The following is a 55714-nucleotide window of genomic DNA, read 5'->3' as shown; positions in this document are numbered from 1 at the left end:
CAATAGAGGCGCAACCAGTTTCAGACTGGTCACTTCTCCTCCTTAGGCCAGACAAAACTCGGCGGTGACATATCTCCTCCCTATGTCACCGCCCTTCGCCCTTCCTTGTGATCCGCGTCATGCCCGTCGCTGCAAAAGTTATTTTGTATGATCTTCCATGGGCTGATCGACGAGGCAGGCCACTGTCCCGTAAAAGCCGTGCATAAACCTCTGGCGGTACGGTCTTGCAAGAAGGATGCAGACCCGCAGGGCCGAAACCTGTCAGTCATGGCGACCATGAGACAAGTGTTCTGACGCGGCTCTGGAAGTGACGGGGCAGGGCGCATTAGTTCAGGAAGCAATGGCTGTCAGGGTTCGGGGCGCAGCCTCAGCAACCTGGCCCCGCTTGCGGGGCTTGCCAATGTCGAAATGAGCCCAATCAGCGATATTCATGCATCCCGCAGCGAGGCGAGGCTGTTTGCAGGCGCAGCAACCTGTTCGGCCCATAGCTGCCGGTCGGTCTGTCGCCCAGTGTTTACCGAAGCGGCCATTCATATGCGGTGCAGCGTCACTTCTGCCAGTATCGCGACAGCGACTCTTGTGCGCCGCGGATATGCTGTCGGGTCAGATCAGCGGCCATGTCAGCTTGCCCGGATTTGCAGGCATCGACGATCATCTGGTGCTTGCGATTGGCGCGCTGCATCCCGTCGTTGAGCAAGAGTTACGCACGCAGATAGGGGTAGATCCGGTCCATTGCCTTGTTGAGCACTTCCAGATGATAGGGCAGGCCAGAGCGTCGTATGGAAGCGTCGGTTCAGATCGCCCCATTGCATCGGGTCATCTACCCGACCAAACGCCTCGCAGCAGCGCGCCGCCTCTTCCAGAACCTGTGGCGACATTTGCGGGACGGCGCGGCGTATGACCTCTGGCTCCAGCAAGGCGCGGAACTCGAAGATCTCACTGGCCTCCTCCAGCGACAGACCCGCAACCACTGCCCCCTTGTAGCGTTGCGAGGTGATCAGCCCGTGCTGCTCGAGCTTCTATAATGCCTCACGCACCGGGATGCGGCTAACATTGAAGGCGCGTGCGATGTCTTCCTGACGCAAGGGCTCGCCCAGCGTCAGGTCCCCTTTGATGATTGCCTCACGAATGGCGTCGAAAATCAGCGTTGCCGCCGATGCCTGCCTGGAGATGTCATATGACTGGATGTTCATCGTCTTTCACTCCTGCTGTTCTCTTATTCAGTGCCGCGCGAGATCGGAAGTCCAATGCATTGCATATTGTATCCAAAGTTTGAGTCTGTATATTTGCCCTGAGGGAAAGCGCATCGAAGCGAGACCAGCATGAATACAGAGATGCTGAATGGCTGCCTACCCGCTCTGATGACCCCCTGCAAATCCGATCACAGCCCGGATCATGATGCACTTGTGCGCAAGGGGGCACTGGTCGCTTCTGGCATGTCAGGCGTGGTCTATTGCGGGTCAATGGGTGACTGGCAGCTGATCAGCGACGCCGACAGGATCGAGGGCGTGGCGCGGCGGGTCGGGGGCGGCGTGCCCGTCATCGTGAGGCAGGATATCATAATGCACGTTTTTCATTCTTTCAGGCATACGGTCGGTTGCCATTCCAAGGTGACCCTATGACGACTACCTTGGGCCTGGGGCATCAAGAAGTTGCCGGTAATGCGGCCGAACGCGGGTACACGCTGGGGGGTGCCGGGCGTGAGGCCGTTGCGCAGATCGTCAGCCAGTCGTCCTTATGGCACCGCGTCACGGCACCTGATATGGCCCCTGCGGCACGGCGGATGGCAGATGCCACGCGCGCGCTGTTTCCCGAAATCCACAGCGAGATCGCAGCATTGGCCGAGGGGTTGGAACTGCCCTTTGATCCCGTCTTTGCATGGAACGCGCGGGGAGATCTGCTGGCGGGTTTGGGCGATGGCTGCACAACTGTGCAATTACCCGGCGATGAACCTGTTATCGCGCATAACGAGGACGGATTGCCCGGGCTTTTGGGCCATTGCTTCATTTCGGACCTGCGCCCCGATAGCGCGCCCATCGCCACAAGCTTTTGCTATCCTGGCTCGATTCCGGGCCACACTTTCGCCGTAACGGCGGCGGGATTGGTGATTGCGGTCAACAATCTTCGCCTCTTGGGGATCGTGCCCGAAATCCCGCGGATGGTCTTGGCGCGCGCGATTTTGGGGGCAGCCGATCGTGACGCAATGGTCAAACTGTTGCGCGACGCCCCGCCCAGCGGAGGGTTCCATCTGTCCATTGCCCAAATGGGTGCACGCGATATCTGGTCGGTCAGCTTTGGCGGTGGCGAGGTGCATCTGGTCGAGAACATGCACCCGATGCTGCACAGTAACCATGCGCAATGCGCCGGGCCAGTCATGTCGCGCCAGAGCATCACCGACTCGTCGCGCGACCGTCTGTGTCGGGGGGGTGAGCTGCTGCAGCGCGGCGCAGGTCCTTTGTCGATCCTGAACGACACGGGTGGCGCGGGCCTGCCCATCTTTCGCGCCGCCCCCGATGACCCAGATGGCGAAAACACGGTTGCCCAGTTTCACGCGCGCCTCACCTCGACCGGGATTGACTGGCAGATCCACATTCCCGGACAGTCCGCACCCACGCATACCGGCTTCATGCCTGGAATCCGAAGGGGAGAAGATGCCTGACGCTTCTCCCAGATCACCGGCATTGTTGCACGGATATAGCTTCAGAACACTTCGAACAATCCGGCCGCACCTTGGCCGCCACCAACGCACATGGAAATGACGCCCCATTTCGCTCCCTGGCGACGTCCTTCCATGAGGACATGCCCGGCCATGCGCGCACCAGACATGCCATAAGGGTGGCCAATAGAGATGGCGCCGCCATTGACGTTCAGGCGCGCATCAGGGATCGACAATTTATCGCGGCAATAGAGAAGCTGGGCCGCAAATGCCTCGTTGATTTCCCAAAGATCAATGTCGTCTATGGACAGGCCCGCGCGCTTCAGGAGGCGCGGGATGGCAACGACCGGGCCAATGCCCATTTCCTCAGGCGCGACCCCGGCCACGGCAATGCCCCGCAACGCCCCAAGCGGCGCGAGCCCGCGACGCTGTGCCTCTGCCGCTTCCATGACGACCAAGGCTGCGGCGCCGTCGGACAACTGGCTGGCATTGCCTGCCGTAACGGTCATGCCTTCGCCTTTCACCGCGCTGAGGGCTGACAGGGCCTTTAGGGTTGTGCCGGGGCGGTTGCATTCGTCCCGTTCAAGCCGCACCGCCTCCTCACGGGTCTCTCCAGTAGCCTTGTCCGTCACCAGCCTGACCGCATCGACCGGAACGATTTCGTCCGCGAACAGCCCGGCTTCCTGCGCCTTGGCCGTGCGCATCTGGCTTTGCAGTGCGTAAGTATCCTGATCCGCACGGCTGACGCCATAGCGTTCGGCGACGAGTTCTGCTGTGTCGAGCATGCCAAGGTAATATTCGTCGCGCACCGAGGGATCATGGTAGCGATAGCTGTTCCAATGCGCGTTCTGCACCAGCGAAATGCTGTCCACACCACCTGCCAGCGTTACGTCTATACCTTCACAGCGCACCATATGCGATGCGATGGCAATCGCGTTCAGGCCCGATGCACACTGGCGGTCGACTGTCACGCCAGCCACACTGTCAGGCAAGCCCGCAGCCTGAACGATATGCCGGGCCACGTTGATACCAGCGGACCCTTGGGTCAAGGCCGAGCCGAAAACCGCCTCCTCGACCTCGCCGCCGCTTAATCCGGCACGCGCCAGCGCCGCCTTTATCGCATGAGACGCTAAACCGGGAACTTCCAGATTATTGAACGCCCCGCGATAGGCTTTGCCAATCGGTGTGCGGGCAGTTGAAACAATGACAGCATCGCGCATGACTTAAACCTCTTCGGTGTTGCACCAATCGGCTATGAAAAGTGCGGTTGCCTTGGTGATGCGCCGCATGCTTTCCAGATCGACACGTTCGTTGAAACCGTGAATCGCTTCGGCGCGTGGGCCATAGACCAATGCAGGCATGTCCGCATAAAGCCCGAAGAAGCGCGCATCGGTGGTGGCCGTGATGGCCTCGCGCTGCAAGACCACTCCGCTGACGCTATGATGCGCCTTGTCCAGTACCGCAATGGCCGAGGCCGCGTTCGCAGAGCTGTCGCGGGACAAGGCGTATCCTTCTGCGTGAAATCCGTGATAGACAATCTCTGGTAGCGAATTCCGCAGGAACGCGTTATCGCGCGCCGCATCCAAGATCACCTGTTCGATTTCAGCCTTGGCGGCGTCAATCGACTGGCCCGGAAAGATTGCCATGCGCACATCGAACACACACCAGGCAGGGACGGAACTTGTCCAGTCCCCCCCCACGATCTTGCCGATATTGAGGTTCAGCGCATGGTCCATATGCCGGTATTCGGCGGGCCGCTTTTCGGATGCGTTCCAGCGATGCTCCATTTCGTGCAAAGCGTGGATCAAGGGAAAGGCTGCCTCGATCGCGTTTGCGCCGGTCCTGGCATAGGCGACATGGGTCGGTAACCCCTTGAGGTGAACCTGAAACCAGATGACACCGAGTTGCGCGGTGACCAGGTGTTCGGAAAATGGCTCCGGGATTAGAGCGGCGTCGGCGGTATATCCGCGCGCCAGACAGGCAAGCGCGCCGTTGCCGGTGCATTCTTCCTCGACCACGGATTGGAAATAGACATCACCCCCCGGAGCAAGCCCGCAAGCGGCAAGCGCATCAAGCGCAAAGAGGTTCGACGCGAGACCCGCCTTCATATCCCCGCCACCGCGCCCGTAAAGCCAACCATCTGCGACCTGAGGTTCAAACGGCGGGTTGTCCCACATATCCAGCGGTCCCGCAGGAACGACGTCAATGTGACCATTCAGTATTAGCGACCGGCCTCGCTGCGTTCTGGATCGATGAATCCCGACGACATTCACCGCATCGTCATAAGGGCCGAGCACTGGCGAAAAACCCGGCAGATGCTGGATCTCGGCAATGTCGATCTGCCAACGGTCAATCTCGTATCTGCGCGTTGCTAGTTCATCAGCCATGAACCCCTGTGCCGATTGCTCGTTCCCACGGGTTGACGGGTGTGAAGTCAACTCGGACAGAAAAGCGACCTGCCGCTCAAATTTTTGATCGACCGCTTCACACAGGCGGTTTTTCAGGTCTTCACGCATGATAATCCTCAAAATCTGGGCAGGGCCGCATCGGGCACATGCAGCGGCGCGTCGGTTGCTGCGGCCACGTCCGCGACGCTGACCCCGTCCGCAATTTCAACAAGGACAAAACCAATCGCCGTGACATCGATCATTGCCATGTCGGTAAAAATTCGTGACACACAGGCGCGGGCCGTCAGCGGCAGAGAACAGTTCTGCTTCAGCTTTGCGTTTCCAGCACGGTCCGTATGGGTGGTGAGAACAACGACGCGCCGCGCTTTCTGCGCAAGTTCGATTCCGCCCCCAACGCCGGGGCTGAATTTTCCGGGTATTTTCCAATTGGCCAGATCGCCTGCAGCGCTTACTTCAAACGCGCCAAGCATAGTGAGGTCAAGCCGACCGGCCCGTACAATGGCAAAACTGGTGGCGCTGTCAAAAAAGGCTGAACCCGGAATTGTCGATATATAAGCACCACCGGCATCGATCAGGTTCCGGTCAGCTTTTTCTGGGGGCAAGGTCGGGCCGATCCCCGTCAGGCCGTTCTCTGTATGCAAGCAAACTGGAAAATCCACAGGCAGGTGGTTGATCACCTTTGTCGGCAGGCCAATTCCCAAATTGACCACCATGCCCGGTGTGATTTCCCGTGCGGCTCGAGCCACCATGCGATCCCTAACGTCGAACAACTGCATACTCCTCAGACAATTTGCCAAGCTCGACGACTTGGTCGACAAATACACCAGGCGTATGCACTTCATCCGCACAAAGCTGTCCAAGTGGCAGAACCCGTTCAGCTTCTACAATGACACGACGGGCGGCCGTTGCCATAAGGGGATTAAAGTTTCGGGCCGTCCCAACAAAAGCTAGATTGCCAAAGCAATCAGCGCGATCAGCATGGATCAAGGCCACATCGGCACGCAAGGCGGACTCTACTAAATATGACGTGCCTTGCAACTCCACCATCTGTTTACCATCCGCCAGTTCCGTTCCGATCCCTATATCGCTGAGGATCGCCCCGATCCCGGCGCCACCGGCCCGGATGCGTTCGGCAAGAATACCCTGCGCATTGAAGTCCACCGCAAGCTTGCCCGAATTCATCAAAGCAATCGCATTGCCGTTCAACCCAAGGTGGGTGGTAATCAAGCGCGTGACCTGACCGCTTTGCAAAAGATGATCAATGCCCATGCCGGGCTCGTTCGCGTCGTTCTTGATCAGGGTCAGGTTGCGGGCACCATGGTTCACCAAAGCATGGATAAGTGTCATCGGCGTGCCCGGCACTCCAAACCCACCAATCATGAGCGTATCACCATCCTTGATTGCACCGATCGCATCCTGAATGGCGCATCTCTTGTCGGAAAGGTTCATGCCGCGGTCTCTTTCGGTAATCCAACTTCATCCGCAAATGCATCCAGAGCATCACGCAAGATCGCCATCATCTCTTCGATCTGCGCTTGGGTGATAATCAGCGGAGGCGCGACTAGGAAATGGTCACCCGCCGCCCCACCCCGCGTACGGCGCGAATAGATGACCAAGCCTCGTGCATAAGCCAATTCGACAAGGCGTTCATGGGCATTCAACTTGGGGTCCAGCGGTTTCATTGTGGCGCGGTCAGCGACAAATTCGAACGCGGTAAGCAATCCCTTGCCCCGAACATCCCCGATGAAAGGGTATCGGTCCATCAATGCGCGTAATTCGGCCATCAATACCTCGCCCATACGTGCGGCATTCTCAATCAGGCCCAGATCTTCCATTTCTTCCAGCACGGCCAGTCCTGCGGAGCAGGCCAGAGGGTTTCCGGCGTAAGTAAATCCATGCAGGAACCCGCCCGCATCCAAAACCGGCTCTACCAGACGCGCGCCGGCGACGATGGCGCCCAAAGGTGCATATCCCGCGCCAAAGCCCTTGGACATGGCCACAATATCGGGGGTGATGCCCCAATGTTCCGCAGCAAGGAACTTGCCAGTGCGGCCCGCGCCGGTCATGACCTCGTCATAGATCAACAGCACATCGTATTCGTTGCAGATTTCGCGCACGCGGACATAGTAGCTGTCTGGCGCGACCAGCGCCCCGGTCGAAGCGCCACCGATGGGCTCCATCAGGAAGGCCAAAACGGTATCCGGCCCCAACTCCTCGATCTTGTCGCGCAAGAGCTCGGCATATTTCAGCCCGCGCTCTTCTTCGGTTAGGTTGTCCCGATCCAGATATGTCGCCGGCGCGGCAATCTTGGGCATCCCAGCCATCATCGGGGCAAAAGGTTCGCGCAACGGGGCATAACCGGTCAGATCCAGCGCGCCCAAAGTACAGCCATGATAGGACGGAAAGCGAGAAATGACCTTGTAGCGCGACCTCCGCCCCTGTGTCAGTGCATATTGCCGCGCAAGCTTTATCGCGCTTTCCACCGCCTCGGACCCCCCCGACACGAAAAACACCCGGTCAAGACCTTCGGGTGTCATCGCCACGGTCTTGGCGGCCAATTCTTCGGATGGATGGGTGCGAAAATGCAGGCGGTAGCCGAATGTGGCCTTGTCCATCTGGGCCTTCATCTTGGCCAGAACACGCGGATTGGAATGGCCGATATTCGACACCATCGCCCCGGAAGAGCCATCAATGTAGCGCTTGCCGCTTTCATCGAACAAGTAGATGCCCTCTCCGCGGTCAAGGAATGGGCGCGAATTTCTGGATTGGTAGAACAGATGAGAAGGCTTGTTTTCCACTTGGAACCTGCCAGATGTGTGTGCATGGCTTCTTTGGTCTGTGTCGCCATCGCACAAGCGATGCGTTGTTTCTGACCGCCGGAAAGCCATATGGGAATTGGGTGTCGCAGTTGATGCGGCAGCGGCGCATTGATCAGCGTATCTTTGAACCAGATCTCACCACTCGCAACATATCCGGTTGACTGATGGTGCGCAGCAGCGAATGCAGTGGCGACCAAGGCAAGGTTGCCAAGGGCAAGAATGACAGGCCCGCCTGCTAGGTTTTCAACGTTTCCCCTTTCGTTTCGGTTCAATTGTGGTGGATGTCTGATCTGCAGGATTGCAGGAAGCGAACTATGCTGCAAATATATAATGAGAATTCTCAACATAGGTTTCATGAATGTCTGATCCACGCCCTGATCGCACCTCACGCCTGCCCTTCGATCTCGATTGGAATTTGCTGCGAACCTATCTGGTCATCGTCGAGGAGCGTGGGATCACTGCCGCCGCAGAGCGTCTGAGCCTCAAGCAGCCAACTGTCTCCAACGCCCTGAGACGCCTGGAAGAGCGGCTGGAGCGCAAACTGATCGTGCGCAAGCCCGGTCGGTTCGAGGTCACACCAGAAGGGGATATGCTCTATCAGGGGGCGGTCGAGATTTTCGGAACCGTTTCGCGCCTGCCAGTGCTTTTGCGGCGCAAGGGCGAAGAGGTTGTGGGCCACGTCACCATGGCGTTGGCAAGCCATGTTGTCTCGCCACATCTGGATGAAGTCCTGACCGAGTTTCATCAGCGCCATCCACGCGCCACCTTCACCATGGATGTCAGTACGAGCCTTAATGTGGCTACGGCCGTTTTGCAAAAACGTGCAAGTCTTGGGATCTGCCTTGTTCATAAAAGGTTGCCGCAATTGCAGTATGCAACAATGTTTCGCGAGTATTTTGGCCTCTATTGCGGACCTCGCCACAAACTTTTCGGCAAGACCGGTTTGGATCTTAGCGATCTACGGGGTGAGACATTCGTGTCCTTTCAGACGGATCGGCTGACTGATGCCCTTCGGCCAGTGGCCATGATGCGGGCTTCAGCACATATCGACGGGCAGCGGGTTGCGACCTCGAGCAGTCTTGAAGAAGTGCGTCGGCTGATTTTCTGTGGCCTGGGGGTTGGCAGCCTGCCGCTGCATATCGCCCGCGCAGACGAGAAAAACGGTCTGCTCTGGCGATTGCCGCCATACGAGGACCCACCCGCAATCGACATCCATCTCGTCTGGAACCCCCGAGCGCATTTCAATCGCGCGGAGATGGGCATGCTGGAAATGCTGCGCTCAATGATCGAGTCGACTCCGATGTCTTGTAGAGACTACATTTGAACCATATCCGCCTAGCCAGATGGCGCGTCAACGCAGCGCGTCGGACCAGTTTCCCGCCGACCTCAATGCTGCACTCTGGACGGCAAAGATCGTGGCCGAGATTGTTTGACACGGCCGACGACGAGTCCGCATTCTGGCGGCGCGGAAACAAATGGTTCGCTATGCACCCGTGCACAAGTTGCATATCAACTATGTGAAAATAGTTCTACTCCGGTCCGGATTTCTGCTGTAGGTGGCTGAAAAATTGGTCTCTGGCAACAAGGAAACTACAATGACGAAACTCGCTAAAGACGCTTTCGGGATCGCATCTTTGGTCGCGGTCACCGCGGCATTTATCGGCCTGCATTCATGGATGTTTGTCCAGTAAGGCACAAGGCAGCGCGCTGTCCGAGCTTCCCGGATGGGGAATATACACTTGATCAACACTGATCAAACTTCGGATAAGAAAAAGGCACCCGATGATAGGGTGCCTTTTTGTGAACCTGCCAGCTTACGTGCCGCTGAGGAGAAGATCGGGCAGCCAAAGTGCCAGTTCCGGAATGAACGTCGTCAGCATGAGTGTCGGCAGCCAAGCGAACACGATGAAGATGACGGTTGGCCACAGCATCCGCGAAACTGAAACATCACAAACCTGCGCGCCCAGATAAAGCAAGGGGGCTGTCGGTGGGGTGATATTCGCCATGCCAAGGTTCACACCAATCACTGCGGCAAAGTGAATAGGATCCATGCCTGTGCTCTGTGCGATGGGCAGCAGGATCGGAGTTGCCAGAAGCATTCCCGAAATGTCGTCCATCAGCATCCCGATCAAGATCATCACGACATTGATCATCAACAGGATCACAATCGGATTTTCTGAAATCGTGTAGACCATCTGCTGGGCCATTCTCGGTGCGCCCTGAGCGATCAGGTTGTCAGAGACAATCAGAACCATGAAGACCATACACAATACGACACCGATTGTGATGCCCGAACGACCGACGGTCTCGGCAAGCGTTTTCCATGTAAGCCCTTTGTAATAGTAGATCGCAATCGGAATGGCATAGATCACTGCGATACCAGCCGCTTCTGTCGGGGTCATGATCCCGCCATAGATACCACCCAGAATAATCACGGGCATCATCAGTGCAGGACCGGCAAGACGGCCTTGACCGATGAATGTTGGTATGAACGGGGTTGGACGATCTGTGAGCTTGAGGTCCGTTACTTTCCTCAGCAAGAACTGGTTCGTCGCAATCAGAAGCGTGATCAGGATAAGAGCTGGAATGACCGTTGACAAAAAGCATCTCAAGACGTTTTGCTGCGCAACCCACCCATACAGGATATGTGATGCGCTTGGCGGGATAAGCAGGCCCAGAGGAGCTGCCGACACGATCAGCGCGGCAGATGTTCCTTCCGGGTAATTTGCGCGTCTGAGGTGCGGCATCATGATGCCGCCAATGCAGGTCAGTGTCGCGTTCGCACTGCCCGAAATCGACCCAAATACACCGCTGGCCAGAACGGCCGCGGCGCTGAGGCCGCCTTTAATATGGCCAATGAACATTTCGGCCAGAGAAACAAGAGGGGCCGCGATCTTGCCTCTCTCCATGATGGCGCCGGCTATCATGAACAATGGTACCGCGAGCAGGACCAGCGAACGAAGGCCCTCTGATCCTCTAGGCAGGAATCCTGCGACACCTTGATCCCCGACAAGCGCGATAAACAGCAATACAGACCCGAATGCTACATAGACGCTGACGCCTAGCAGCAGCATACCAACTACAATCAAGAGACTTACGGTGACGATCATTTCTTTGACTCTTTCGCGCTATCGGACTTGAGTGGCAAGCCCAGCCCCTTCCGGATATGGACGTAAAGATAAGCGGCTGTGAACACGGCCATCAGGGTGAAACCGATCATGATCGCGATGCGCCACGATACGAATGGAATACCCAGAACGGGCGTGGCACGTAGTCTGGGGAAAGAAAAGTCGTCAGCAATAGAGATATAGCAGGCATAGACAATGAACAACGTCACGAACAATTCAATCACCAGGACGACGAAGTTGCGCCACCAGATCGCTGTTGAATTCGTAATGGCGCTGCCAAGTACATCGGCCCTGATATGCGCCTGGCGTTCGGAAGCCACAACAGCACCGGCAAAAAAACCGACGATGCCGATGGCAAGCAGCCATTCCTCATAAGCGAAAAGATCGCCACCGAAACCGTATCTGATGACGACGACGGCACCAAAGGTGCAGGCCATCAAAAAGCCGGAGAAAATCACGATACCCATCATCGCGATCGATATCCAGTTCAGGGGCGCGCCTATGAACTTGGGCAGCTCATCTGTGATTTTTATTGGATGGTTGACAACCGCGCCATCAGGCCCAATCGGCAATTCAGGATGTGGATGTGACAAGCCGTTCGCCCTCTGCTGTTGGTCTGCTTATTCCTGCAAGAAGAAAGCGCCGGCATTCCTGCCGGCGCTTTCTTTCTTGATGACTCACTCCAGCGAGCTTTTGAGTCGATCAACGATGTCGTGACCGATGCTGTCTCCCATCGAAGGCCAGATTTCTTCGCGGACCATGTTTATCATAACGGCCATTTCTTCTTCGCTCAGGCTCAGGATCGTGTACCCTCTGTCCCGCAATCTTTGCGCGTACTCCTCGTCGCTAGTGCGGTTGAACTCGAAGAACTCATCGGACGCTTTGGTCATGGCCGCTTGCAGAACTTCAACCTGCTCAGGGGTCAGCCGGTCGAGGGTGCGCTGTGACGCATAATAGCTGGTGAGTTCGGAGATCGAGTTATATTCTACAAAATGCGTGCCCACGTCGGACTGGGCAAAGATGTTGTAGGTCGCTGTTTTGGTGCAACAGATCGCGCCGTCAACGATACCAGATTGGATCGCAGGGAAGATGTCGCCCCACGCCATTGTCGTGGTGTTATACCCCTTGTTTTGCATCATGGACCTGACAAGCGTCGAGGACCAGACCCGGATGTTCATGCCTTTGTCGTCAAGTGTGTTCCAGTTCGCCGGTTCTTGCGTTGCGACGACACCGACAAAACCTTCGGGGTTCTGTGCAAAGACATGCACGCGATACTCGTCCGTAATTTCCTGAAGGATCTTGTTATACTCGGACTCCATGCTGCGCATGATATTGTCCATGTCATCCCAGCCGCCCACAAGGTATGGCATGGAAAGAAATTCGAGACGCGGGTCCGTGTCAGCATAGATGAATGCTGACGCAAGATCGAGATTGCCGCGTGCCACCATCTCGAAAAGGGCTTCGCCGGAACCCAGCTGGTTTGCAGGGTAAAGGTCAATGTTGAGGCCGACATCTGCAGCAGCAACCTCATCTGCAATCTGCTGCATCATTTTTGTGCCTTGGTGATCAATCGGAAAAACACCTGCGAAGCGCAATGTAACAACATCTGCAAGCGCAGATGTCGACATCAACGCGCTCAGCGCGCCCGCAGTCAAGGCTCTGGAAATATTGGAAAAATTCATCGAGCATCTCCCATGTTGGCTCTTGTTATGATCGAAATCTTTTACAGCAGCCAGAGCATTCTGCAAATATTTAATGGGAATAGCAAACATAGTTTTCATGAATGGCCGACTTTACAGCAGTATTTGACGCCGAAAGGCGATGGCTGCTGCCTTCTTGATCACATGCCGCGGGCGCAATGCTGCAAGATCACAGTCTGCAGTCCGCCCCTTGCGATGGTGACGGTCGGATCGACAAGGTCGGCCTATTGCCTCCGATAGGTCTGCTGCCGAGCGTTCGCCAAAGCGATCATTCATTTCCAGCGCAGCGTATTTCCGCAGTCATTGTCGCGCTGGTTTTCGAACTGTTGATGACGTGAATGCGGCAATGAATGCCGGTAGAAGCTAATCTCCACCAAGAGGGCTACAGTGTTCAGAGGATGCTGACGCGCGAGGTTCAGGCATCAGTCGCCCTGTCCTCCACGGCTTTTGTGCGGAGTTTGGTGTCGTCGCTACCATTTCAGCAGGCGCGGGCCAAGAAGAGCGCCAATGACCGAGATGGATGCGATTGCGGCAAAATAGGCAGGCACGACAAAAAGGATCATGTCCTTGTCGCAATAGAGCGAATAGACGGATGCCGCCAAACCACCTGCAATCAACCCCGCTACGGCACCCGTCAGCCGGGGTCGCAACGCGGCCCCCGATGACAGCGCCCAGAATGCCGCGGCCAGAACGGGCAAGCCAAGAACCGGAATCGAAAGCAGGCAGGTCAGCAGGCTGGGCGTGGACAGTGCCGCGATCAGACCTGCACCACCCGCGTTCAGCAACGCCGCCCCAAAGACACCAAGCACCAAGACAACAGACAGGCCAAGCGCTGCGCTGCGGATATCATGCCGTGCGCCCGGATGCGTCAGCGACTGCGCTAGGGCTGCGGCCAAGACAACAAGGCACAGTGGCAGGACGGTTTTCAGCACTGCCGCTGACCCAAGCGCGGCCCAGATATCGGGCCTTGGCCCCCAGAAAGCAAAAAACGCAGCGATAGATATCAGGATGGCGACCGGCATTGCTCGCCCAAGTTGCTGTACCACGGATTTCCGTGGCAAAGTGTCCGCTGATAGCGCCATGATAAGATCTTCGGTTTTCATTCGATCATCCTTTCGCGCAGGCGGGCAATTGATTTCAGCGCCCGGTGCAAGGCCACGCGGACAGCGCCCTCGGACATGTCCAGCCGCGCTGCCGTCTCTGCGGTCGTCTCTCCATTCAGGCCGAAAGCGCGCACAATCTCAGCCGCGCGCGGTTCCAACTGTCCAAGCACCTTGTCCATGTCGCGCCCTTCCATCGGATCAGGCCCCGCAGTCGCCGGAAGCCCTTCGGCAAAATCATCAATAGATACTGCAACATGTCTGCCGCGTGCCCGAAACGCATCTACTACCTTGTGTCGCGCAATGGCATAAAGCCACGGTCGCAAGGGCGCGTCCTCGCGCCATGTGTGGCGCTTGCTGTGGATCGCCAGCAGCACATCTTGCAACACGTCCTCGCACCCCGCGTGCCCCAGCGCCGCCCCGCGGGCGCGCACGACCTTGCGCAAAACAGGCGTGATCGCCGTAAACAGGCGGTGATATGCGGCTGAATCGCCGCGATTTGCCGCGCGCATGAGGTCCTCCAGGGCATCGGTATCTGCCAAGCTATTAAGTCCTCGTTTCGGTTCGCGCTTCACGATTGTTACATAGCTTGCCCTTTGCTTTTTAAGAAACGCTAATTCTCAGCCGGCTGAGTAACGACCGCGTGATCGGCGTAACGTTGCGACATCCTCCCGCGTAACGGCTTGTGGGACTGCGCTGACGCACCCTTCAACAGGAGTTTGATTTCATGACAACCAAAACCAACACGCTTTCGCTTGCAGCATCATTGGCCACCGCTCTGACGCTTGCAGGCGGTCATGCGCATGCACAATCCGCCACCATGGAAAAATGCTTTGGCATTTCGCTTGCTGGTGCGAATGACTGCGCCGCTGGCCCCGGCACCACCTGCTCGGGCACATCGACCGTGGATTATCAGGGCAACGCCTGGACTTTGGTTGCAGCAGGCACCTGCGCCGATATCGAACTGCCAGCAATGGCCGATGGAACAGCCCGTATGGGGTCGCTGGAAGAACTGGCCCGTGACCTGCCGCCTGCGTGACCGGTATTCGGGGTGCGGGGCCTGATCTCGCATCCCAATCACCTTCCATCCCAGTCACTTTCAAGGAGCGCCGCATGACCCAGCTTCCGCAGACAACCGGGCTTGGCTTCAAGCCGGAGCATTTTCACGCCATCCTGGCCCAGCCGGGCGCAGTGGGCTTCTTCGAAGTGCATGCCGAGAACTACATGGGCGATGGCGGCGCACCGCATGCAATGCTGACCGCCCTGCGCACAGATCACGCGCTATCGATTCACGGCGTCGGGCTGTCCATTGGTGGCGCGGGCGGGCTGAACCACGACCATCTTGACCGGCTGCGGCAGCTTATAGACCGTTATCAGCCTGCGAGTTTTTCCGAGCATCTGGCATGGTCCAGCCACGGCGCCGCATGGTTGAATGACCTGCTGCCCTTGCCCTATACGCAGGAAACACTGGTCACGATCTGCACCCATATCGATCAGGTGCAGGACAGGCTTGGCTGCCGGATGCTGCTGGAAAATCCGGCCACCTATGTCACATTCGACCAGTCCACATGGGCCGAGACGGAGTTTCTGACCGAAATTACCCGCCGCACCGGCTGCGGGCTGCTTCTGGACATCAACAATGTCTTTGTGTCGGCCACCAATCACCGCTTTGACGCGCGCGCCTATCTGGCGGCTTTCCCGCGGGCGGCTGTGGGCGAAATTCATCTGGCTGGGCATGATACCGAAGAACTGCCCTCGGGCCCGCTTCTGATCGACAGTCATGGCGCGCCGGTCGCAGACCCTGTCTGGGCGCTCTATGCGTATGTTCTGGAACAGACCGGCCCACTGCCGACACTGATCGAATGGGATACCGCCGTGCCGGATTACCCGGTGCTGCTATCCGAGGCAGCCCGCGCGAAAGCCATTCTGGCAGGGCTTCAGAAAGGGCAGTCCCATGCGGCATGATCTGTCCCATGCTGAGACAGAGGCTGCCTTCAACGCAGCGCTCTGGGGGGCAGGGGCGCCTGCCGGGATCACCGCGCCAGAGCCAAGCGAGGTCACGCAGCGCTTCAAAGTCTATCGCAACAATGTCCAGCACAGCCTGACCCGTGCCCTTGCCGCACGTTTTCCGGTGATCGAACAGCTTGTCGGCGTCGAATTCTTTACTGCGATGGCGCGGGTTTTTATTGCTGCCGCACCGCCGTCAGACCCTGTCATGCTGCGCTGGGGAAATAACTTTGCCGGTTTTCTGGATGGCTTCCCGCCAGTCGCGCATCTGCCCTTTCTAGGCGATGTCGCGCGGCTGGAATACGCCCGTGGCTACGCGTGTCACGCCGCTGATGCCGATCCCGTCGCCCCGGATGCGCTTGCCGGCGCAGATCTTGAATCGCTGCGGCTGGCATTGCACCCATCTGTCGTATTGTTCACCTCGTCTTTGTCGGCCGTGCAAATCTGGCAAGCCCATCAGACGGGTGCCACTGGCGCGCCGCTTTCGCCCGGCCCCGATCATGCGCTGATCGCACGGCAGCCGGATTTCACCGTGATCGTAGAGCGTGTTGAGCCGGATACATTTGCAGTGCTCTCGGCACTCTACAACGGCGAAACACTCGGCCTTGCCGCCAAAAAAGCTGACCCAACCCCCGCCCTGACACTGTTGCTGCGTCATGGCCTGATCATAGACACAGGAGCGCCCAGATGACCCATACCACCGAGACAACATCAGATCAGAGCCTAGCCGTCCGCAGCCGTGATCTGATCCGCCAGATAAACGCACTGGGGGGCCACGTTCCGCAGGATCTGCTCGCTTTTGCCGCGCGGGTCTTTCCTGCAGTGGTATTCTGGCAATCCGCACGCACCAAGGTCGATGGCTTTTCGATCAAGGACTCGACCTATTTCCTGTTCGAACATGTCTATGCGCTGCCCCTGATCCCGCATGCGCCAGCCGCAGTGCTGGCCACGGTCGCAGAACATGTCTTGCCGATCCTGTTGATACTGGGGGTGTTTGCACGGTTTTCGGCGCTGGGGTTGCTGATCATGACTGCGGTCATCCAGATCTTTGTCTTTCCGGACGCATGGGTCACGCATGGGCTTTGGGCGACCGCCCTTTTGGTCACGGTTGCTCAGGGACCGGGTCGGCTATCGCTGGATCACCTGTTTGGCCTGGACGCTGGCAAGGCAAAACGCTGATCTGGTCGCGCGCGTTCAAGTCCTGAGATACAATAAGGCCCTGCATCCGCGAAATGACGCGGATGCAGGGCCACGTGTTTTGCCAAAGCCTATCCCGCAAGTGCGCGATCAAACAGTTGCCGGATCTCGGCTTCGCGCGTCCCTGCAATGATCCGCGACAACTCCCTGTCGCCGTTCAGCGCAATCAGGGTCGAGCGGCGCGGAATGGCCAGTGCGCGCGACAATTCGCCCGTGCCATAGGCATCCCAATCGACGCGAATGATCGTCAGCTCGGCATCATAGCGCGGCGAGGAGGCGCGAAGATCATTGATAATGCGTTCCTGACGGCGGCAGGTTGAGCACCAGTCCGCGCCAAAGATCAGCACGATCCGCTTGCCCTCGCGCATGGCCTGCTCGGCCAGTCCGGGGGTGTAGGCCTGAATCCCGGCGGCGAGGGTGGTGGGGAATAAGGCCAGGGCAAGCCCCGTGGCCAATAGATGACGTCGTGTCAGCATCTTTGCTCCTTGAAGTTAAAACATGATGGAAAGGTCGGAAAACCAGTGCGGCAGGTGATCAAGCGCCCATTCTTCCAGCGCTATATGCCACCGAAACCAGATCGATACGCCAATCAGCAAGAATGCCCCGCCCATGATCGGCTTGGAACGTGCCGCCAATGCCATCATGGCCGCGCGCCGTTTGGCGATGCTGCTTTGCGCACCGTATGCCAGCGCCAGCAACACGCTGGATACGCCCAAGGCAAAGGCGATCATAACGCCCGTGGCTTGCGCCAGATGCTCGCCGCGCGCGGCCAAAGCGATTGCACCGCCCAAGGTAGGGCCGATGCAGGGCGACCAGACTGCGCCCAACAAGGCACCGCCGCCAAACATGCCAGCGGGGCTGGATTGATCCAGCCTGTCAATGCGGGCGTCAGCGCTATTGGCCAGCCCTGCGGTTGCCGTTACAAAGCGCGTGTTCAATGCGGGCAACAACAAGACAAGTCCGAAGCCCATCATGGCAAATGCGGCCACGCGCTCGATTGTCTCGGGGAACACCCCCAAAGCCGGGCCAATCTGCGCCAGCCCCACACCGATTGCCACGAAGCTTAGCGACATGCCTGCGCACAGGTAAAGCGGCCCGCGCCTGTCGCCTTGCAACGCCGAGGCCAGCACAATGGGTAGCACCGGCAAAACGCAGGGGTTGATCAGCGTCAGCAACCCCGCGACATATCCAAACACAAAATCCATCACGCGTCTCCCGTGGCGATCTAAGCTTCCGACCCTTACTGATACGAGGACTTCACCTGTTTTGTTACGCATCCGTCGATCGGACGTCGCGCAGGTTTGAACGTCTCCATGGATGATGGTTTTCAGGCTAAAGTTTGCAACTGTTAGATTGCGGATCGGTCTTTTTGCTTCTCTGCCTCAAGGCGCTCTTTCAGCTATGTGAGGGTGAGTGTGGCGAAAGAAAGTAATTCCCAAATACCTGCAAAGAAGCCGCCCGAGGAGTTACGCTGTATCATCCCCAATGCCCGCTTCGGTGAAACCCATGCGATCAGTCCTCCGGTCGCTTAAGGGCCGGGCACTTCAAACCGGCGTGGCTGTTCGCCAAGGTTCGGGCATGTCAGGCACTTCACCCATAACGCGCGACTTTGCACACTCCACTTATCTGCCATTCGCTGTTGCGTGAGTGGAGGTATCGAATGACTGGTATCGCCGATTTCTGCAGGTGCTATGCCGCAACGTCACAGGCGGCTCCCCGCCCTCCACGTCGCTGATGCTGCGTGTGCGAGCACATTTTGCGCAAATGCAGCGAACGACTGGAAGGGTCTTGCATAGCTGCCTCTCGGCGTACTTGGCAGTAGAGCGTGATTGAGTGCTTGGCCACAGCCAGAAGGGGACGCGACACGCGGCACGCTTGTGGAGTATATACTTTTTCGATATCCTATATATACGCCTGAGGATATACGAACATGCCGCTCTTCATTCGCAACCCTGAAGTCGATACCTTGGTTGACAAGGTGATGGCAGCAACTGGCTCCAAAGACAAAACCGAGACCGTTCGGAAGGCACTGCTCTTGCAGCTTGAAGCCGTGAACGCGAAGGAAAGTCTGGCATCTCGGGTCGCCAAGGTCCAGCAGAAAGCCGCGCTCACTGGTCTGCGGCCTGATGGCCGTGACGATAAAGACCTGATGGACGAACAGTGGGGCGTCTGACCATGTTTCTTGATGCAAGCGTGATCGTCGCCGTCCTCAAGAATGAGCCTGAAAGCCCTGTCTTGCTCAAGGCCATGGAAGGCGCGCGCGGGAAGCTTCGGCATTCCGGCATCACCAGACTGGAAGCGTCGATGGCTCTCGCCCGAACCTACAAAGAGCAACGCGGCGACACGCACGCGACAGCGCAAGATTTCGAGACAGCCAGCCAGCTCGTAAGCGAGCTGCTGGAAGTGCTCGGGTCATATGAGGTTCACATAACAGGCAGCATCGCTGACGCGGCGATCCGCGCTCTCGCGCAATATGGTCATATGGTGGGGCACAATGCGAAGCTGAATTTCGGTGATGCTTTGTCCTATGCTTGTGCCAAAGCCTATCACACGCCGCTACTATACAAGGGTAAAGATTTCAAACATACAGACCTTTTGTGATAGGAGAATTGATGGCGCATCCGATTGATATTCATGTTGGGAAGCGGCTTCGTGAGCGGCGCTTGGCTGCAGGAATGACGCAAAGCCAGCTCTCGGACGAGGTTAGTGTCAAGTACCAGCAAATACAGAAATACGAGACAGGTGCTAACCGTGTTTCATCATCGCGGCTGTGGGAGTTTGCGCGCGCATTGAAAGTCCCAATAACGTTTTTCTTTGATGGTATTGAAGAGCAAACAGAGCCGTCGCACAATATTGCTGGAGCGGGGGGCAGAGAGGTGTTGGCCTTGGTGCGCATTTTTCGAGCAATCCCCGAAGCGCAGCGAAAAGCAATTCTTGATCTGGCGACCTCGCTTGGAAAGAAATCAACGGGTTGAACCACTAATCGCTCAAAAAGCGGACCCTCCGGGGGCCGCTGTTCTATTGCAAGAAGAAGATTTGGACGACAGCGGTGGCTGCGTCCGGACACGCGGCGCAGCCGGCCACATTAAACGAGGAAGCCCAACGCCTTTCCCGCGAACGCGGCCCTGCGCGGGCAGCGCCCGTCCTGATCGGGGCAGGGGGCATGTCCTCCTGAGCCGATCAGGACATCAACCCCAAGTTCGACACTTGAGGGTAGAAATCGGCTGTTGGAACCCATCTGACCACTAAGATTTCAACAGGTTAGATGTCAGAGCTCTCGGTTCTTGTGTAGTACATTTTCTGTAATAATAATTGTTTACGAACAATGATAAGAATATTACTCTACATCACATGTATCTGCGTGTGACTGAAAGCGGCGGACGTCGCTACCTGCAAATCGTCGAAGCCTATCGCAACGCGGCTGGTAAGCCGCGCACGCGCATCATTGCCAAACTCGGCCGCGCGGACACATTGAAAGACGGCGCACTTGACGCGCTCATCCGGGGCCTAAGTCGTGCGGCGGGTCGAGAAGAGCCACCAAAGCTCAGCGTGACCTTCGATGCAGCCTTGGCCTATGGGAATGTCTTCGCGCTTCATGAATTGTGGAAGGAGCTTGGTTTCGACCGCGCTCTGAACCGTACCCTGCGCTCTGGAAAGCGCAGTATTGATGTTGAAGCCCTCGTGCGTGCGATGGTTTTCAACAGGCTTTGTGACGCCAGCAGTAAATTGGGCTGCCTGCGCTGGCTGGAAACTGTTGCCATGCCTGCCATGCCCGAGACCGTCACCCATCAGCATTTGCTCCGCGCCATGGACGCCTTGATGGACAACGCGGAAGAGGTTGAAGACGCGTTGGCGCGCCAGATCCGACCACTTGTGGATCATGAACTTACAATGGTCTTCTACGACCTGACCACTGTGCGCATTCATGGCGAAGCCCGGCTTGAGGATGATGTTCGTGCGTTTGGCATGAACAAGGAAACTGGCGGCATCGCGCGTCAATTCGTGCTGGGCGTGGTGCAGACCGCTGATGGCCTGCCGCTCATGCACACTGTGCATCCTGGCAATGTCTCTGAAACCAAAACCCTGCAGGGCATGCTGCAAACGGTCATGCAGCGATTTCCTATCCAGCGTATTATTCTGGTGGCTGATCGAGGCCTGCTCAGTCTCGACAATATCCATCACCTGACAGAGATGGCCAATAAGGACGAGCGAAAGCTGGAATTCATCCTGGCCGTGCCTGCGCGGCGCTATAGCGATCTGGTAGAAACATTTCAGGGTTTTGACTTTGGTGATGACGACGGACTGCAAGAAGCCAGCTTTGAGGGGCACCGCCTGATTGTCGCACATGATGCAACCCGCGCGCTGGAGCAGGGTCAGACCCGTCGCGCGCGGATTGATGAGCTGGAAACCATGGCCCAAAAGATGGTTGGTAAGCTCGACTCTCAGGACGCCGGGAAGACAGCCAAGGGGCGGCGCGCATCAGACCGGGGGGCTTACAGCCGGTTTGTCCGCGCCATTGCCGATGCCGAACTCACCCGCTTCATCAAGGCAGACCTGACGGCGGACCGTTTTAGCTGGACCGTTGATGAAGAGGCCATCGCACGTGCGGCCCTTTTTGATGGAAAGCTTGTCCTGCTGACCAATGTTCCTGAGATAACGCCGGAAGATACTGTCCAAAAATACAAGGAATTAAGCGATATTGATATCGACCAGACATTTCGACTCTCAAGTGATAAGTTTAAGTTGTTCTGCGCTTTGCCGGGGCGGCAGGCGCCTCAGGTGGGGCGGGCTCGCGCGGATCGCTTTAAGATCCTCGATCATTGTCGCGTCAGCAGTCACCAGCTTCACCGGTTTGCGGTCATGTTTAACCAGGCGGCTGCTTAGGCGGCCGTTGGCGACCCAATAATACAGGGTCGCTTGAGGCATGCCGATGGCTTCGGCTAATTCTCGGATTGTCCACTCGTCGGGTTCGCGCACAATCATCGCTGAGGCGCTGGGTTTTTTGCGCTGTGGTTTGGCGATGCCCGCCGCAACCAGGCGGTGGCGGACCATTTCGGGGGTATAGGTGTTACGACGCTTGGGGGGGACAAAGCCTTCTTCGTTGAGAATATTGGCAATGCAGCGGCTACTGTGGCCAGCTTCGTAGAGTTCCTTCATGCGCGCAATCAGTGCCGGATAGCTGCTGAGCGCGGTGATCCGCGCGACAGGACGGATCACCTTGTGCATCGTTTGATTGCCGCCATGCCAATGACACGTGACCTCCACATGCTCGGTGTCATCAACCATCTTGATGATAACCCTTTCGAGCAGCAGCCGTACAATTTCCTGTCGTTCTCTTTGTGTGGTTGTTGCCGCCTGCCAAAGCGCGGGGAGATCTTGGGTAAGGGTACGGATCGCCTCCAGTTCAGTGCGGCTCGGTGCTTGCAGACGTTCGCGCTGGAAGCGGTCATAATCAACCATGAGGCGCGCTTGGCTCGCCAGCGCCTCTTCCCAACTCTTCTCGAGACTACGCGCAACCAGTCGGTTCTCTGGCTCGACGCTGGCATAACTCCGCCGGGCGCGATCAACCTCGAATTGGGCGCGCTCAAGACGCTGCTGCCATTGACGATCGAGAGATTTGCGTTCCGCTTCAAGGTCGCTGGCGACCGCAAGACTGATCTCGAGCGCGGCTGGTTCCAGCGATCGCAGGATAGCGCGCGACACAGCCTCATCAACCGGGGCCGCTTTAAGCGACTGACAGATTGGTTCTGCGTAGGCCATGTGCATGCCATTGCAGATGTAGCGCGCGACTTGACCATTGTTGTTATAGGTTGGCTGCATCCTCAAGCCGCACGCGCCACAAATCACCATGCCCGATAGCAAAGCGCTTCCAGCCCGGACCGGCCCCTGCGCGCTCGGCAGGTTGGCCCTAATCTGCGCTTGGATGCTCTCGAATTGCTCCAAGCTGATATAGGCCGGCAACCGGTCTGGCAGAAACACCTCGACATTGTCCGGCGCCTTCACGCAGCGCCCGGTTCCAGGACGCCCCGGCTTCTGGCGCCGCCTGTCGACGGGCCGCGCACCCCAGGCATACACACCGGCATAAATAGGATTGTTGAACAGGTTATGCAGCGTGGCTCGGCTTGGGCGGCGCCACTCAAGATCACCCTTGGTCGGGCCATCTTTCCTGCGTATCGGCATCTGTATATTGTGCTCGTTCAGATACCGCAGCACACCTCCAACCGACCGCAGCCGCTCAAACAAATCAAAGATAAGACGGATGACGCCCTGGGCCTGTTCATCAGGTTCGAAGATGACCTCCCCCGACGGGCGCGCTACATAACCCGCTGGCAAACTCTTTGCGAGTTCGCCGCGCCGGGCCTTCGCACGTCGCCCCTCCAGCATTCTTGCCTTGATAATATGCAGTTCGGCCTCGCTCATTGTCCCCTTTAAGCCTAACAGGAGCCTATCGTTGAAATTCGATGGGTCGTAAACGCCATCGGCATCCGCAATCAATGTATCGAATAGGGAGCAAATCTCCAACAACTGGTGCCAGTCCCGGCACGAGCGCGCAAGCCGTGACATCTCGACCCCAAGGACCAATCCGACACGACCCAGTCCGACTTCTGCTACCAGCCGCTGAAAGCCAAGCCGTCCCTCGATCGAGGCGCCCGAGCGTCCCAGATCATCGTCGACCACGACGATCGCTTCCCGCGGCCAGCCAAGTGCGAAAGCCCGGTCAACCAGAGCGTATTGCAGCCGTGTCGATTCCTGATTGCGCTCAACCTGCTGCAGCGTTGATTGGCGAATATAAACGATCGCTTGGCGATCGCGATGCTGTCCGCAGACTTTCTCGGGTAAACTCTGGGCGCGCGGGACCATGATCGATTCTGACGTCATCATCGCTCTCCTTGGTCTCGATCGCGCTGCGGATCTGGCGCAGCGCCATCCGCCCCAACAGTGCGATGGCCTCCTGCCGTCGATCCAACGGCAGCATCTGAAATTCTGGAACTGACGGTACTTCGCTCATCGCGTGATCCCATCCAGCGTGCGAGCGCGCGAAGCGCTTCAAATCCGATTCTGGGGGGATCATCATGCTCTGTCAAGTTATAAGAGGCAGGCTCTATGGTATATCGAGCGCGGCTTTCGCGTGCTGAAATCCGACATCGAGATCGCACCGGTTCATCACAGATTGCCCGACCGTATCCGCGCCCATGCGCTGATCTGCTTTCTGGCGCTTACCCTTCACCGGGTCATGCGCATGCGCCTGAAGGCCAAGGGTCATCATGCAAGCCCTCAAGCTGCACTGGATCTTTTGGCCCGCATTCATCGCCATCAGGTTCAGATCGCAGAAACGAAGCTTGAGGGAACTGCGAAAACATCACCCCAACAATTGGAGTTATTCGATGCCTTAAACTTGCCAAAACCTGCCTAAACCACTTAATGTAGTACATTTTTGGCCACCTGGCCTCAATAATATCAATTACTTAGCTTTTTTGCTGTCGAACTTGAGATCAACCGACCGATTGCGGGAGCATTGCGCCATTCAATTATCCCAAGGGCCAGCGTAAAAACCTTCATCCTTCAAGGCTTCGGCTGCGGCGTCCCAAGCGCTTTCTTGCGGGCGACGGACCGCAAAATAGTGCTCACATGTGCCTCTGACAGCTGCGTAGCTGTCGAGGTCTTCGGCAAGCTGGTCGGCCTGCTGCCTGGTCATATGTCTGGCGTCGGCTTCGGCCGCGCAATAATGGCCAGGTCCGGCATAATAACCAAGCATTTTCAACGATGCGGTGCAGCGCTTTACAATCCGTAGGGCAGGGGTGTCGGTCATGTCGTCTGTTCCTATCGGTGCGAAGGATGGCGGGCCTTTCGGCCCTGCCTTTCCTTCGTTCGGTGACTTGGCGGCTGCATCCATCAATAGATATAGCGCTGGCCGGTTTCGGTGAAGGTGTATTCATTGGCGTCCAGCGTATCGGCCACGGCGTCGTCGGATGTCAGATAGTCGTGCTCGGTCTGAAGCTGACGGTAAAGCCAGCGGGCCAGATCGCGCAGCGATTCCATGATGGTGTCCTCGGCGTCGTCGGTCATGGCCTGATATGACGGGCTATCGCGCGACACATCGATGTCCATGCAATATTCGTGGAAGTAGTGGCCACGATGGCTGATCGCTGCGCGCAACTGATAGAAATTGCGCTTTTGCACGTCCTGCAAGCGGTCTGCGATGCTGTGCAGCGTCTTATCCTGCGGGGCATAGTCACGAATGGCACGGGCGGCCCCTTTGGCATATGAGGCGATGCCTTCAAAGCAAGCCCCGTCCCCTTGGCTGGCAAAGCCGCGAAACCAGACGCATGGCTCCTGCCGTGTGCTCCCATTCATCAGTTTGATGTCGCGGGTTTTGAGGTCAACGCCAAGGATTTCGCAGATGCGGCCAAAATCATCATAGACGCTGTCCCACCAGTCATAATCCATGCCACCAGCGCGCCACCAGTCGCGGGCTTTTTCCTTGGCGGCGTCTGACAATTCGGAAAACTGGTAAACAGTCATGCAAGCGAGTTCGGGCATAGTCTTTCATCCTCTTGAGCGATGGGCGGTTGGGGTTTGTCCCTGTTTCCGCCGATGGGCTGCGCCTTGGCCAATCTGATTTGCCGGATACGCATGTATTCGGCGGAACAGAGTGGGAGAGGGCGAAGCCCGACCCACGGGCCTGAGCGAGACTGTCACGGGGTCAGACCACCCACTGGCGCGGCCCGCAGACCGCAGGTCGAGGACACGGGTGGGTGGTCTGACGACGCGCCCCGCGCGGCGCTTGCCCCTTGACCGGCTCGATCAGGTCTGTTGGGCGGACAAGAAGAAAAGGAAGATCGTCAGTGCGGGCGGTGAGCGGGCCACAGGACCGTCGATCCCCCGCGCTGTCCTTCGGATCACCTCAACCCGCGCAACCGCGCGCGGGTTTCACCAGCACAAAGACAAAAAAAGCCCCCGACTGGCGGGGGGCAGGTGGTTTTCCATCGCTAGAGGAAAGGGGTTCAGCGCAAGGCTTTGGTGATAGTGCCTTGCGGTGTGATTGCTGTGAACTGGTCGGGCTGACGGTGCGAGACCTCGGCCCCGTCGCCTGAGATGACGATCTCGGCCAGATCCGTCCATTTGAAGACGGTGCCATCGGCCTCGACGATGGTTTTGTCGCTCTCGGTGTCATCGGCGCTGATGGATTTCACAGCACCATCATGCCCGATTTCAATGATGCGCCCTGCAACGCGGGCTTTGATGCTGTGATCTGTGATCACCAGCCCGTGCCAATAGTCACCGGCATCGCGGCGGATGACGATATGCTCGGGCCGGAATTTGATCTGGATATCGCGCGCGCCTTTGGCGTCCTCTATCAGAACGAATGTTTCCTGATCGGATTTTTCGCGATCCGTGATCCCTGCCTCGGCCCCCTTTGGCCCCCATAGATAAGGGATGCGCCGCTTGCGCTGGTTCTTGTCGCGGTAAAATGCGATCAGGAGTTTAGCAGATTTCCAGATCATGACAGTCTTCCTTTCGCGTCGGCACGTAGAGCGGCGCGATATCGAGCCAGACCGTGACAGTCTCGGGCTGGTAAAGCGGCATTCCGTAATGATTTTTATCATGCGGGGTGATGGCGACAATGTAGAAACCAGCGCCGCGCTTCGGGCAGGGGGTGATCTGGTAGGATTTTGTGCTGCCCTTGGGCCTGTAGGGCACGCTGGCATAGTTGGGAATTGTATCGGGGCTGGCCGCGACAAAGGGTGCGAAGACAGCGCGCAAGTTCGCGATGGCTTTGACAATGGCGCGGGCCTCGTGATCTGTGATCTCACGCCCTTCGATGCGGCAGAATGCGTCTTTCATGGCTGCAGCCTTTTTTCTCAAGGTGTGGGCATCCCCGCAATTTCGCGGGGATGCAAAGCGCTTACAGTCGGCCTTCCATCAACTTCGCAATCTGGCGCAAGTGATCGGGGTGGTTCTCGCCCCAAAACTCGGCCATGCCGCGCGCTGCTGGATGGTTGCGCGCCTCTTCTTCGGTCATGCTCAGTTCAGTGAGGCGATAGACGCGGCAAGGAAGGAAGACATCAACGCCACGCCCTGCGCCTGCGATCGCGTGCGAGAAGAACCAGAACCGCCCGCGCTTGGTGGCCCCTGTGTCCTCGATGCGCTCCATCATCTGCGGCGGGTTCAATCCGCCTGAATAGCTGGCCGTGCCTGTTGAAGTGACGTGAAAGCTGCCGCCTTCGGTTGTCTGCATCCCGTGTTTGGTCTTGTTGCAAAAGCGCTGCAAGCTGCCGTCGGTCATCTCGATGAAATCGCCAATGCGCGGGCCTGCCATCTGCTCGCGCGCGGCTTGGGTCGTGACAGCGATAGCTGTGTTGCGCGCGTCCAGATGCTGATTGTCTTGGGGAATGTCGATCAACCCGAAATAGATCAGGTGGCGCACGATAGCCAGGCGGCATCCATCTTCACTTGGGTGACAGAACACCCCGCCTTTACCTTCGATGGTTTCCAACTCATAGCGCCAAGGGTCACTTCTGCCGTGGTTCTCAACTTTCCAGTATTTGCACACGATATCGCTGCCCCATCCGTCCATGCTGAAACGGGCTTCTGTGGTCAGATCATCAATGGCGGTAAAGGTCAGTTTGGGGTGGCGGGTCAGTTCGGCTGTGCTGGTCATGGTGTTTCGTCCTCTTGAGCGATGGGCGGTTGGGGTTTGTCCCTGTTCCCGCCGATGGGCTGCGCCTCGGCCAATCTGTTGCCGGATACGCATGTATTCGGCGGAACAGAGTGGGAGAGGGCGAAGCCCGACCCACGGGCCTGAGCGAGACTGTCACGGGGTCAGAACACCCACTGGCGCGGCCCGCAGACCGCAGGTCGAGGACACGGGTGGGTGGGCTGACGACGCGCCCCGCGCGGCGCTTGCCCCTTGACCGGCTCGATCAGGTCTGTTGGGCGGACAAGAAGAACAGCAAGATCGTCAGCGCGGGCGGTGAGCGGGCCACAGGCCCGTCGATCCCCCGCGCTGTCCTTCAGATCACCTCAACCCGCGTCCATGCGCGCGGGTTTCCCCTGATCTATTGTCGCGCGTTTAGGTGCGGCTCCCCTGGAACAGGGGATGGGGCGGCGGCTATTGCCGCCACCCCGAGGCCCGGGAGGAACGGGCCTCATTCGGTAACGTCGTCATCCTCGCCGTTACGCGGGGTGAATAGCACCAGTTCGCCATTGAGCGGAAGGGCTTCGAGCTGGATCTTCATGAAGGACTTGGCGTCATCGCGCTGAGGGAAGGCCACACCGATCTGGCGGAAGCGGGTTTTGCCATCGGTGCCGGTGACAGGGGTGGTGACGCGGTAGTAATTTGACATGGGATCGTTCCTTTCTGTTTCGATGCAAACGAAAGGGGCTGGCGCAACAGGGCGGGCTGCAAGCCGAAATGCGGAGGGTCCGCCGAAGGGGGAAACCGTATTTCTGCTTGCCGAAGCTTGCTTCGGGAACAGCCCGCCCGCGCCAGCCCAGATTGCATCTTCCAGAAACAGAGAGGGGGCGATCTCAGGGCATCAGGCGCCTACCGTCAAGCGTCACTCTCCCTGTCACTGGCATGGCATCTTGAAACCCGCTTTGGCTGATCGGTGATACTGGCCTTCGTGTTGCGATGATGCTGGGCCGGCCCTGATCCAGCCCGAAGCCCGTGCCATGGAGCGCACTTGCATCTGCGCGGGCAACGATGGGGTGTGTATCACGAGATATGCTCGAAGCCTACGGGGTCGAGGATACTTGGCGATAGCCACCGTCCCGCAAGAGCCGCACGCGCGCGGGTTTACTTCTGATCCGCTGCGATAGCGGTCGTGACCCGTAAGGGACGAGACGGGCGGGGCAGGGGTGGCAGGACCGGACGGGCAGATGGCTGGCTCGGAGAGACGGTCAGCGCCCATCCGCAGCCGCCACCATCGCCCTGGCTGGCTTGGGTCTGGCCTTGGCCAGACTAGGACGCGGCCCGCGCGCGGGATCGCCCATGAGCTTTTGATTTTCACTGATGTGATCTAGTGTGGTGAAGATGGTTTTTGAGAGGTAAAGCAATGGGATATGAGACTGATAAGACGCGCCAAAACCGCCAGAACGTGGAAGGAATGACCGACGCGGCAATCAAAGCACTGACGCTATTCGGTTTCGCGGGTGCAATATTCACGATTGCGCTGATAGTTTCTAACAGCGCCGATCACTGGGTTGCCAAGACAGCCGCAGTGATAACGGTTCTTAGCAGTGTGCTGGTCGCGACTATAGGATTTATGAACACTGTTTATGTGATGATGAGCTTCGAGAAGGTGATTTTGCCGGACACTGCAAGCCAGCGCCTCAAAGACGGAATCGCGTGGGCATTCGCTGTCGTGATCACGGCTAGTATAGCCGCAGCGACTATAGCCGCTGCCCTACAATTCCAGTAAAGTTGTGAAGCGCTGCGACTGCTGACAATGCCGTGCTGGCATGACGAGGCAGCAGAGATAGTGAAGCACTGACGAAAGGATAAATGAATGTCGAGGAAGCAGGGTATAACGATAGGCAAGACCCGTGGTTTTTTATATTTTCTGGCGAAGCTTCTGGGCGATGTGAACGCTGTGAAGCGCGGCACGGTTGGCAAGCGCATTGCGCGTCGCGTGGTTGGCCGCGCGACGGGTCGCGGCATTGGAAAGATATTCCGGTGACACCGAGGCAGGTCGACAACACCGCGCGCAGAGCGCGCGGGTAGCGCCGGTCATGGCCGGCGCTTTGCGGTGAATGTGATCTTGAGGAAGATCAGGTTGATCTCGATGCTGATGCTGATGTCGATGGCTTGAAGCTGTCGGCGGATGGTGCGGCGCAACTTTGCGGCAGCGATGCGAAGTTTGGTGGCACGTTTGCGAATGTATTTCATGACCTATCTCCTTTTGAAAATGGAGATGTTGCGACATGTCGGGAAAGCCGGTCTGTCAAGGCGCGCGCAGCGCCCCGCAGGGCTTGGCCTTGACGGATCGGCGCGACATGTAAGCTGTCTCGATTTTTAAGGGGATAGAGCGTCGAGCCTTTAACCTGATGCATATCCAGCCCCACAGAAGAAGTTCCAGCATTCGTCCGGTGTGAAGAGGTCGCAGATTTCCGTGAGCGCGTCGAACATCTGATCGAATGTTCTGGCTCCAATCCTACGCAGATGTGCCTTGAGCTTTGAGAAAGCCATCTCGATGGGGTTGAGGTCAGGGGAGTATGGCGGCAGGTACAAGAACCAGCATCCCACATCTCTTAAAGCCGTCGCAGCAGCCTTGTTGTAATGGGTGGCGAGGTTGTCGCAAATAACGACAGTGCCTGGCTGTAATTCCGGGGCCAGGACATTTCGGACATAGGCCTCAAAGGCTTCACCATCCATTGCCCCTTTGATGACCCACGGCGCGATCAGATTGTCGTGCGTCAAACCAGCGATAAATGTCTGCGTTCCCCACGCCCCGAACGGGGCATCCATTTCCAGGCGCTTTCCGCAGAGACTGCGTCCGTATTGACGGGTCAGGTTGGTTTTGACGGAGGTTTCATCAATAAAGACAAGCCGATCAGGATGCGCTTGCATGGCAGGCAGGTGATGCCTGAACCAGTTCTTACGCCGCTCCTTCACATGAGCGCGCAACCGTTCGGTGGCAACCAGCGACTTTTTTTATATGTGTATCCGAGCTTGCGCAGAAACCGCCCGATGGAGGCCGCGTGCGCGGTAATGCCAGTGGCAGCTTCCAATGCACCGGCAAGTTCTGGCAAAGTGATATCACCATCCTGCGCCACCAATTCTTCCAGCAACGCTTGATGAGAAGACAGCTTCCCATGACCAGGAGGACGGCCTTGGGGCTCCGGCTCAATCGAACCCGTTTCCCGCAGCCTGCGTTGCCATCGCACACCAGTGGCGGCGGACAACTTCAGCCGTGCTGCTGCGGCACGACCGCTCAATCCTTCTACAATACACTCTTGAAACCGCGCACGAAGCGCTGACGGCAATGCTGATGACATAAGACATCCTCCCAAGGAACATGAATCACAAATCAACCTCAAAGGGAATCCATCGATTCACGTTTCAAGCGCGGCGCTCTAGGTCAGGCCAGTCGCAGGATGCCATTATTCGTGTCGAAACGATTGCTTCGCGACTCGCGATGATTCAGAATCGCTGAGAGCAGAAGAAAGAAATCGGGGGCAAGGCGATGTCGAGAGAACTGAACGCGGTACTGGCGGAACAGAGGTGGTCCTGGTTTTTCGACCAGTTTTATGCCGCGCAGCGCTCTGGCATGGGTTTCCTATCACGCGGCAAGTTTCATGTTTGGTTTGCGATTATCATAAACTTCGTCCGGGGTCATCAGGCCGTGGGATGAATGCGGGCGTTCTTCATTGTAATAAGCGATCCAGGTGCCGATCCCCTGGCGCGCCTCCCGGCCAGTTTCGAAGGTGTTCAAGAAGACGCATTCGTATTTCAAGGACCGCCACAGTCGTTCGATCATGCGGTTGTCGATCCAGCGGCCGCGCCCATCCATCGAAATCTTCACCTTTGCGTCTTTCAAAACGTCGGTGAAATCGGTGCTGGTGAACTGGCTGCCCTGGTCCGAATTGAAAATTTCGGGCGGGCCATAGGTGGCCAGTGCCTCCTTCAAGGCCTCGACGCAGAACCCGGCATCCATAGTATTGGACAGCCGCCAGCTCAGCACCTTGCGGCTGTGCCAGTCCATGATGGCGACCAGATACAAAAACCCGCGCTGCATGCGGATATAGGTAATGTCCGTACACCACACCTGGTTGGGACGCGTGATGGGCAGATCTTTTAGAAGATATGGATAAACCTTGTGTTCGGGGTTTTTCTTACTGGTCTTGGGTTCCTGATAGATCGGCACCAAACGCATGAGCCGCATCAGCCGTCTTGCGCGATGGCGGCCGCATTTGTGACCCTCTCTTTGCATATGACGCGCCATCTGCCGCGAGCCGTACCATGGCGTTTTCAGGAATTGCTCGTCGATGATCTTCATGAATTTCAGGTTTTCCGCGCTTTCACCGCAGGGCTGATAGTACAGCGTCGATCGGGCGAGCGACAGCAGTGTGCATTGCCGCCGGACACTCAGTTTGGGATGATCTTTCTTCACGGCTTTTTGCCTCCAGTCCCGAGAATGAGCCTGGAGGCATCCGCCAAAAAATCCCGTTCCACTACCAATTGGCCAATCTTGGCGTGCAGCTTCTCTACATCCTTGCCGGAAATCACTGGTTCACCAACCGGCTTGGCGTCAAACGACTGCGCCATCTTGGCAATTGCCGTGCGTTTCCAGCCGTTGATCATCGTCGGATGTACTTCATATTTCTTCGACAGCTCTGCCGTCGTCAACTCTTCACGGATCGCTTCCAAAGCAACCTTCGCCTTGAATTCTGCCGTGTAACGCTTCTGTTTCGCCATATCGATTGTTCGTCCTTCTTCAGTTGCCAGAGCTTAGCAACTGGTCCGAATTTCCGCGACCACCTCTGAACTGATTGGATCGGCGCGCGCAATTGTTGATCGCGAAGTGCGGGTGATGGAAGATGCTGTGATGCGTTTGGAGCGCGCGGAGCGCAGCGCGGCGTTGAACCGCTGGCCGGAAGGGGAGCGGTGGCGCGAGCTGGCCGATGATGATTTTGTGCGCCTGAAGCGCTCTGTTGATTATCTGTATGAGGGTGAGATTGCCCGTGATACAACAGGGCGGCAGGTGGTCAGGCACGCGCGGTAACATGCAAAAAGCGGCCCCCGGAGGGCCGCGTTGCATTGTTCAGAAGAAAATTTTGACGACCGCGGCAGTTGCGCCGACGACAGCGATAAGGACGATTGCCTCATACCAGCGCGTTTCCTTTGAGAGCTTCATTGTTTCGGCATGGAGCTTAGCGGTCATCGCATTGAGGCTTGCGATTTCGGCGTCGATCTTTCTGGCTTCTGCTTGGTTCATGTCCATGTCGCTCATTGTGATCTCCTTGAGAATATAGGTGAAGTGACGGAGAAAATCGAGGCTCAACTGCCCCGCTCGGTCGCGGGCAATTGGACACATCTGTCAGGGACGGCCTGTAGGGCCGCTTGCAAGCACCGCCCTTTTGCGGTGCGCCGTCCTTGACGGGTGTGGTAGAATGACAAGACCGTGTGGGGTGGTTGCGTCCGGCCCCGGCGCGCGGCACAGCCGCGCACGGGTGAACAGCCGGACACATTAAACGAGGACGCCCGACACCTTTCCCGCGATAGCGGCCCTGCGCGGGCAGCGCCCGTCCTGATCGGGGCAGGGGGCTTGTCCTCTTGGGCCGATCAGGACACCAGACCTGAGTATGACCGCCCCCCTATATCGGGGGCACGATCTGGCATTTCGCGCGCTTGGCGCATGACAGGATCTCGGTGTCGTTCAACCATGCGGCGGCATTATAGAACGCGGCGGTTGCGCCAATCTTGGCTTTGAAGGCTGCTTCAAGCATGTCGTCAAGGCGCGTCATGGCGTCTGGCGTGTCGGCCAGTATGACCGTGCCCGTGTGGGCGCGGTCAAAGGTTTTGATGATGGTGCGGCTTGAGGTCATGCCTTTGCGGTGAACGCGGCCTTCATAGCGATAGGCCATTGCGGGGTATTGGATGGTAACAGCCATGATTTCCCCCTCACAGGCCAAGTTTTTCGGCCATGTCATATGACCATGTTTTGCGTTCATCTGTGCCGATGAAACGGCCTATGCGCCCATGCACGAACACGGAATTGAAGATATCTTTGGGCGTGCTCTGCCATGGGAACAGCACCGCTTCACCATTGTCGCTGATCTCGAAAATCCAGCCACCGGTGCCGTGTTCGCGGCGGTATTCAATGGCATCTTCGGCTGAATCGAAATGGTGCCACGATTGCCAAGGTTTCACGGTCATGATCTTTCATCCTCTCAAGCGATGTGGGCGGTTTGGGTTTGTCCCTGTTTCCGCCGATGGGCTGCGCCTCGGCCAATCTGATTTGCCGGATACGCATGTATTCGGCGGAACAGAGTGGGAGAGGGCGAAGCCCGACCCACGGGCCTGAGCGAGACTGTCACGGGGTCAGAACACCCACTGGCGCGGCCCGCAGACCGCAGGTCGAGGACACGGGTGGGTGGTCTGACGACGCGCCTCGCGCGGCGCTTGCCCCTTGACCGGCTCGATCAGGTCTGTTGGGCGGACAAGAAGAAAAAGAAGAGTGTCAGCGCGGGCGGTGAGCGGGCCATAGGCCCGTCGATCCCCCGTGCTGTCCTTGGAATAGTCTCAACCCGCGCCCATGCGCGCGGGTTTCCCCTGATCTTTCACTGTGCATCTATACGCGGATTTCGCGGGCAAGAGCCGTGCACGAACGAGGGCAACGGTAGTCTTGCAAGAAGGATGCAGACCCGCAGGGCCGAAACCTGTCAGTCATGGCGACCATGAGACAAGTGATCTGGCGCGGCTCTGGAAGAGACGGGGCAGGGCGCATTGGATCAGGGAGCGATGGCTGTCAGGGTTCGGGGCGTAGCCTCAGCAGCCTGGCCCCGCTTGCGGGGCTTGCCAACGACGCGAAGAGCCCATTGCGGTCATTCGGGGCCGCTGCAGTATGCGTAGCCTTTCGCACATGCAGCAACGCGGTCTCCAGTCCCCGTCATCAAAAAGCCCGCCCCAAGGAGGAAGGGGCGGGCTTGATCGCTTCTTGAGAGGCAGATTCTCAGAAGCGGATATCGACGCCCAGATTGCCGCCAACGCTGCGGAAGCGCGAACCGATGCCGTCATAGAAGGTGCCGGCCCGGACTGTGGTTCCCTGTCCGGAGTCCCAGTTCATGCCCATGTGAACGCGCCCACGGCCATTCTCGAAATCAGCTGAGCCGCCCCGTGTGGACGAGTAGATTGCCGATGCCCCGCCGGTGAGTTCCAGACTGCCTGCATCTGATTGTAGCGGCACCCTGAAGTCCATGCCACTGGTCAGCTGTGTCAGGGCCACAGACTGGCTACCGATCGCATTGCCGAGGCTATCGGTATAGGCCCTCGAGCGGTCGCGTGTGTGGGTGAAGTCCAGCAGCGGGATCCAGGTGATGGTTTCTTGCTGGATTTCGCCCTCAGCGCGCAGCTGTGCCAGCCAGCGCTCGGTCGAGAAGCCGTCGGTATAGGTTCCCAGTGGCGAGATACGGTTGCTGGTTTGGCCATAGAGCAAGCGGCCCTCGAAGTAGAGCGGCTGTTCAGCCATTTTTGCGGCGAAGTATGGGCCAACCATCCAGCCGGTGCCTCGTGCGTTGTTGCGGTCATCCGTAGCTCGGTCGAACTGGACCATCCCGCCGAGCAGGAAGTTCTCGTTGATGAACTGATGCGCGCCGATTGTGCCCAGCGAGTAGCTGGAGCCATTGCCCCAAGATGCTGTGATCTCGGTCCAGACATTGCCTTGTGTTGCGCAGCCTTCCAGCGACCCGCCCGCATCGTTGCCACTGGCATTGAATGACCCGCAGCCCTCACCGCGCAGGAAGCGGGACAGGCGCGGCTGGTTGGAGGCCAGATTATTGGCACGGCCCAGCATGAAGGACGATATCGCGCGCTCAGTAATCTCCACAATGCGATTGCCGATTCTCAGCGTGTCGGAGGCAGAGTTCGGGTTGACGAAGCCGTCATCTCTGTCTTCCTGCGCCGCTGCCGCAGGAATGAAGATGCTGACATCGCCGTTACCGGTTGGAGCAATGGTCAAGGTATAAACCGCGCCGCTACCGGAGATGTCAGTGACAGACCCATTGGTAACATCAACATCATTGGCGAGATCGTCAAAGCCAGTGACGTTTGTCGAGAAGGTCGCCGTCACGGTGAACGGGTCAGTTCCGGTTATCGCGTCAGGCCCCCCCGAAAGCGCCACTGAGACCCCGGAAACAACGGTGATCGTCACCACATCAGCTGTTGATGCGAGACCGAGGTTATCGGTGACGATCAATTGGAAGGTCAGCACGACCTCCGGGTCACCGGGGTTCAGCGTCGGCGCGGTGAAGGTCGGGCTTGCCGCCGTGGCGTCGGAAAGCGTGACGGCGTCACCTTCGGTCTGGCTCCATGCATAGGTGATGGTCTGGCCCGCATCGGGGTCACTGGAGGCCGTGCCGTCCAGCGTCACTGCTGCTGCCGAAGCGACGGTCTGGTCCGGGCCTGCACTGGCGGTTGGGGCCTGGTTGGCCGGGGCTTCCACGGTGATCGTCACCACATCAGCTGTTGATGCGAGACCGAGGTTATCGGTGACGATGAGCTGGAAGATCAGCTCGACGGCCGTGTCACCGGGGTTCAGCGTCGGCGCGGTGAAGCTCGGGCTTGCCGCCGTGGCGTCGGAAAGCGTGACGGCGTCACCTTCGGTCTGGCTCCATGCATAGGTGATGGTCTGGCCCGCATCGGGGTCACTGGAGGCCGTGCCGTCCAGCGTCACTGCTGCTGCCGAAGCGACGGTCTGGTCCGGGCCTGCACTGGCGGTTGGGGCCGCGTTTGCAGGTTGAGTAGGGATCTTCCGCAGCTCAAACACCGTTTCTGTCGCCCCAAAAAATCCAACTTCATAGTCATATTCAACCTCGTCGGTTGGGTCAGTCGCGCGAAATTTAATCCCGTAGAATTCTACAGCTGAAAAGCTTTGACCCGCCCCGGATATATTTTCAAAGTGTGTTACATCAACCCAACCGCAATCTACTAGCATACTTACATCTATTTGATCAGACTGGGTAGAGAACTGCTCCGGAAAACCAACAGTGTTTGGACTAGGTTCGACCCACACCCCCCCGGCATAAGGCCCCACAAGCCCTGTATATGTATCACCAAGATGCACACCGGTGAACCGGAACGGAGGCCCTGGAAGTGAAGTCCCCCACAAGCAGCCGCCCCCACCAGGACCACTCACCCCCTCAGCAAATGTCCCCGAAAAGTCAAGTCCAACAGCGGGTGAGTTAAAAGTCATAGCACACGCCGCCAATGCGCCGCACAGGTACTTTTTACTGCAACTCCCACGACGTGGTGGGCGCTCGAGATGCTTCATAAAAAACCTGCAAAGCCACTTCATCATTCAGTCCTCCTTTTGCCCATATGAGAAACCGTGCCTCATAGGCGCGCAGGCGGTCTGTGAGGTAGCTGGGGTTTCGCATGTCTGGTGCGAGTGTGATATAAGCGCGGTTCTTGAGCCATTCTGGCGCGGAATCCGCTATGATGTTACCGTCTGCAAAGACCCGCGCAGCCTGACGCTGACGGATCTTGCACTGCTCATAAAGCCGACGGGCCTTCTCGATATGCCGACGCAGGGTTTCAGCTGACAGGCTCAGGCCTGACAGGCTGAGCTGATAGCCAAGGAAGCTTACACCACCCGACATCGCCCCATGGCCCATCCGGCCGATCAGGGTTTTGTCGGGGTGCGATACCATCCCCACGGCGGCAAAATGGTGCTGGATGGTCGCGATTGCGCGACGCAGTGGCCAGCGATGGCGTGAGATGACGATGATGTCATCCATATAGCGCAGGTAGAACACATCCTTTTGCGCGGCCATCGCGCAATCGAGATCGTAAAGAGAGAACGCCCCCAATACGGGGCTGGGCGCGCCGCCTGCGCGAAGCCCGCGCGGGGCATCAACAAAGTTGCCGCCGGTCTCGACACTCATGTTCAGGTATTGCCCCAAGAGGTTCAGACAGTTGCGATCGCGCGTGTAGCGTTCGACCTTGCCAAGGAGGATTTCGGCATCGACGGTCTCATAGAAAGACTTCACATCGGTGCGATAGACAAAAGGGGCCGGGCCATACTGATGCAGGGCCTGCGTTGCGGCGCGGACAGCCGCTTTCAAGCCGCCTGTTCCCTTGAGGTGATAGCAACGGGGAGAGCGAGGCAGTATCTTGGTGAGCTGCGCTGCGAGGGCTGCCAGTGTAGGTCGGTCGCCCGCGTCAAAGCGCAACGCCCCGTGCCGCGCGGACCCGCGCGTAACGCTCAGCGGCCGAAGCCGCGGCAAACCTATTTGGTCCCAACGTTTCACATGTTTCGTCCTGCTCGACCGGTCGTCCCACCTCCAGCGGGCGGGTACTCACCGGAATGTCGCTAATACTACCATATTTTCTTGGGCGAATACCCCCCGGTCCCTACTGCGAGGGGGGGGGGGGGGGGATTTCCAAAATTTTGTAGCGAAAATGCCACAGCTTTACACGTTATGCGCAGCCAGAGGCGCGTTTTTGATGCGCGCAACGCAGCATGTCGCATCGAGAATGCCGCAAGCACGAGCGGTTTTTGCGCAGATGCAGCGAACGGCAGAAAGGTCCGCATAACTGCCGGTCGGACCGCGTTTCGGATGCTGCAGCGCCGCAAGGCAGGTCGGAGCCCTTCGCGGTCATTCGCCCCTGACGCCCATGTGTCACAGGTCGTGGCAAAACGGGGGTTTATGGGAGTTGGTCCTGGGCCAGGCAGGATCATATGAACAGCTTATTGTTGCGCCGCGTGCTTACAATAAGCCAAGCGCAATCAGGTGCCGAAAACGCTTGATCTCATGGCAGTGCCATGAGATTTTGATGTCCAAAGGCACCTATTTTGACAGTGTTGTATGTGGCCAATACAGATATGATAACAATCATGGAGGTTGCGGATGAGTAAATTTGTATTAACGGCTTTGACTGCAGCCTTTGCAGGTTTTTCTGTCTACTTCCTCTTTGACAGCCAACTCCCAGTCTGGCCCGTTTTTTTTGCAATTTTCTTGTATTCGCTTACACTGTTTTTGTATCCGGTTGCATTGGTAGCTTGGGGATATTTCCGGAAAATATTCCATAGCTGACCACACTTACATGAGTGGTACACGGCACTTCACGTGCCGCAGCGCCGCAAGGCAGGTTGGTCCGCATAGCTGCCGGTCGGACCGCGTTTCGCATGCTGCAGCGCCGCTGGGCAGGTAGGAGATACCCATCAGCGACATTCAGGGATGTCGCAGCGAGCTGAAGCCTTTCGCAGCTGCAGCATCGCGCCCGGCCCTTTGCGGTCAGTCAGCGTCGGTGGCACGCTGCAGTGCGGCTTCACCAAACCGGCCAATCGTGCATCGCGCAGCATTTTTTGCTATTGAGCGTCGCTGATGCGGACAAAGCGGGCGCAAGATGTTACATCCTAGAAGAAAATCAGGGTGTGATTGAATGTCTCTATTTGGCGGATTGTCCGCATTCCCATTAACCGCCACGGACAAGGAAGGTCGGCTGATGTCCGATGTTCTGGAGCGGCACCTTGAACGTATCGTTTTGGCGGGCCCAGACTCGGTTGGCCTTCTGGGCAGTACGGGCAGCTACGCCTATCTCACGATCACAGAACGCAAGCATGTTCTGCGGGTTGCCATACAGGTTCTTAAGGGACGGACACCGCTGATTGTCGGTATCGGGGCGCTTCGGACAGACGATGCTGCGGACCTTGCACGAGATGCGGCCGAGGCTGGCGCACAGGGCCTTCTGCTTGCACCGATGTCCTATCAGAAGTTGACCAAGGGCGAGGTCTATTCCCATTTCAAAACGGTTGCCGCTGCAGGCGGGTTGCCTCTTTGCATCTATAACAATCCAGGAACAACAAATTTCACATTCAGCCATGAACTGATCGCCCGCCTTTCGGAACTGCCAAACATAGACGCGGTAAAGATGCCATTGCCCGCTGATGGTGATTTCGTAGGCGAATTGGCGACCCTGCGGTCCGTCACACCCGCCAGCTTTTCGATTGGCTACAGTGGAGACTGGGGCGCAAAAGATGCACTTCTGGCAGGCGCGGACGGCTGGTTCAGCGTTGTTGCCGGTCTGCTACCCAGCAATGCGATGCAGCTTACGAGAGCTGCCATGGCTGCCAATATCGAGGAGACTAAAATTATAGACCAAAGGTTTAATCCCCTTTGGGCCCTCTTCAAGGAGTTTGGCAGCTTCCGCGTGATGTATGCCCTTGCCAATCGCCTTGACGGGGATGGTATTGAGCCCCTCCGACCGGTCAGGCCGCTTCCTCTGGAAGTCCATGACCGGATCGACGCTGCGCTCGCGTTTTTCAAAGGACCGAGCTTCAGCTGACATCGTGGTTCAGCCGGAGGAGGCCCGAAGAAGTGATGTGTCGAGTGCTGCTCTGGGCTCAAAGCCGTCCTGCGGCGGTGCAGCATGGCCCGCCGACTCTTCGAGGTCGACCATCGACACACCCGGCCCATAACGGTCACTAGTCATCACCTCAGCATGCTGCGTTGCGGCCCGCCGAACCAGCCGTTAGCGACATGCGTTAAATCGAGCCGATGGTTCACCAATGGACTGCCGGGCAAGGGGTGAATTCGCTGCTCTATACATGAAGTTCTGTTATGTTTAACAAATAACCTCATGCGACGTTCTTCATACCAACAGATCATCGATTGGAAACAGCGCCGAGGTGAGCATCCCCGGCTCGGGATGGAACTCGTTGCGCAGATCGACGCGCTCCATGCAGACGTCAATCCCATTTCATCATTCGCCTCCCCGTTTGTCGAGTTCGTACCGATAAGGCTCGTGACGACGCTGGAAGTCTTCGTGCGAGGCGTGATAGCTGAGCTAGTCAATGGCGGGCAGCAGTACTTCGAGCGTGGGGAACGCTTGGCAAAGGGCTCCAAGATCGACCTTACCTTTGCCGCTCACGTTGATCGGCGCGAGTTAACGATTGGGGATTTCGTCGCGCACGCAGTCTCACTCAACAGCATTGAGGCTGTCGTCAGTTCTTTGGACACGCTGCTAGATAACTTCGCGACGAAGATGACGATGGCACACCCAAGATGGTTAGAGGAGCAAGCCGATTGGCCACTGCCTCCTATTGTCGAGGACTACGATGTGATGATGGCGTCGCTTTCACGCCTTTTCGAGGTTCGTCATGTGCTGACGCATGAACTTCCATCGTCGCCCGTTTTCGATCCAGCCGAGGCATTCCAACTGACGGCGGCAGCAAGGGCCTTTATCGAAGCGACCGATTGGGTCGTGGTTGAAGCACTACATGATGCCATCCCGCGAACGCAGCTCTCTATGAACATCAGCGCGGATGATCGCTTGCGTGGGGATGAAGCAAGGTTGACGGAGTTGCTAAACGAAGTCGCGGCCCTTGAGGGTATCGACAGGGACGCCCTCCGCGCGCTTCAAACGGTTTGGGAAAAATGGTCGGATGAACAGGCCAATCTCGTCGCTGCGCAAGTCGAGGGCGGTTCTATGTATCCGATGGTTTGGGCATTGGAAAAGGACGCGCTAATACGTGAGCGTATAGATCAACTGGTTCGGATTAAGACCGACTGGATGGTTGTATAGGATGTCGACAATGTATGCTGACCAAGTGTTCAGAAACCAGTTCCTGCAGGGGGAAGACCGCCGGTTTGCACCTCTTTCTGATCTGTCAGACAAACGAAATTGCAGCAGGCATGTCTTCATTGAACGCGATGGTAGCGTCTCCGAAGTTGTGCGGTTGAACGTCTTGAATGACCGGCATCGTGAAGAAATTATCGGATTTCATTTTGCTCAACAATACGCAAAAATCCACTTTGGGAACCAGCTAGGGCAACCTCAGTTTTACATTGTCGGCAGAGACAATCCATGGGATATTGAGTACGTTATGCATGACGGCACGACGTTCTTCTTGGAAATATGCAGGCTTGCAGACAAGGACTTGCTCAAGGCAATCAAGATCGAGAATGATGTAGCAACCCTGCTACAGAATTCTGAACTCAAGGGTTTTGAAATCGAGAAGATCGAGAGGCATTTTCCCGGTACGCTACCGGTGGATCTTGTTGCGAATGTTCAAACGAAGGCGGATAAGCGGCGTAGATTTGCATGGGATAATCCAGGCAGAAGCCCCGATTTATTTTTGCGCCCTCCAATGGGCCTTGTTGCACGGACCTACGATGGTTTGAGTTTGCCCTTACCCGCTCATTTGGTCAAGCGACGACTTCGAACTTGGCACGGCCAAGTTCGGTCATCTTGTTCAGAATGTGGGTGCCGATCTTGGCTTCTGTTTTCTGGTTGGGAAAGCTGCGCGCTTTCAGCTTGGGGCCGATGACCATCTTCCAGCGACCCATTTGTGTTTCACCGCGGCTGCGCTGATTGTATCCGCTGCTCACCTGCCAGGCCATACGCCCGCCTGTGCGTATTGCGGCAATGCGCTGGTCGCGCAGCGTTGGATTGCCCACAGCCTCGGCGCTGAGAACTGCAGTCTTGGGAGGCGGAATAGTGATCTCGACATCAACCCCAAACAGCTTCACGAGCAAGTCGCTGGTCGGGTCGCCGTCATAGGCGCCGTCGGCGATGAAGCGTGTCACGTCCCCGTCAATCTGATCCAGAAGCTCTGGCAAGGCGGTCGGATCACCCACATCATCGGTGGTCAGTTCAGAGCAGGCAATTTCGCCGGTGACAAGGTCCAGCCCAAGATGCAGCTTGCGCCAGGATTTGCGTTTGGCCTTTGTTTTGTGCTTGTTTTCCAGCCACTCGCCTTCGCCAAATATCTTCAGGCCCGTGCTATCTACGACAAGATGAATCGGGCCATCCGTCGACGCGCGCGCTTTCATCGGCAAGATCAAACCGGCCCCGCGACGTGACAGGGTCGAGTAGTCGGGCACCAGCAAATCCAGCCCCATGAGCTTCACAAGGCTGCCTACAAACCCTTCGGTCTGGCGCAGCGGCTGGTTGTAAACGATGCCAAGTGTCAGGCAGGTCACAATAGACAGGTCAGAATAAACTGGCTGGCCACCCCGTGTCTTGCGGCGCTCTGCACGCCATGCAGCTTCAACCTCGGGGCTTAGCCAAATTGTTACATCGCCCCGCCGACGCAGGCTTTCGTTATAGCCAGCCCAGTTCGTAATGCGGTACCGCTTCTTCTCGAACTTGTGCCGGCGGCCGTCATTGAATTTATGCGGCATCAACGCTATCCAATCGATCAGGGAAACGGCCTCCTAACAGAAACCGTAGGATCCATGCAACAACGCCCATGCCCGGCATGAATGGTCTGGAGGGTCTTGCTCGCGCGCTTGAGGCAGGTCGCGGTGCGCGTGTCGCCGTGATGTCCGGCATCGCCCCGCGCGAAGTGGCCGAACAGGCACTGGAGATGGGGGCGGCAGGGTTTCTGCCAAAAACCCTGCCAGCCAAATCGCTGGTCAACGCGGTGCGCTTCATGGCGATGGGCGAGCAATATGCGCCAATCGACTTCATGACCGCCGCCCCAGAGGTCGAGGTGCTCAACCCGCTGGCCGAAAAACTGACACCGCGCGAATTGCAGATGCTTGAAAAGCTGTGCGAGGGGCTGTCCAACAAGGAAATCGCCCGCGCTCTCGGCATCCAGGAACCGACTGTCAAGCTGCATCTGAAGACGCTCTACCGCAAGATCGGTGCCCTCAACCGCACCCAAGCAGCCCTGATCGCACGGGACTCCGGGTTGTTTTGATCTGGGCCAGACTGCACCATGACCGCACGGAAAACCCTGTCGCGTCAGCTTGAATTAGATGCAGCGCCCTATCTGCGGGTGTTCCGCGAAGAGGGGGAGGTCGTAGCAGGCCAGGTGATCCCGGATTTCTGGCAGGTCGAGTTGCGCAGTTTCGTTCTGGTGATGCCGGTGCAGCCCGATGGGCGGGTGGTGGCGATGACCGGGTATCGCCACGGACCCCGGCGGAATTGCCTGAGCCTGTCCGGCGGCTTCATCGATCCCGGCGAAACCCCTGAGGCGGCGGCACGTCGCGAATTGCTCGAAGAGGCTGGGCGAACGCCCACACAGTTGATCGGGCTCGGCGATTACGTGGGTAATGGCAATCAACGCGGCGCGCATGGACACTTCTTTCTTGCACGTGGCTGCAAGGCGGCCCCGGGCTGGCTCTCTGATCCAAGCGAAACCGCCACACTTGCCGCGATAACAGCGGATGAGGTCGAAAAGGCGCTCGATGCGGGGCCTTTCGCGGTGGTTCACCACGTTGCCGATTGGGGCCTCGCCCGACGGCATCGTGACTTTCCGGCAGCGTGAACGGCGAGGGAAACTATCCTTCTGGACAGCGCCGAGGCCCGAATGGGGCACAGCCTTAACCCTTTACTCACCCTGCTCAGCCGGTTGCCCCAATCATCTATCCCGCCGCGTCCGCGCCTTTGAAGAGGCGCCGTGGCATAAAGTCTCCAACGAAATTCGGAGACTTCAAAATGCTACACCAGACCACTAATACTGCCTTTCACCCTCAGGCCCGCGTTGTCTCGCGACCTTCCGTTTCTGTCATCGGTCTGGGTTACGTGGGCGCGGTGTCTACCGCTTGCCTTGCGGGGCTCGGCCACCGTGTGATTGGGGTCGATCTCGATCCGGTCAAGGTCGATGCGATCGCGACAGGACGCGCGCCGATCCACGAGAAGGATCTGGACCGGCTGCTGGGCGATGGTGTCGCTGACGGTTTGATCAGCGCAACCAACGACCTTGCCACGGCAGTGGTCGAGACCGACATCACCTTCGTTTCGGTGGGCACCCCCACTGCCGAAGATGGTGGGTGTGACGATCGCTATATTCGCGCCGCCGCGCGTTCGATCGGTGAAGGGCTGGCGCGCAAGGCAGCCTTCCATGTCGTTGTCATGCGCTGCTCTATCCCGCCGGGCACCACACTCGATGTCATGGTGCCCGAGATCGAGGCGGCCTCGGGCCTCAAGGTCGGCGCTGATTTCGGTGTCTGCTTCAACCCCGAATTCCTGCGAGAGGGCGTTGCGGTCGAGGATTTCCACAATCCGCCCAAGACCGTGATTGGCGTCACCGACGATGTCACCGCCGACCTGATGTGCAAGCTTTATGCCGACGTTGATGCCGATCCGGTCGTGACCTCGATCGAGGTGGCCGAGATGGTCAAATATGTCGATAACGTCTGGCACGCGACCAAGGTCACCTTCGCCAACGAGGTTGGCCGCTTGTGCAAGCCCCTGGACGTGGACAGCCACGAGGTGATGGATATCTTCGTGCGCGACACCAAGCTGAACCTGTCGCCCTATTACCTCAAGCCCGGCTTTGCCTATGGCGGCTCTTGCTTGCCCAAAGAGGTGCGCGCGGTAACCCATATTGCGCGCAATCTAGGCGTTGATCTACCGTTGATCGGCGCGCTTGAGCGCTCGAATGCAACCCAGATCGCCGAGGCTGCGCGTCTGGTCAAGGCGACCGGCGCGCGGCGGGTCGCGGTCCTTGGGTTGGCGTTCAAACCCGGCACGGATGACCTGCGCGAAAGCCCGATCCTTGAGGTGATAGCAGAGCTGCAAGAGGCCGGAATCGAGATCACCGCCCATGACCCGGCCATCACGGCAGAGACCCGCATCGAAGCGCAACTGGCCTATGTTGTCCATGCGGCACAAGGGCTGGGGCAACTCGCGACCGGGCTGCGTGACATGCTGGCCGCTGACGCATCTGACGCCGTGGCCGGGGCTGATGCCATCATCGTCACCCATGCTCACCCCGATTACCGCGCCCTGGCCGCTGCTACCGACAAACCAGTGATTGATGTGGCGCGGCTGTGGAAATCCCGTGCCAACCAACCTTCGAACCTCTGCGGTATCGGCTGGTAACTCCCTCAAATTAGGAGAAATGATATGACCTTTCAATCCACTGTTCGCCCGGCTCCCTCGGCAGTGCCTGCCGATGCACCAACCTACGAAGAACGCCCCTGGGGCGCATTCTGGAGCCTTGATCGCGGTGCGGCGCATCAGGTCAAGCGCATCCGCGTGAAGCCGCGCGGACAATTGTCCCTGCAATATCACCACCACCGCACGGAACGCTGGGTGGTGATCGAGGGTACGGCCACGATCACTGTCGATGACGCGGTGATGAAGGTGAAACCCGGTGGTGTTGTGATGATCCCGAAAGGGTCTGTGCACCGTCTTGAGAACCTGACGAAATCGCAGGTCGAGATCATCGAGGTGCAGATGGGCGACTATCTTGGCGAGGACGATATTGTTCGCCTGGAAGACGTCTATGACCGGCCCGCGACCGAAGTGCGGGGCTGACGCCGAAGGAGGGCTGCCGCTCCCCCTCCTCTCGGTTGCCCTCCTTTGGTTCAATCCCGAAAAGCATAAGGCAAGGCGCTCTGACGATTTTGAAGATGTCCGTGATAGCATTGACCAGTCCAAATCAGAAATCGTTAAGGCAACCTCCAGAAACGAAACAGTTCTTACATGCAGCCACAGCGGCTACTGCTCTGAATGTGCAGCCTATGCGCGATTGGCATGAAGCGCCCGAAAAGCCTAAAGAAATGACCTTCTTCGTTGAAGCTAAACGGCAGTAAAAGCCAATTTCTTATCCTTGCAAATCACCGGACGTCGCAACCGCAGCGAAAGACCGGTCTGGCGAAGCTGCACCGCGGCAGCGCAACAGACCGCGGAGGTCGGCTTTGGGCCGGGTGCGTCATTGGATGCGCCAGCGCAAGGAGCGGGAGGGCGGCGCAAATGTTGCGGCATCGTGCCCGCCCCAGCCGCCGGGTTAACCGAGTAGGCTGCGGTCATTGAATCCTCGGCGCATCAGCGCTATCCAATCGAACCAGGGCATCGACCCCAAATGATGGTCCAAGTAGACGCCCAATGTCGGAGCGCTGGAATTTAAAAGGTAGCTCACATTGGCACAGTATCTGCACAATTCTGATCCAAATTCGCTTTCTCTACGCCTGACACCCCATGGACACCTTGTTGCGGACACGAGCGATGCTGGTCCGCTGGCCGAAGCGTTTGCTCAAGGGGAGGGCTATGGCCTCCTGCGTCTGGGGGCCGGGACAACCAAAGTCTTGTCACCTGACCTTGCGTGGTGGCGCAATTTCGCGCGCCGCGCCGTTTCGGCCTTGTGCCATCAGGCGAGCACGAATGTTTCTCCACCAGAAGCCGAGCTTGCGGCCATGGTGACGACAGTGCCGATGATGAAGGGGGCGGAATATGTGACTGCCGATGTGCTGTCTCGTCTTTGGCAGCAGATAGTGGCAGCCGTTGCGAAAGAAGCGGGGTCCGACTTGCCAGGTTTTTTGTCTGCCCTGAACCCAGCATGGAACACAATCGGGAGGGTGCATTTCAACTTGGCAGAAAACCGCGGGGACCCCGACTTTCCCTTTGCGTTCATGGCCAGTTATACGACCGAACTCGCGGCTAGCGGTCAAGCGCGGCACGTGCCGCTAGGTCAGGCGCTGCATGACTATGCCGACGATCATTCACGGCTCTTGAATTTGTTACTCCCTGTCAGCCGTGCCAGCCAATCATGTGCATGGTTGAAGGAAATGGTGGAGGATGGGGGAATATACCATCCCTTGAGGTGGACACCCGCCAATGCCGCGCGCTTACTGGATAGTGCGCCTGATCTTGGTGCTGCCGGAATTGTTTTGCGCATGCCCGCAGGTTGGACCGCCGCACGGCCACCACGGCCTAAGGTCACGGCCTCTATCGGTAGTGGAACGCCTTCTTCTGTTGGGCTCGATGGGCTGCTGGACTTCCGTATGGAGGTTACGCTGAACGGTGAGGCTCTATCGGATGAAGAGATGAATGCGCTGCTGTCTAGTGCTGACTCACTGGTAATGCTGCGGGGGCAATGGGTCGAGATTGATCGCGACCGCATTGAGCGCGAAATGCAGCGCTTCAAAGCTGCCGAAAACCTGGCGGCAAGCGAAGGTTTGTCGTTTCTGGAAGCGATGCGCCTGATGTCTGGGGTCGCCATTGCAGGAGATGATGTTGACGAAGCTACACGCCAATGGTCCCAGATCACTGCGGGCCCATGGTTAGCCGAGACATTAAGGAATTTGCGCGCTCCTTCTGGTGAAGGATATCCCGGCGTGAAACTGAAGGCGCGCCTACGCCCCTATCAAAAAGCCGGTGTCCACTGGCTGCACATGCTGACAGGGTTGGGCCTGGGAGCTTGCCTGGCCGATGACATGGGCCTTGGCAAAACCATACAGGTGCTGGCGCTGCTCGTGGCACACCAGGGCAAGGGCCCTTGTCTGCTGGTGGCCCCGGCATCACTGCTGGCGAACTGGGCGGCGGAAATCGATCGTTTTGCCCCGGATCTACGCGCCCAGATCGTTCATCCCTCGTCGATGTCAAAGGATCAAATGACGACCCTTTCTGACTTCAGTGAGATTGACTTGGTGATCACGTCCTACGGCACATTGCTACGTCAACCGGCGTTGACGGCAACAGACTGGAAGTTTCTGGTTCTTGATGAGGCGCAAGCAATCAAGAATCCCAAAGCCAAACAAACCAAAGCCGTTAAATCTATCAAGGCCAAATCCCGCATTGCTCTCACAGGTACACCGGTTGAAAACCATTTGGGGGATTTGTGGTCGATCTTCGATGTGATCAATCCTGGTTTGCTAGGAAGTGACAAGCAGTTTTCCCGCTACGTCAAAACCCTTGCAGCGCGTGAGCACAATGCCTTTGGACCGTTGCGGGAATTGGTGCAACCCTACATCCTGCGCCGAATGAAGACTGACCCATCGGTGATTTCTGATCTGCCCGACAAGACCGAAGTCAAGGCCCATTGCATGCTCAGCCGCAAGCAGGCGGCTCTCTATGCCCAGACGGTAGAGCAGTTGGCCGAGGCGCTAAGTACCGCGTCGGGGATTGAAAGAAAAGGGTTGGTTCTGGCCACCATCATGCGGCTTAAACAGATCTGCAATCACCCCTCGCAATGGTTGAATGACGGGGGGTGGAGCGAGGCTGATAGCGGCAAGTGGTTGCGTCTGCGCGAAATTGCCGAGGTTGTCGCTGCTCGGCAAGACAAGATGCTTGTGTTCACTCAATTTCGTGAAGTAACCGCCCCGCTTCACGACTACCTCACCGAGATATTCGGGCGACCTGGCTTGGTGCTCCATGGGAACACACCAGTCAAAGCGCGAAAGTCACTGGTCAAGGCTTTCCAAGAGGACGAAAATGTACCGTTTTTCATACTGTCTTTGAAGGCGGGTGGGTCTGGTCTAACCCTGACAGCAGCTTCGCATGTGGTGCATTTTGATCGTTGGTGGAATCCGGCGGTAGAAAATCAGGCCACAGACCGCGCTTTCCGCATCGGACAGAAGCGCAATGTATTGGTTCATAAGTTTGTCTGCGCCGGAACCGTCGAGGAAAAAATTGATGCTATGATCGAGTCAAAGAAATCCTTGTCAGAGGAAGTGCTGGGGGGATCAGCCGAAATGAACTTGACCGAAATGACCGATGACGCTTTGCTGCGCCTTGTCGCCCTTGATCTTGCATCGGTCTCAAAGGAGTAAGTTCCATGTCGCAGTGGGGCCGATATGTGCCAGTGGCTGAACGCAGAAGAAAAGCTGAACGGGCAATGGCCAAACTGCGCAAGGCGGGGCACCCTGTTTCACCTGTTGCTATCTCTGGTCGTACGATCGCAACCACAGCCTGGGGCAAGGCATGGTGCAGCAACATGGAGAGTTTTGGCGATTATAACAGCCGCCTGCCACGCGGTCGTACCTATGTGCGTAACGGCTCGGTCATCGACCTACAGATCACCTCTGGACAGGTAACCGCGAACGTCGCTGGTTCCTCGCTTTATACAGTTAAAATAACAATTGAGCCGCTGCCAAAAGACCATTGGAAAGCTCTGCGCGACGACTGCGCCAATGGCATCGACTCTTTGGTCGATCTGCTGCAAGGCAAATTGTCAAAACCAGTTATGGAGCGATTATGTCAGCCAGGTACGGGGCTGTTTCCTAAGCCCTCAGAGATCAAGCTTTCCTGTACCTGTCCTGATTGGGCGTCCATGTGCAAACATGTTGCTGCGACTATCTACGGCATTGGTGCGCGTCTTGATCAACAACCCGAACTTCTCTTTGTTCTACGCGGGGTCAACCACCAGGATTTAATCGCTAATATCGACCTTAAAACGCCGCTTGCGAAACCTTCTCCGTCACCAGATAATATTTTGAAGACCGATGATATGGCCGCCTTGTTTGGCCTGGATATGGAAGAGGCTCCACCCGTAAAGGAGCCGATTCCGAAAGTCGCCCCGGCCGTAAAGAAAAAACCCCGCGCAAAGAAACCAAGATATAATTGAACGGCTCGACAGGACCCTTTTGGCGACCTTATACCAAGTCTCGCGAAATCTGACTCTTCTGAGGGTTTTGGGATTCCCAAATCTATGAAGATCTGACTCAATGGCGTCAGATTTTCTGGGGAGGGCCTCTCTATGGGCGCAGCGCTCGCGTTACGGACAGACTACGACGGCATGAAGTTGAGAGAACTTGCGCGAAAGACAAAGGATGCCAACCAAGCCCGCAGGCTTTTGGCGCTGGCGGAGATCTATGATGGCGGTCGGCGCAGCGATGCTGCTCGGATTGGTGGTGTTGGCCTACAAATTGTCCGTGACTGGGTGGAGCGGTTTAATGCCCGCGGGCCTGACGGCTTGATCAACGGCAAAGCTCCTGGTCAGCAGTCTAAGCTTAACGATGAGCAGCGCAGGGCGCTTGCTGCAATTGTTGAGAGCGGTCCGACCTTATCGGTCCATGGGGTCGTCCGCTGGCGCCTGAGTGATCTGAGGAAATGGATTGCAGACACATTTGGGATTTCACTTCACGAGACGTCGATAAGCCGGGAACTCAGGGCGCTTGGTTATGTCAAACTCACAGCACGCCCGCGCCATCACGCGCAAGATACAGCCGCACTGGAGGACTTTAAAAAAAAGGGTTTGCAGCCGCAGTAGCAAAGCTCCGCGCACGGCTCCTGCAAGGCACTGTGATCGAAGTCTGGTTCCAAGATGAAGCGCGTGTCGGCCAGAAAAACAAGATCACGCGCCGATGGGCGAAGCGCGGTACGCGACCTTCCGCCCCACATGATCAGCGCACGAGTTCAAGCTACATCTTTGGAGCGATTTGCCCAGCCCTCGGGAAAGCTGCAGGTCTTGTGCTGCCAGCGTGCAATACCGAAGCGATGGCCCTGCATCTTGCTGAAATCTCCCAAACTGTCGCACCCAAAGCACATGGGGCTGTGCTCGTGGATCAAGCCGCATGGCACATGACTGACAAGCTGGTCATTCCGGACAACATCACCATCATCCCGATCCCCGCAAAATGCCCAGAACTCAATCCAGTCGAAAACATCTGGCAATTCATGCGAGACAACTGGCTATCAAACCTCATCTTCGAAACCTATGAAGACATCGTAGATCATTGCTGCAAGGCTTGGAACAAATTGGTCAGCATGCCCGACACAATCACCTCCATTGGAACCCGCGACTGGGCTCAAGAGTTCTGATCAATGCTGATTGGTATTAGTCGGCCAGATCATCCAAGCTTACGCCGAGCGCATTGGCCAAGGCCCGAAGGGTCGCGACCGAGCCCTGCTTGCGACCGGTCTCGATCTCGGCCACGGTCACGCGGTTCACGCCCGCCTTTTCGGCCAAGGCGGCTTGCGTCATCCCGCGCAAATCGCGGTAGACGCATAAAGCGTTTTCGCCATTCAGAAGCCGGTTCACGTAGTCCGCAGGAAGCAGTTCATCCTCGCCTGCCGCAAGTGTGTTGAGCGACAACCACCTTGGCCGGTAGCGACAACCATCTTGGCCGGTGGCGCTGATCGGAGGGCGGGCTTGCCCGCCTGGAGGTCAGCGCCACCGGCCAAGATGATTTTGGGTTAGGTGCTGGTCGCTGCGGGTTGATAAGCCGGAAGCCTCTACGTTCCAACGGAGGACCCCGGTTGGCCTATCAATCCATCACCGACCAGCAATTGAGATTATACATGACCGACCTCAAAAATCACAGCCAATGCACATCAGCCGCCCGTGCCGGGTTCAGCGAAAGAACCGCTCGGCGATTTGATGCAGATCCAACGCCCCCTTCACAGCGCAAGATTGTTCACGGGCGTACAGTATCCGATCCTCTTGAAGGGTATTGGGAGAATGACATCCTTCCTGTTCTGGAGAACGACAATGCCCTGCAGGCCGTGACGTTGTTGCGTCACCTCCAGGGTCTACATCCTTTGGCTTTTCCAGATGATCGCATCCGCCGAACCCTGGAGCGAAGGGTCCGGCAGTGGCGCGCGCTTAAAGGCCCGGAGCGCGACATCATTTTTCGCCAGACACCAGAGCCAGGCTATATGGCACAGTCCGACTTCACCCATGCAGCCGAGCTGGAAGTGACCATTGCAGGCGCACCATTCCCGCACCTGCTTTATCATTTCGCAATGGTCTATAGCCGCTGGGAACATGTTGGTGTTGTCTTGGGCGGGGAGAGTTTTACGGCCTTGGCCGAGAACCTCCAGCAGGCGTTGTGGGCCTTGGGGGGTGTTCCACAAAACCATCGTACGGATAGTCTTTCAGCCGCATTTCGAAATCTGACGCGTGACGAGTGTGAGGATATTACCAAGCGCTATGAAGCGTTCGTCGGTCATTATGGTATGGATGCCAGTCGCAACAACCGTGGTGAAGCCCATGAGAATGGCGCCGTGGAATCGCAGAACCGTCACTTGAAGAAGGCCATCGCACAGGCACTGATCCTGCGCGGCAGCCGTGATTTTGCATCTGTGGCCGAGTATCGTCGTTTCATTGATATGCTGGTGGCGCGGCGCAATCGACAGCGTATGGAAGCGGTTGAGGTAGAACAGCTGCATCTTAAACCTTTGCCGCCGCGGCGCACCACAGACTATACGGAAGTTATCGTGCCGGTCACAAGAATGGGCGGCTTCAGGGTCAAAAGCATCTTTTACAGCGCGCCGTCACAGCTCATCGGGCAGCGTTTGCGCATCCATCTATATGATGACCGCCTCGACGCATTCTTGGGCAGCACCCTTGTCGCAACGCATCCCCGTGGCCGAGGCCGTAACGATGGCCATCGTGTCCATGTCATCAATTACCACCACGTTATCCATGCCTTGAAGCGCAAACCACAGGCTCTTTGGAGCTCGATCTACCGCGATAGCCTCTTCCCCCGCACCGAATACGCGCAGGCCTGGGAAGTGCTACAGCACAGCCTGCCGCGACGCGACGCCTGCCGCCGCATGGTCGCTCTGCTCTTTATTGCCCACGATCAAGCCTGCGAAGCGGAATTGGCACGTCTTCTTGCTGACGATCTCGGCTCTGGTTTGATACCGGACCCAAAGACGCTCGCGACACAGCTCACCCCTAAACACGCGGTGCTGCCAAAGGATGTTGTGGTTTCTCATCCGTCGCTGGACAGCTTCGATGCGCTGCTGGAGGTACGCGCATGACCTCCCGGGAGATCGACATCCACACGCTGCCCAGCATGCTGAGCGCCCTGCGCTTACCCAGCTTCCACAAGCTATGGCAGGAAATCGCCACACGAGCCGATACCGAAGGCTGGCCGGCTGCGCGCTTCCTGGCCGTGCTGGCCGAATACGAACTCGCCGAGCGGGACATGCGCCGCATGCGCCGTCATCTGAATGAATCCCAGCTCCCAGCTGGAAAGACTTTGGCAACCTTCGATTTCAAAGCTCTGCCTACCTTACCACGCGCCCGGGTCGAAGCTCTGGCTGCGGGAGATTGGTTGGACGGCGGCGCAAACCTGATCGCCATTGGCAACTCCGGCACGGGCAAGACCCACATTCTCTGTGCCATTGGCCATGCCCTGATCGAAGCAGGCCATAGGGTCTTCTATACCCGGACCAGCGATCTTGTCCAAAGACTGCAAGCCGCACGTCGGGATCTGGTGCTCGAAGCAGCTTTGGCCAAGCTCGACAAATTTGACCTGATCATCCTTGATGACATTACCTATGCCCACAAGGATCAGGCCGAAACCGGGGTGCTCTTCGAACTGATTGCCCGGCGATACGAATATCGCAGCATCGCCATCGCGGCCAATCAGCCGTTCAGTGGATGGGATCAAATCTTTCCCGACAAAGCCATGACCGTCGCGGCCATCGACCGACTTGTCCACCATGCCAGCATTCTTGAGATGAATGCGCAAAGCTTTCGCCAAAGAAGCGCTGCGGCCAACATGAAAATGCAAAACGAAGCCTCAGCGACAACCAAAAACGACAACCAAGAAGAAGGAAAAAACCTGACCTAAAGACAGTAAAAAACACAACCCCGGCGGCCGCTATAACCGGCCAAGGTGGTTGTCGGCACCGGACAAGGTGGTTGACGCGCTACACAAGTGCGGCCTTTGCGCGGTCATAGGTCTGTAGGTCGGCCAGATCTTCAGCCGCGGCCCGCAGGCGATTATATTCTTCGCGTGGAATCGTCACCATCTCGTTCATGTCATACCCTGTCAGTCATAGATGCCGCCCCGAGGGCCGATGTCCAGCACGGCCAGGACATTGCCCTGATCGTCCATGATCACCCGCCAATCCCCGACACGCAGTCTTTTCCCCTCTCGGCCTTTCAGGGATTTCACGTTATGGGCCTGCGCGCCTGGATCCTGCGCATAAGCCTCGATCTTGGTGTCACTGTACCCTAATTAATCAGATTCTGCGGATTCAGGGTCATTTTGAGCGTTTTTGTACCCTTAATTGCAATATATCCACAGGCTCGGCGCTTCAGGATTTGACCGCATCTGAGCTCCAGGATCGGGTGGAGAAACGCCGCTCGCAGTTTCGCAAGACGCTCGTTGATCACACCAGTCCCCTACCCGACTTCGCCGAAACTTATCCACAGCTTCGACCGTACGATGATAAAGGGCACAGTATTGTAATTAATGGTACAATATGAAAATTACGGGTACAATCGACCGTTGATTTTGTGGAACAATTTCAGACGTGATTCTGATTAATTAGGGTACAGTGACAAAAGCGGTCATTCAAGCCGAGCGCAACAATCCCGAAGAGTCAAAGGCGCTGATCCGTTTATATCGGTCTTGTATTTTAACGACTTAGCTCTGATGACTCTTTGAATCCAATATAGACTTCAATAGCGAAACGATTGGACGAGACGTGCTGTGCCAACAGATGCTTCGGGTGTTTCCGCAGCATAAACCCGAACACCCAGAACACGCGTGCGGATCCTTGTCCAGGTCCGGTTCATGGCACCACCGCCCGCAGTCGACACGCAGGTTGGATAGCTCGCGCCCATCCCCGCCATAACCTCATAGGCGCGCTTTTCGATCCGAGCGATCCCCTCCAGCATGCCATGAAGGAAATCAGCCTCGTTTGAAGGACGCGGATCAAGGCGTGGGCGAAGATTCGCATCATTTACCGGGAACCGTTCGCCGGGTCTGAGCAAGGGATAATAATCAAGGGCAGTTTGAGTTTCAGGATCAATCTGGCCCGATAAAGTCTGAAGTTCTTCCGCTGAGAAATGGGCTTTCAGAACACCACCACCGGAATTCGATGCCCCACCAATGAGCCATCCACCCCCAATCCGGTGCGCATACATTCCCATTTCTGGTGCATCGATGCGCTTGTGCGAAAACAGCTTCACCGCCAGCGTTGTGCCCAGCGATGTGACAGCGGCGCCGGGTGTCTGGTCAGCACAGGCCAGGAACGCAGCGATGCTGTCAGTGGTTCCTGCATGTACCATCGCCATGCGCGACAGACCGAAGCGCTCAGCCGTGTCTGTACTGATCGAAGCAAGTGGCGCGCCGGGGGGGTGCGCCAACGGCAAGAGATGAGTTGGAAGCCGCAGGCAGCCCATCCAATCGGGCCATGCCCCGGTCGCAGGGTCCAGTCCGGTTTTCAGCGCATTATTGTAGTCGGTCATCCCGCCCTGGCCCATCATCCGCGCGGCAATGAAATCGGCCTGATGCAGCAGATGCGCGGCTTTTTGGTCCGGATCTTCACCAACCAGAGCGAGGGCGCGCGCAAGGGCAGACCCTGCACCGTTGGCGACATGCGCGCGGGGGCA

At 57.5% G+C, this 55714-nt stretch carries 59 protein-coding genes and 5 pseudogenes (1 of these 64 cut by a window edge); 27 read left to right on the top strand and 37 right to left on the bottom strand.

All coding sequences use genetic code 11. The features are described from left to right. Positions 1-547 precede the first annotated feature (547 nt). The 3 genes and pseudogenes from BD293_RS23490 to BD293_RS23480 all read right to left on the bottom strand — a co-directional run bounded on the left by BD293_RS23490 (position 548) and on the right by BD293_RS23480 (position 1193). Positions 548-697 (bottom strand): FCD domain-containing protein, encoded by a 150-nt coding sequence (locus tag BD293_RS23490; protein WP_342781423.1) that lies wholly within the window; start codon positions 695-697, stop codon positions 548-550. Between the two features lie 133 nt (positions 698-830). After that, positions 831-878, bottom strand: a pseudogene (locus BD293_RS23485) (hypothetical protein); the annotation flags it as partial. 141 nt (positions 879-1019) lie between these two features. Next, complete coding sequence (locus tag BD293_RS23480; RefSeq protein ID WP_246086451.1) at positions 1020-1193, bottom strand: GntR family transcriptional regulator; 174 nt, start codon at positions 1191-1193, stop codon at positions 1020-1022. A 129-nt stretch (positions 1194-1322) separates the two neighbouring features. On the opposite strand from BD293_RS23480, the pseudogene BD293_RS22220 reads away from it, so the two are divergent. Both BD293_RS22220 and BD293_RS22215 read left to right on the top strand, forming a co-directional pair. Further along, a pseudogene (locus BD293_RS22220) lies at positions 1323-1547 on the top strand (dihydrodipicolinate synthase family protein); the annotation flags it as partial. A gap of 71 nt (positions 1548-1618) precedes the next feature. After that, on the top strand, positions 1619-2659 hold the full coding sequence (locus BD293_RS22215; protein ID WP_142085969.1) for a C45 family autoproteolytic acyltransferase/hydrolase: 1041 nt from the start codon (positions 1619-1621) through the stop codon (positions 2657-2659). 41 nt (positions 2660-2700) lie between these two features. Here the strand turns inward: BD293_RS22215 and BD293_RS22210 are convergent, their stop codons facing one another. Genes BD293_RS22210 through BD293_RS23290 form a run of 6 tightly spaced genes read right to left on the bottom strand, consistent with a single transcriptional unit; the run spans position 2701 to position 8239 of the window. Continuing rightward, complete coding sequence (locus tag BD293_RS22210) at positions 2701-3876, bottom strand: thiolase family protein (RefSeq protein WP_142085968.1); 1176 nt, start codon at positions 3874-3876, stop codon at positions 2701-2703. A gap of 3 nt (positions 3877-3879) precedes the next feature. Then, positions 3880-5172 carry an ArgE/DapE family deacylase gene (locus BD293_RS22205; protein WP_142085967.1) on the bottom strand — a complete coding sequence of 431 codons (1293 nt, stop codon included), beginning with the start codon at positions 5170-5172 and terminating at the stop codon, positions 3880-3882. An 8-nt stretch (positions 5173-5180) separates the two neighbouring features. Next, positions 5181-5840 (bottom strand): 3-oxoacid CoA-transferase subunit B, encoded by a 660-nt coding sequence (locus BD293_RS22200; protein WP_211841118.1) that lies wholly within the window; start codon positions 5838-5840, stop codon positions 5181-5183. Beyond that, the gene (locus BD293_RS22195; protein ID WP_142085966.1) at positions 5821-6513 is read right to left on the bottom strand and encodes a CoA transferase subunit A; all 693 of its coding nucleotides are present in this window, start codon (positions 6511-6513) and stop codon (positions 5821-5823) included. The genes BD293_RS22200 and BD293_RS22195 overlap by 20 nt, the downstream gene beginning before the upstream one ends. After that, positions 6510-7790, bottom strand: a complete 1281-nt coding sequence (locus tag BD293_RS22190; protein WP_246086455.1) for an aminotransferase family protein — start codon at positions 7788-7790, stop codon at positions 6510-6512. Before BD293_RS22190 ends, BD293_RS22195 begins: the two co-directional genes overlap by 4 nt. Further along, positions 7688-8239, bottom strand: coding sequence for an ATP-binding cassette domain-containing protein (locus tag BD293_RS23290; RefSeq protein WP_246086456.1), 552 nt, complete (start codon positions 8237-8239; stop codon positions 7688-7690). Before BD293_RS23290 ends, BD293_RS22190 begins: the two co-directional genes overlap by 103 nt. Before the next feature lie 2 nt (positions 8240-8241). On the opposite strand from BD293_RS23290, the gene BD293_RS22185 reads away from it, so the two are divergent. Further along, positions 8242-9207 (top strand): LysR family transcriptional regulator, encoded by a 966-nt coding sequence (locus tag BD293_RS22185; RefSeq protein ID WP_142085964.1) that lies wholly within the window; start codon positions 8242-8244, stop codon positions 9205-9207. A 490-nt stretch (positions 9208-9697) separates the two neighbouring features. On the opposite strand, the gene BD293_RS22180 is transcribed toward BD293_RS22185, so the two are convergent. From BD293_RS22180 to BD293_RS22160, 5 genes are all read right to left on the bottom strand, one after another. Next, positions 9698-10993 carry a TRAP transporter large permease gene (locus BD293_RS22180; RefSeq protein WP_142085963.1) on the bottom strand — a complete coding sequence of 432 codons (1296 nt, stop codon included), beginning with the start codon at positions 10991-10993 and terminating at the stop codon, positions 9698-9700. Then, complete coding sequence (locus BD293_RS22175) at positions 10990-11604, bottom strand: TRAP transporter small permease (RefSeq protein WP_246086450.1); 615 nt, start codon at positions 11602-11604, stop codon at positions 10990-10992. Before BD293_RS22175 ends, BD293_RS22180 begins: the two co-directional genes overlap by 4 nt. Positions 11605-11688: 84 nt before the next feature. Then, on the bottom strand, positions 11689-12693 hold the full coding sequence (gene dctP / locus BD293_RS22170) for a TRAP transporter substrate-binding protein DctP (RefSeq protein WP_142085962.1): 1005 nt from the start codon (positions 12691-12693) through the stop codon (positions 11689-11691). 488 nt (positions 12694-13181) lie between these two features. Next, positions 13182-13814: an NrsF family protein gene (locus BD293_RS22165; RefSeq protein ID WP_142085961.1), complete on the bottom strand. Its 633-nt coding sequence runs from the start codon at positions 13812-13814 to the stop codon at positions 13182-13184. Next, a complete protein-coding gene (locus BD293_RS22160; protein ID WP_281286731.1) occupies positions 13811-14386 on the bottom strand; it encodes a sigma-70 family RNA polymerase sigma factor in 576 nt (191 codons plus the stop codon). The genes BD293_RS22165 and BD293_RS22160 overlap by 4 nt, the downstream gene beginning before the upstream one ends. A 152-nt stretch (positions 14387-14538) precedes the next feature. On the opposite strand from BD293_RS22160, the gene BD293_RS22155 reads away from it, so the two are divergent. The 4 genes from BD293_RS22155 (at position 14539) to BD293_RS22140 (ending at position 16997) form a co-directional block, all read left to right on the top strand. Next, the gene (locus BD293_RS22155) at positions 14539-14850 is read left to right on the top strand and encodes a BufA1 family periplasmic bufferin-type metallophore (protein WP_142085959.1); all 312 of its coding nucleotides are present in this window, start codon (positions 14539-14541) and stop codon (positions 14848-14850) included. A 74-nt stretch (positions 14851-14924) separates the two neighbouring features. Next, the gene (gene bufB, locus BD293_RS22150) at positions 14925-15776 is read left to right on the top strand and encodes an MNIO family bufferin maturase (RefSeq protein WP_142085958.1); all 852 of its coding nucleotides are present in this window, start codon (positions 14925-14927) and stop codon (positions 15774-15776) included. Then, positions 15766-16509 (top strand): HvfC/BufC N-terminal domain-containing protein, encoded by a 744-nt coding sequence (locus BD293_RS22145; RefSeq protein ID WP_142085957.1) that lies wholly within the window; start codon positions 15766-15768, stop codon positions 16507-16509. Before bufB ends, BD293_RS22145 begins: the two co-directional genes overlap by 11 nt. Next, complete coding sequence (locus tag BD293_RS22140; RefSeq protein ID WP_142085956.1) at positions 16506-16997, top strand: DoxX family protein; 492 nt, start codon at positions 16506-16508, stop codon at positions 16995-16997. The genes BD293_RS22145 and BD293_RS22140 overlap by 4 nt, the downstream gene beginning before the upstream one ends. An 89-nt stretch (positions 16998-17086) precedes the next feature. Here the strand turns inward: BD293_RS22140 and BD293_RS22135 are convergent, their stop codons facing one another. Continuing rightward, positions 17087-17491: a thioredoxin family protein gene (locus BD293_RS22135; RefSeq protein WP_142085955.1), complete on the bottom strand. Its 405-nt coding sequence runs from the start codon at positions 17489-17491 to the stop codon at positions 17087-17089. A 15-nt stretch (positions 17492-17506) separates the two neighbouring features. After that, positions 17507-18220 carry a cytochrome c biogenesis CcdA family protein gene (locus tag BD293_RS22130; protein ID WP_142085954.1) on the bottom strand — a complete coding sequence of 238 codons (714 nt, stop codon included), beginning with the start codon at positions 18218-18220 and terminating at the stop codon, positions 17507-17509. A gap of 725 nt (positions 18221-18945) precedes the next feature. Here BD293_RS22130 and BD293_RS22125 point away from each other — a divergent pair. The 4 genes and pseudogenes from BD293_RS22125 to BD293_RS22110 form a co-directional block, all read left to right on the top strand. Further along, a complete protein-coding gene (locus BD293_RS22125) occupies positions 18946-19188 on the top strand; it encodes a type II toxin-antitoxin system VapB family antitoxin (protein WP_142085953.1) in 243 nt (80 codons plus the stop codon). Between the two features lie 2 nt (positions 19189-19190). Beyond that, positions 19191-19616: a type II toxin-antitoxin system VapC family toxin gene (locus BD293_RS22120; protein ID WP_246086449.1), complete on the top strand. Its 426-nt coding sequence runs from the start codon at positions 19191-19193 to the stop codon at positions 19614-19616. Positions 19617-19627: 11 nt separating this feature from the next. Continuing rightward, positions 19628-19990 (top strand): helix-turn-helix domain-containing protein, encoded by a 363-nt coding sequence (locus tag BD293_RS22115; RefSeq protein WP_142085951.1) that lies wholly within the window; start codon positions 19628-19630, stop codon positions 19988-19990. A 376-nt stretch (positions 19991-20366) separates the two neighbouring features. Beyond that, a pseudogene (locus BD293_RS22110) lies at positions 20367-21782 on the top strand (IS1634 family transposase); the annotation flags it as partial. On the opposite strand, the gene BD293_RS22105 reads toward BD293_RS22110, so the two are convergent. Next, a complete protein-coding gene (locus tag BD293_RS22105; RefSeq protein WP_246086352.1) occupies positions 21741-23876 on the bottom strand; it encodes a recombinase family protein in 2136 nt (711 codons plus the stop codon). The pseudogene BD293_RS22110 and the gene BD293_RS22105 sit on opposite strands and share 42 nt — an antisense overlap. Next, on the bottom strand, positions 23776-24024 hold the full coding sequence (locus tag BD293_RS23285) for a hypothetical protein (protein WP_170207012.1): 249 nt from the start codon (positions 24022-24024) through the stop codon (positions 23776-23778). The genes BD293_RS22105 and BD293_RS23285 overlap by 101 nt, the downstream gene beginning before the upstream one ends. A 93-nt stretch (positions 24025-24117) precedes the next feature. On the opposite strand from BD293_RS23285, the pseudogene BD293_RS22100 reads away from it, so the two are divergent. Then, a pseudogene (locus BD293_RS22100) lies at positions 24118-24429 on the top strand (IS1634 family transposase); the annotation flags it as partial. Between the two features lie 111 nt (positions 24430-24540). On the opposite strand, the gene BD293_RS22095 reads toward BD293_RS22100, so the two are convergent. The 6 genes from BD293_RS22095 to BD293_RS22070 all read right to left on the bottom strand — a co-directional run bounded on the left by BD293_RS22095 (position 24541) and on the right by BD293_RS22070 (position 28363). Beyond that, entirely contained in the window at positions 24541-24825 is a 285-nt protein-coding gene (locus BD293_RS22095) for a hypothetical protein (RefSeq protein WP_142085950.1), read from the bottom strand. Positions 24826-24908: 83 nt separating this feature from the next. After that, the gene (locus BD293_RS22090; RefSeq protein ID WP_142085949.1) at positions 24909-25556 is read right to left on the bottom strand and encodes an antitoxin of toxin-antitoxin stability system; all 648 of its coding nucleotides are present in this window, start codon (positions 25554-25556) and stop codon (positions 24909-24911) included. A 464-nt stretch (positions 25557-26020) separates the two neighbouring features. Then, positions 26021-26521, bottom strand: coding sequence for a hypothetical protein (locus BD293_RS22085; protein WP_142085803.1), 501 nt, complete (start codon positions 26519-26521; stop codon positions 26021-26023). Beyond that, positions 26502-26861 (bottom strand): hypothetical protein, encoded by a 360-nt coding sequence (locus BD293_RS22080; protein ID WP_142085801.1) that lies wholly within the window; start codon positions 26859-26861, stop codon positions 26502-26504. Before BD293_RS22080 ends, BD293_RS22085 begins: the two co-directional genes overlap by 20 nt. 61 nt (positions 26862-26922) lie before the next feature. After that, positions 26923-27678, bottom strand: coding sequence for a hypothetical protein (locus tag BD293_RS22075; protein ID WP_142085799.1), 756 nt, complete (start codon positions 27676-27678; stop codon positions 26923-26925). 487 nt (positions 27679-28165) lie between these two features. Continuing rightward, entirely contained in the window at positions 28166-28363 is a 198-nt protein-coding gene (locus BD293_RS22070) for a hypothetical protein (RefSeq protein ID WP_142085797.1), read from the bottom strand. A 711-nt stretch (positions 28364-29074) separates the two neighbouring features. Here BD293_RS22070 and BD293_RS22065 point away from each other — a divergent pair. Further along, positions 29075-29440 carry a hypothetical protein gene (locus BD293_RS22065; RefSeq protein ID WP_142085948.1) on the top strand — a complete coding sequence of 122 codons (366 nt, stop codon included), beginning with the start codon at positions 29075-29077 and terminating at the stop codon, positions 29438-29440. Between the two features lie 87 nt (positions 29441-29527). Beyond that, positions 29528-29698 (top strand): hypothetical protein, encoded by a 171-nt coding sequence (locus BD293_RS22910; RefSeq protein WP_170207292.1) that lies wholly within the window; start codon positions 29528-29530, stop codon positions 29696-29698. A 50-nt stretch (positions 29699-29748) separates the two neighbouring features. Here BD293_RS22910 and BD293_RS22905 read toward each other — a convergent pair whose 3' ends face one another. The 3 genes from BD293_RS22905 to BD293_RS22055 all read right to left on the bottom strand — a co-directional run bounded on the left by BD293_RS22905 (position 29749) and on the right by BD293_RS22055 (position 32436). Next, entirely contained in the window at positions 29749-29907 is a 159-nt protein-coding gene (locus BD293_RS22905) for a hypothetical protein (RefSeq protein ID WP_170207300.1), read from the bottom strand. Between the two features lie 150 nt (positions 29908-30057). Continuing rightward, positions 30058-31016, bottom strand: a protein-coding gene (locus tag BD293_RS22060) for an IS630 family transposase (RefSeq protein ID WP_142079597.1) whose coding sequence is annotated in 2 segments (ribosomal slippage) — positions 30058-30672 and positions 30675-31016 — 957 coding nt in all. Because the reading frame shifts where the segments join, the coding sequence is not laid out codon by codon here. Positions 31017-31300: 284 nt separating this feature from the next. After that, positions 31301-32436 (bottom strand): IS3 family transposase gene (locus BD293_RS22055; RefSeq protein ID WP_246086208.1). Its coding sequence is split into 2 segments (ribosomal slippage): positions 31301-32169 and positions 32169-32436, totalling 1137 coding nucleotides; the frame shifts between segments, so codons are not numbered across the junction. A 130-nt stretch (positions 32437-32566) separates the two neighbouring features. Between BD293_RS22055 and BD293_RS22900 the strand changes: the two genes are divergently transcribed. Continuing rightward, complete coding sequence (locus BD293_RS22900; RefSeq protein WP_170207299.1) at positions 32567-32743, top strand: hypothetical protein; 177 nt, start codon at positions 32567-32569, stop codon at positions 32741-32743. A gap of 39 nt (positions 32744-32782) precedes the next feature. Here BD293_RS22900 and BD293_RS22050 read toward each other — a convergent pair whose 3' ends face one another. The 5 genes from BD293_RS22050 to BD293_RS22030 all read right to left on the bottom strand — a co-directional run bounded on the left by BD293_RS22050 (position 32783) and on the right by BD293_RS22030 (position 37802). Then, complete coding sequence (locus BD293_RS22050) at positions 32783-32971, bottom strand: hypothetical protein (protein ID WP_246086448.1); 189 nt, start codon at positions 32969-32971, stop codon at positions 32783-32785. 364 nt (positions 32972-33335) lie between these two features. Further along, positions 33336-33632, bottom strand: coding sequence for a hypothetical protein (locus BD293_RS22045; protein WP_142085947.1), 297 nt, complete (start codon positions 33630-33632; stop codon positions 33336-33338). 10 nt (positions 33633-33642) lie between these two features. Then, entirely contained in the window at positions 33643-33897 is a 255-nt protein-coding gene (locus tag BD293_RS22040; protein WP_142085787.1) for a hypothetical protein, read from the bottom strand. A gap of 796 nt (positions 33898-34693) precedes the next feature. Continuing rightward, complete coding sequence (locus BD293_RS22035; RefSeq protein ID WP_142085946.1) at positions 34694-36673, bottom strand: PKD domain-containing protein; 1980 nt, start codon at positions 36671-36673, stop codon at positions 34694-34696. 292 nt (positions 36674-36965) lie between these two features. Further along, a complete protein-coding gene (locus tag BD293_RS22030; RefSeq protein WP_170207298.1) occupies positions 36966-37802 on the bottom strand; it encodes a reverse transcriptase domain-containing protein in 837 nt (278 codons plus the stop codon). Positions 37803-38588: 786 nt separating this feature from the next. Here BD293_RS22030 and BD293_RS22025 point away from each other — a divergent pair. Both BD293_RS22025 and BD293_RS22020 read left to right on the top strand, forming a co-directional pair. Beyond that, complete coding sequence (locus tag BD293_RS22025) at positions 38589-38774, top strand: hypothetical protein (RefSeq protein ID WP_142085944.1); 186 nt, start codon at positions 38589-38591, stop codon at positions 38772-38774. Between the two features lie 349 nt (positions 38775-39123). Continuing rightward, positions 39124-40026, top strand: coding sequence for a dihydrodipicolinate synthase family protein (locus BD293_RS22020; RefSeq protein ID WP_142085943.1), 903 nt, complete (start codon positions 39124-39126; stop codon positions 40024-40026). A gap of 9 nt (positions 40027-40035) precedes the next feature. Here BD293_RS22020 and BD293_RS22895 read toward each other — a convergent pair whose 3' ends face one another. Further along, the gene (locus BD293_RS22895; protein WP_170207297.1) at positions 40036-40173 is read right to left on the bottom strand and encodes a hypothetical protein; all 138 of its coding nucleotides are present in this window, start codon (positions 40171-40173) and stop codon (positions 40036-40038) included. Between the two features lie 147 nt (positions 40174-40320). On the opposite strand from BD293_RS22895, the gene BD293_RS22015 reads away from it, so the two are divergent. Continuing rightward, a complete protein-coding gene (locus tag BD293_RS22015; protein WP_142085942.1) occupies positions 40321-41265 on the top strand; it encodes a lysozyme inhibitor LprI family protein in 945 nt (314 codons plus the stop codon). A 623-nt stretch (positions 41266-41888) separates the two neighbouring features. Here the strand turns inward: BD293_RS22015 and BD293_RS22010 are convergent. Next, entirely contained in the window at positions 41889-42866 is a 978-nt protein-coding gene (locus tag BD293_RS22010) for an IS5 family transposase (protein WP_142084769.1), read from the bottom strand. Between the two features lie 68 nt (positions 42867-42934). On the opposite strand from BD293_RS22010, the pseudogene BD293_RS22005 reads away from it, so the two are divergent. The 7 genes and pseudogenes from BD293_RS22005 to BD293_RS21975 form a co-directional block, all read left to right on the top strand. Beyond that, positions 42935-43387, top strand: a pseudogene (locus BD293_RS22005) (LuxR C-terminal-related transcriptional regulator); the annotation flags it as partial. Positions 43388-43405: 18 nt separating this feature from the next. Next, on the top strand, positions 43406-43957 hold the full coding sequence (locus tag BD293_RS22000) for an NUDIX hydrolase (protein ID WP_142079297.1): 552 nt from the start codon (positions 43406-43408) through the stop codon (positions 43955-43957). A gap of 170 nt (positions 43958-44127) precedes the next feature. Further along, positions 44128-45516, top strand: coding sequence for a nucleotide sugar dehydrogenase (locus BD293_RS21995; RefSeq protein WP_142079298.1), 1389 nt, complete (start codon positions 44128-44130; stop codon positions 45514-45516). A gap of 24 nt (positions 45517-45540) precedes the next feature. Continuing rightward, entirely contained in the window at positions 45541-45954 is a 414-nt protein-coding gene (locus BD293_RS21990; protein ID WP_142085940.1) for a phosphomannose isomerase type II C-terminal cupin domain, read from the top strand. Between the two features lie 605 nt (positions 45955-46559). Beyond that, the gene (locus BD293_RS21985) at positions 46560-49187 is read left to right on the top strand and encodes a DEAD/DEAH box helicase (protein ID WP_211841116.1); all 2628 of its coding nucleotides are present in this window, start codon (positions 46560-46562) and stop codon (positions 49185-49187) included. 5 nt (positions 49188-49192) lie between these two features. Then, positions 49193-49981, top strand: a complete 789-nt coding sequence (locus BD293_RS21980; RefSeq protein ID WP_142085939.1) for an SWIM zinc finger family protein — start codon at positions 49193-49195, stop codon at positions 49979-49981. A gap of 132 nt (positions 49982-50113) precedes the next feature. Further along, a protein-coding gene (locus BD293_RS21975) for an IS630 family transposase (protein ID WP_142079576.1) occupies positions 50114-51177 on the top strand; the annotation gives its coding sequence in 2 pieces (ribosomal slippage) (positions 50114-50599 and positions 50602-51177; 1062 coding nt in all). Between the two features lie 16 nt (positions 51178-51193). On the opposite strand, the gene BD293_RS21970 is transcribed toward BD293_RS21975, so the two are convergent. Continuing rightward, positions 51194-51451, bottom strand: a complete 258-nt coding sequence (locus tag BD293_RS21970; protein ID WP_246086446.1) for a helix-turn-helix transcriptional regulator — start codon at positions 51449-51451, stop codon at positions 51194-51196. Positions 51452-51615: 164 nt separating this feature from the next. On the opposite strand from BD293_RS21970, the gene istA reads away from it, so the two are divergent. Beyond that, positions 51616-53124: an IS21 family transposase gene (gene istA / locus BD293_RS21965; RefSeq protein WP_425467918.1), complete on the top strand. Its 1509-nt coding sequence runs from the start codon at positions 51616-51618 to the stop codon at positions 53122-53124. A 35-nt stretch (positions 53125-53159) separates the two neighbouring features. Next, the gene (gene istB / locus BD293_RS21960) at positions 53160-53942 is read left to right on the top strand and encodes an IS21-like element helper ATPase IstB (protein WP_246086342.1); all 783 of its coding nucleotides are present in this window, start codon (positions 53160-53162) and stop codon (positions 53940-53942) included. A 201-nt stretch (positions 53943-54143) separates the two neighbouring features. On the opposite strand, the gene BD293_RS23395 is transcribed toward istB, so the two are convergent. Next, entirely contained in the window at positions 54144-54269 is a 126-nt protein-coding gene (locus BD293_RS23395; protein ID WP_281286730.1) for a type II toxin-antitoxin system RelE family toxin, read from the bottom strand. A gap of 509 nt (positions 54270-54778) precedes the next feature. Continuing rightward, a protein-coding gene (locus BD293_RS21945) for an FGGY-family carbohydrate kinase (protein WP_142085936.1) crosses the window boundary here: on the bottom strand, positions 54779-55714 show its 3' portion. 345 nt of this gene lie beyond the right edge of the window; the window shows 936 of its 1281 coding nt (coding positions 346-1281); the start codon falls outside the window, past its right edge; it ends in the stop codon at positions 54779-54781.

This window comes from Roseinatronobacter monicus (assembly GCF_006716865.1).
GTDB lineage: Bacteria > Pseudomonadota > Alphaproteobacteria > Rhodobacterales > Rhodobacteraceae > Roseinatronobacter > Roseinatronobacter monicus.
Note: the sequence above shows the minus strand (reverse complement) of the source record. Positions and strands in the feature narration are given on the sequence as shown.

Excerpts from the sequence above, each read along its gene's own strand:
- BD293_RS23480 (WP_246086451.1), bottom strand. The coding sequence starts at position 1,193 with ATGAACATCCAGTCATATGACATCTCCAGGCAGGCATCGGCGGCAACG.
- BD293_RS22215 (WP_142085969.1), top strand. The coding sequence starts at position 1,619 with ATGACGACTACCTTGGGCCTGGGGCATCAAGAAGTTGCCGGTAATGCG.
- BD293_RS22210 (WP_142085968.1), bottom strand. The coding sequence starts at position 3,876 with ATGCGCGATGCTGTCATTGTTTCAACTGCCCGCACACCGATTGGCAAA.
- BD293_RS22205 (WP_142085967.1), bottom strand. The coding sequence starts at position 5,172 with ATGCGTGAAGACCTGAAAAACCGCCTGTGTGAAGCGGTCGATCAAAAA.
- BD293_RS22200 (WP_211841118.1), bottom strand. The coding sequence starts at position 5,840 with ATGCAGTTGTTCGACGTTAGGGATCGCATGGTGGCTCGAGCCGCACGG.
- BD293_RS22195 (WP_142085966.1), bottom strand. The coding sequence starts at position 6,513 with ATGAACCTTTCCGACAAGAGATGCGCCATTCAGGATGCGATCGGTGCA.
- BD293_RS23290 (WP_246086456.1), bottom strand. The coding sequence starts at position 8,239 with ATGAAACCTATGTTGAGAATTCTCATTATATATTTGCAGCATAGTTCG.
- BD293_RS22185 (WP_142085964.1), top strand. The coding sequence starts at position 8,242 with ATGTCTGATCCACGCCCTGATCGCACCTCACGCCTGCCCTTCGATCTC.
- BD293_RS22180 (WP_142085963.1), bottom strand. The coding sequence starts at position 10,993 with ATGATCGTCACCGTAAGTCTCTTGATTGTAGTTGGTATGCTGCTGCTA.
- dctP (WP_142085962.1), bottom strand. The coding sequence starts at position 12,693 with ATGAATTTTTCCAATATTTCCAGAGCCTTGACTGCGGGCGCGCTGAGC.
- BD293_RS22165 (WP_142085961.1), bottom strand. The coding sequence starts at position 13,814 with ATGAAAACCGAAGATCTTATCATGGCGCTATCAGCGGACACTTTGCCA.
- BD293_RS22155 (WP_142085959.1), top strand. The coding sequence starts at position 14,539 with ATGACAACCAAAACCAACACGCTTTCGCTTGCAGCATCATTGGCCACC.
- bufB (WP_142085958.1), top strand. The coding sequence starts at position 14,925 with ATGACCCAGCTTCCGCAGACAACCGGGCTTGGCTTCAAGCCGGAGCAT.
- BD293_RS22145 (WP_142085957.1), top strand. The coding sequence starts at position 15,766 with ATGCGGCATGATCTGTCCCATGCTGAGACAGAGGCTGCCTTCAACGCA.
- BD293_RS22140 (WP_142085956.1), top strand. The coding sequence starts at position 16,506 with ATGACCCATACCACCGAGACAACATCAGATCAGAGCCTAGCCGTCCGC.
- BD293_RS22135 (WP_142085955.1), bottom strand. The coding sequence starts at position 17,491 with ATGCTGACACGACGTCATCTATTGGCCACGGGGCTTGCCCTGGCCTTA.
- BD293_RS22130 (WP_142085954.1), bottom strand. The coding sequence starts at position 18,220 with ATGGATTTTGTGTTTGGATATGTCGCGGGGTTGCTGACGCTGATCAAC.
- BD293_RS22125 (WP_142085953.1), top strand. The coding sequence starts at position 18,946 with ATGCCGCTCTTCATTCGCAACCCTGAAGTCGATACCTTGGTTGACAAG.
- BD293_RS22120 (WP_246086449.1), top strand. The coding sequence starts at position 19,191 with ATGTTTCTTGATGCAAGCGTGATCGTCGCCGTCCTCAAGAATGAGCCT.
- BD293_RS22115 (WP_142085951.1), top strand. The coding sequence starts at position 19,628 with ATGGCGCATCCGATTGATATTCATGTTGGGAAGCGGCTTCGTGAGCGG.
- BD293_RS22105 (WP_246086352.1), bottom strand. The coding sequence starts at position 23,876 with ATGGTCCCGCGCGCCCAGAGTTTACCCGAGAAAGTCTGCGGACAGCAT.
- BD293_RS23285 (WP_170207012.1), bottom strand. The coding sequence starts at position 24,024 with ATGAGCGAAGTACCGTCAGTTCCAGAATTTCAGATGCTGCCGTTGGAT.
- BD293_RS22095 (WP_142085950.1), bottom strand. The coding sequence starts at position 24,825 with ATGACCGACACCCCTGCCCTACGGATTGTAAAGCGCTGCACCGCATCG.
- BD293_RS22090 (WP_142085949.1), bottom strand. The coding sequence starts at position 25,556 with ATGCCCGAACTCGCTTGCATGACTGTTTACCAGTTTTCCGAATTGTCA.
- BD293_RS22085 (WP_142085803.1), bottom strand. The coding sequence starts at position 26,521 with ATGATCTGGAAATCTGCTAAACTCCTGATCGCATTTTACCGCGACAAG.
- BD293_RS22080 (WP_142085801.1), bottom strand. The coding sequence starts at position 26,861 with ATGAAAGACGCATTCTGCCGCATCGAAGGGCGTGAGATCACAGATCAC.
- BD293_RS22075 (WP_142085799.1), bottom strand. The coding sequence starts at position 27,678 with ATGACCAGCACAGCCGAACTGACCCGCCACCCCAAACTGACCTTTACC.
- BD293_RS22070 (WP_142085797.1), bottom strand. The coding sequence starts at position 28,363 with ATGTCAAATTACTACCGCGTCACCACCCCTGTCACCGGCACCGATGGC.
- BD293_RS22065 (WP_142085948.1), top strand. The coding sequence starts at position 29,075 with ATGGGATATGAGACTGATAAGACGCGCCAAAACCGCCAGAACGTGGAA.
- BD293_RS22910 (WP_170207292.1), top strand. The coding sequence starts at position 29,528 with ATGTCGAGGAAGCAGGGTATAACGATAGGCAAGACCCGTGGTTTTTTA.
- BD293_RS22905 (WP_170207300.1), bottom strand. The coding sequence starts at position 29,907 with ATGAAATACATTCGCAAACGTGCCACCAAACTTCGCATCGCTGCCGCA.
- BD293_RS22900 (WP_170207299.1), top strand. The coding sequence starts at position 32,567 with ATGCGTTTGGAGCGCGCGGAGCGCAGCGCGGCGTTGAACCGCTGGCCG.
- BD293_RS22050 (WP_246086448.1), bottom strand. The coding sequence starts at position 32,971 with ATGAGCGACATGGACATGAACCAAGCAGAAGCCAGAAAGATCGACGCC.
- BD293_RS22045 (WP_142085947.1), bottom strand. The coding sequence starts at position 33,632 with ATGGCTGTTACCATCCAATACCCCGCAATGGCCTATCGCTATGAAGGC.
- BD293_RS22040 (WP_142085787.1), bottom strand. The coding sequence starts at position 33,897 with ATGACCGTGAAACCTTGGCAATCGTGGCACCATTTCGATTCAGCCGAA.
- BD293_RS22035 (WP_142085946.1), bottom strand. The coding sequence starts at position 36,673 with ATGCTAGTAGATTGCGGTTGGGTTGATGTAACACACTTTGAAAATATA.
- BD293_RS22025 (WP_142085944.1), top strand. The coding sequence starts at position 38,589 with ATGAGTAAATTTGTATTAACGGCTTTGACTGCAGCCTTTGCAGGTTTT.
- BD293_RS22020 (WP_142085943.1), top strand. The coding sequence starts at position 39,124 with ATGTCTCTATTTGGCGGATTGTCCGCATTCCCATTAACCGCCACGGAC.
- BD293_RS22895 (WP_170207297.1), bottom strand. The coding sequence starts at position 40,173 with ATGACTAGTGACCGTTATGGGCCGGGTGTGTCGATGGTCGACCTCGAA.
- BD293_RS22015 (WP_142085942.1), top strand. The coding sequence starts at position 40,321 with ATGCGACGTTCTTCATACCAACAGATCATCGATTGGAAACAGCGCCGA.
- BD293_RS22010 (WP_142084769.1), bottom strand. The coding sequence starts at position 42,866 with ATGCCGCATAAATTCAATGACGGCCGCCGGCACAAGTTCGAGAAGAAG.
- BD293_RS22000 (WP_142079297.1), top strand. The coding sequence starts at position 43,406 with ATGACCGCACGGAAAACCCTGTCGCGTCAGCTTGAATTAGATGCAGCG.
- BD293_RS21995 (WP_142079298.1), top strand. The coding sequence starts at position 44,128 with ATGCTACACCAGACCACTAATACTGCCTTTCACCCTCAGGCCCGCGTT.
- BD293_RS21990 (WP_142085940.1), top strand. The coding sequence starts at position 45,541 with ATGACCTTTCAATCCACTGTTCGCCCGGCTCCCTCGGCAGTGCCTGCC.
- BD293_RS21980 (WP_142085939.1), top strand. The coding sequence starts at position 49,193 with ATGTCGCAGTGGGGCCGATATGTGCCAGTGGCTGAACGCAGAAGAAAA.
- istB (WP_246086342.1), top strand. The coding sequence starts at position 53,160 with ATGCTGAGCGCCCTGCGCTTACCCAGCTTCCACAAGCTATGGCAGGAA.